The organism is Acidovorax sp. NPDC077693 (assembly GCF_044542805.1).
In the GTDB taxonomy this organism is placed as follows: domain Bacteria; phylum Pseudomonadota; class Gammaproteobacteria; order Burkholderiales; family Burkholderiaceae_C; genus Acidovorax.
Window position 1 is genome coordinate 57,672 of record NZ_JBITVD010000017.1, and the last position, 45,316, is coordinate 102,987.

At 68.1% G+C, this 45,316-nt stretch carries 40 protein-coding genes (1 of these 40 running past the window's edge); 21 read left to right on the plus strand and 19 right to left on the minus strand.

All coding sequences use genetic code 11. From position 1 onward, the window contains the following. The 3 genes from glyS to ACIGHN_RS21965 form a co-directional block, all read right to left on the minus strand. On the minus strand, nt 1–1,682 hold the 5' portion of the coding sequence (glyS, locus tag ACIGHN_RS21955) for a glycine--tRNA ligase subunit beta (protein ID WP_396506057.1). Its footprint begins 463 nt before the window's first position; 1,682 of the gene's 2,145 nt are visible here — the first part of the coding sequence; its start codon is at nt 1,680–1,682; the stop codon falls past the left edge of the window. A 22-nt stretch (nt 1,683–1,704) separates the two neighbouring features. Continuing rightward, on the minus strand, nt 1,705–2,610 hold the full coding sequence (gene glyQ / locus ACIGHN_RS21960; RefSeq protein ID WP_056413984.1) for a glycine--tRNA ligase subunit alpha: 906 nt from the start codon (nt 2,608–2,610) through the stop codon (nt 1,705–1,707). Between the two features lie 440 nt (nt 2,611–3,050). Continuing rightward, entirely contained in the window at nt 3,051–4,133 is a 1,083-nt protein-coding gene (locus ACIGHN_RS21965; protein ID WP_396506060.1) for a type II asparaginase, read from the minus strand. Between the two features lie 172 nt (nt 4,134–4,305). Here ACIGHN_RS21965 and ACIGHN_RS21970 point away from each other — a divergent pair, with 172 nt between their 5' ends. Beyond that, nucleotides 4,306–5,220: a LysR family transcriptional regulator gene (locus ACIGHN_RS21970; RefSeq protein WP_396506062.1), complete on the plus strand. Its 915-nt coding sequence runs from the start codon at nt 4,306–4,308 to the stop codon at nt 5,218–5,220. Between the two features lie 156 nt (nt 5,221–5,376). Here the strand turns inward: ACIGHN_RS21970 and fabB are convergent, their stop codons facing one another. The 9 genes from fabB to ACIGHN_RS22015 form a co-directional block, all read right to left on the minus strand. Continuing rightward, a complete protein-coding gene (gene fabB, locus ACIGHN_RS21975; RefSeq protein WP_396506064.1) occupies nt 5,377–6,591 on the minus strand; it encodes a beta-ketoacyl-ACP synthase I in 1,215 nt (404 codons plus the stop codon). Further along, complete coding sequence (gene fabA, locus ACIGHN_RS21980) at nt 6,588–7,121, minus strand: 3-hydroxyacyl-[acyl-carrier-protein] dehydratase FabA (RefSeq protein WP_056413993.1); 534 nt, start codon at nt 7,119–7,121, stop codon at nt 6,588–6,590. Before fabA ends, fabB begins: the two co-directional genes overlap by 4 nt. Nucleotides 7,122–7,291: 170 nt before the next feature. Next, the gene (gene lnt / locus ACIGHN_RS21985; protein ID WP_396506066.1) at nt 7,292–8,917 is read right to left on the minus strand and encodes an apolipoprotein N-acyltransferase; all 1,626 of its coding nucleotides are present in this window, start codon (nt 8,915–8,917) and stop codon (nt 7,292–7,294) included. After that, on the minus strand, nt 8,917–9,804 hold the full coding sequence (locus tag ACIGHN_RS21990) for an HlyC/CorC family transporter (RefSeq protein ID WP_056413999.1): 888 nt from the start codon (nt 9,802–9,804) through the stop codon (nt 8,917–8,919). Before ACIGHN_RS21990 ends, lnt begins: the two co-directional genes overlap by 1 nt. Nucleotides 9,805–9,951: 147 nt before the next feature. Continuing rightward, on the minus strand, nt 9,952–10,689 hold the full coding sequence (locus ACIGHN_RS21995; RefSeq protein ID WP_056414002.1) for a GNAT family N-acetyltransferase: 738 nt from the start codon (nt 10,687–10,689) through the stop codon (nt 9,952–9,954). A 257-nt stretch (nt 10,690–10,946) separates the two neighbouring features. Then, nucleotides 10,947–11,933: a hypothetical protein gene (locus tag ACIGHN_RS22000; RefSeq protein WP_396506068.1), complete on the minus strand. Its 987-nt coding sequence runs from the start codon at nt 11,931–11,933 to the stop codon at nt 10,947–10,949. Beyond that, the gene (locus ACIGHN_RS22005) at nt 11,933–12,793 is read right to left on the minus strand and encodes a hypothetical protein (protein ID WP_396506070.1); all 861 of its coding nucleotides are present in this window, start codon (nt 12,791–12,793) and stop codon (nt 11,933–11,935) included. Before ACIGHN_RS22005 ends, ACIGHN_RS22000 begins: the two co-directional genes overlap by 1 nt. After that, nucleotides 12,790–13,689: an ATP-binding cassette domain-containing protein gene (locus tag ACIGHN_RS22010; RefSeq protein ID WP_396506071.1), complete on the minus strand. Its 900-nt coding sequence runs from the start codon at nt 13,687–13,689 to the stop codon at nt 12,790–12,792. The genes ACIGHN_RS22005 and ACIGHN_RS22010 overlap by 4 nt, the downstream gene beginning before the upstream one ends. 74 nt (nt 13,690–13,763) lie before the next feature. Then, a complete protein-coding gene (locus tag ACIGHN_RS22015) occupies nt 13,764–14,246 on the minus strand; it encodes an Lrp/AsnC family transcriptional regulator (RefSeq protein WP_056166892.1) in 483 nt (160 codons plus the stop codon). A 164-nt stretch (nt 14,247–14,410) separates the two neighbouring features. Between ACIGHN_RS22015 and ACIGHN_RS22020 the strand changes: the two genes are divergently transcribed. The 5 genes from ACIGHN_RS22020 to phhA all read left to right on the plus strand — a co-directional run bounded on the left by ACIGHN_RS22020 (nt 14,411) and on the right by phhA (nt 19,601). Beyond that, nucleotides 14,411–15,349: a lipase family alpha/beta hydrolase gene (locus ACIGHN_RS22020; protein WP_396506072.1), complete on the plus strand. Its 939-nt coding sequence runs from the start codon at nt 14,411–14,413 to the stop codon at nt 15,347–15,349. A 3-nt stretch (nt 15,350–15,352) separates the two neighbouring features. Further along, nucleotides 15,353–16,351 (plus strand): lipase secretion chaperone, encoded by a 999-nt coding sequence (locus tag ACIGHN_RS22025; protein WP_396506074.1) that lies wholly within the window; start codon nt 15,353–15,355, stop codon nt 16,349–16,351. A 181-nt stretch (nt 16,352–16,532) separates the two neighbouring features. Next, the gene (hppD, locus tag ACIGHN_RS22030; protein ID WP_396506076.1) at nt 16,533–17,645 is read left to right on the plus strand and encodes a 4-hydroxyphenylpyruvate dioxygenase; all 1,113 of its coding nucleotides are present in this window, start codon (nt 16,533–16,535) and stop codon (nt 17,643–17,645) included. A gap of 74 nt (nt 17,646–17,719) precedes the next feature. Next, nucleotides 17,720–18,697 carry a tripartite tricarboxylate transporter substrate binding protein gene (locus ACIGHN_RS22035; protein ID WP_056414016.1) on the plus strand — a complete coding sequence of 326 codons (978 nt, stop codon included), beginning with the start codon at nt 17,720–17,722 and terminating at the stop codon, nt 18,695–18,697. 64 nt (nt 18,698–18,761) lie between these two features. Beyond that, nucleotides 18,762–19,601 (plus strand): phenylalanine 4-monooxygenase, encoded by an 840-nt coding sequence (phhA, locus tag ACIGHN_RS22040; protein ID WP_056414213.1) that lies wholly within the window; start codon nt 18,762–18,764, stop codon nt 19,599–19,601. 183 nt (nt 19,602–19,784) lie between these two features. On the opposite strand, the gene ACIGHN_RS22045 is transcribed toward phhA, so the two are convergent. Beyond that, nucleotides 19,785–20,768, minus strand: coding sequence for a tripartite tricarboxylate transporter substrate-binding protein (locus ACIGHN_RS22045; RefSeq protein WP_396506078.1), 984 nt, complete (start codon nt 20,766–20,768; stop codon nt 19,785–19,787). A 231-nt stretch (nt 20,769–20,999) separates the two neighbouring features. Between ACIGHN_RS22045 and ACIGHN_RS22050 the strand changes: the two genes are divergently transcribed. Together ACIGHN_RS22050 and ACIGHN_RS22055 are read left to right on the plus strand one after the other, a co-directional pair. Then, on the plus strand, nt 21,000–22,589 hold the full coding sequence (locus ACIGHN_RS22050; RefSeq protein ID WP_396506080.1) for a gamma-glutamyltransferase family protein: 1,590 nt from the start codon (nt 21,000–21,002) through the stop codon (nt 22,587–22,589). Nucleotides 22,590–22,988: 399 nt separating this feature from the next. Further along, nucleotides 22,989–23,987, plus strand: coding sequence for a helix-turn-helix domain-containing protein (locus ACIGHN_RS22055; RefSeq protein ID WP_396506081.1), 999 nt, complete (start codon nt 22,989–22,991; stop codon nt 23,985–23,987). Between the two features lie 123 nt (nt 23,988–24,110). Here ACIGHN_RS22055 and ACIGHN_RS22060 read toward each other — a convergent pair whose 3' ends face one another. Continuing rightward, on the minus strand, nt 24,111–25,016 hold the full coding sequence (locus ACIGHN_RS22060; protein WP_396506082.1) for an esterase/lipase family protein: 906 nt from the start codon (nt 25,014–25,016) through the stop codon (nt 24,111–24,113). A gap of 135 nt (nt 25,017–25,151) precedes the next feature. Between ACIGHN_RS22060 and ACIGHN_RS22065 the strand changes: the two genes are divergently transcribed. From ACIGHN_RS22065 to ACIGHN_RS22105, 9 genes are all read left to right on the plus strand, one after another. Continuing rightward, nucleotides 25,152–25,940, plus strand: a complete 789-nt coding sequence (locus ACIGHN_RS22065; RefSeq protein WP_396506164.1) for an FFLEELY motif protein — start codon at nt 25,152–25,154, stop codon at nt 25,938–25,940. Nucleotides 25,941–26,058: 118 nt separating this feature from the next. Further along, complete coding sequence (locus tag ACIGHN_RS22070) at nt 26,059–27,741, plus strand: AMP-binding protein (RefSeq protein ID WP_396506083.1); 1,683 nt, start codon at nt 26,059–26,061, stop codon at nt 27,739–27,741. Between the two features lie 591 nt (nt 27,742–28,332). Then, nucleotides 28,333–29,286, plus strand: coding sequence for a sugar ABC transporter substrate-binding protein (locus ACIGHN_RS22075; RefSeq protein WP_396506085.1), 954 nt, complete (start codon nt 28,333–28,335; stop codon nt 29,284–29,286). Nucleotides 29,287–29,432: 146 nt separating this feature from the next. After that, nucleotides 29,433–31,124, plus strand: a complete 1,692-nt coding sequence (locus tag ACIGHN_RS22080; protein ID WP_396506087.1) for a sugar ABC transporter ATP-binding protein — start codon at nt 29,433–29,435, stop codon at nt 31,122–31,124. Continuing rightward, nucleotides 31,121–32,116, plus strand: a complete 996-nt coding sequence (locus ACIGHN_RS22085; RefSeq protein ID WP_396506089.1) for an ABC transporter permease — start codon at nt 31,121–31,123, stop codon at nt 32,114–32,116. Before ACIGHN_RS22080 ends, ACIGHN_RS22085 begins: the two co-directional genes overlap by 4 nt. 43 nt (nt 32,117–32,159) lie before the next feature. Further along, nucleotides 32,160–33,179 (plus strand): LacI family DNA-binding transcriptional regulator, encoded by a 1,020-nt coding sequence (locus tag ACIGHN_RS22090; RefSeq protein WP_396506091.1) that lies wholly within the window; start codon nt 32,160–32,162, stop codon nt 33,177–33,179. Beyond that, nucleotides 33,176–34,129, plus strand: a complete 954-nt coding sequence (gene rbsK, locus ACIGHN_RS22095) for a ribokinase (protein WP_396506093.1) — start codon at nt 33,176–33,178, stop codon at nt 34,127–34,129. The genes ACIGHN_RS22090 and rbsK overlap by 4 nt, the downstream gene beginning before the upstream one ends. Continuing rightward, the gene (gene rbsD, locus ACIGHN_RS22100; RefSeq protein WP_056414045.1) at nt 34,126–34,518 is read left to right on the plus strand and encodes a D-ribose pyranase; all 393 of its coding nucleotides are present in this window, start codon (nt 34,126–34,128) and stop codon (nt 34,516–34,518) included. The genes rbsK and rbsD overlap by 4 nt, the downstream gene beginning before the upstream one ends. A 256-nt stretch (nt 34,519–34,774) precedes the next feature. Continuing rightward, complete coding sequence (locus tag ACIGHN_RS22105) at nt 34,775–35,710, plus strand: MBL fold metallo-hydrolase (protein WP_396506094.1); 936 nt, start codon at nt 34,775–34,777, stop codon at nt 35,708–35,710. Nucleotides 35,711–35,767: 57 nt separating this feature from the next. Here ACIGHN_RS22105 and ACIGHN_RS22110 read toward each other — a convergent pair whose 3' ends face one another. The 3 genes from ACIGHN_RS22110 to ACIGHN_RS22120 form a co-directional block, all read right to left on the minus strand. Then, complete coding sequence (locus tag ACIGHN_RS22110; protein ID WP_396506096.1) at nt 35,768–36,385, minus strand: DUF3224 domain-containing protein; 618 nt, start codon at nt 36,383–36,385, stop codon at nt 35,768–35,770. 621 nt (nt 36,386–37,006) lie between these two features. Further along, entirely contained in the window at nt 37,007–37,594 is a 588-nt protein-coding gene (locus ACIGHN_RS22115; protein ID WP_396506098.1) for a DUF4124 domain-containing protein, read from the minus strand. A gap of 117 nt (nt 37,595–37,711) precedes the next feature. After that, nucleotides 37,712–39,694 carry a transglycosylase SLT domain-containing protein gene (locus tag ACIGHN_RS22120; protein WP_396506100.1) on the minus strand — a complete coding sequence of 661 codons (1,983 nt, stop codon included), beginning with the start codon at nt 39,692–39,694 and terminating at the stop codon, nt 37,712–37,714. Nucleotides 39,695–39,708: 14 nt separating this feature from the next. Between ACIGHN_RS22120 and ACIGHN_RS22125 the strand changes: the two genes are divergently transcribed. Further along, the gene (locus ACIGHN_RS22125) at nt 39,709–40,290 is read left to right on the plus strand and encodes a 5-formyltetrahydrofolate cyclo-ligase (protein WP_056164526.1); all 582 of its coding nucleotides are present in this window, start codon (nt 39,709–39,711) and stop codon (nt 40,288–40,290) included. 51 nt (nt 40,291–40,341) lie between these two features. Here ACIGHN_RS22125 and ACIGHN_RS22130 read toward each other — a convergent pair whose 3' ends face one another. Then, nucleotides 40,342–42,063 carry a diguanylate cyclase gene (locus ACIGHN_RS22130; protein ID WP_396506102.1) on the minus strand — a complete coding sequence of 574 codons (1,722 nt, stop codon included), beginning with the start codon at nt 42,061–42,063 and terminating at the stop codon, nt 40,342–40,344. Between the two features lie 306 nt (nt 42,064–42,369). On the opposite strand from ACIGHN_RS22130, the gene ACIGHN_RS22135 reads away from it, so the two are divergent. Both ACIGHN_RS22135 and ACIGHN_RS22140 read left to right on the plus strand, forming a co-directional pair. After that, the gene (locus tag ACIGHN_RS22135) at nt 42,370–43,062 is read left to right on the plus strand and encodes a glutathione S-transferase family protein (protein ID WP_396506104.1); all 693 of its coding nucleotides are present in this window, start codon (nt 42,370–42,372) and stop codon (nt 43,060–43,062) included. A gap of 13 nt (nt 43,063–43,075) precedes the next feature. Continuing rightward, entirely contained in the window at nt 43,076–43,384 is a 309-nt protein-coding gene (locus ACIGHN_RS22140; RefSeq protein ID WP_056414065.1) for an NIPSNAP family protein, read from the plus strand. A gap of 57 nt (nt 43,385–43,441) precedes the next feature. Here ACIGHN_RS22140 and ACIGHN_RS22145 read toward each other — a convergent pair whose 3' ends face one another. Continuing rightward, a complete protein-coding gene (locus ACIGHN_RS22145; protein WP_396506106.1) occupies nt 43,442–43,897 on the minus strand; it encodes a hypothetical protein in 456 nt (151 codons plus the stop codon). Between the two features lie 44 nt (nt 43,898–43,941). Between ACIGHN_RS22145 and ACIGHN_RS22150 the strand changes: the two genes are divergently transcribed. Next, complete coding sequence (locus tag ACIGHN_RS22150) at nt 43,942–45,210, plus strand: multifunctional CCA addition/repair protein (RefSeq protein ID WP_396506108.1); 1,269 nt, start codon at nt 43,942–43,944, stop codon at nt 45,208–45,210. Nucleotides 45,211–45,316 lie beyond the last annotated feature (106 nt).

Genomic DNA, 45,316 nt, shown 5'->3' on the forward strand with positions numbered 1-45,316 from the left:
TGCTCGCGCAGGCTGCCGGCAAGGCGGTCGTAGATGAAGTCGGCCAGGGGCGCCGATGCGTCGGTGATCTTGTCGCCAAAGGCGGGCACCGCACTGGCGAGCAGGTCGTTGAGCTGCAGCGGCAGGTCTTTTTCGACCAGCATGCGGATCACGCCCAGCGCATGGCGGCGCAGCGCGAACGGGTCGCGGTCGCCCGTGGGCAGGTTGCCGATGCCGAACATGCCCACCAGGGTTTCGAGCTTGTCGGCCAGCGCCACCACCACGCCGGCGGTGTTGCGCGGCAGCGTGTCGCCCGCGAAGCGGGGCTTGTAGTGGTCTTCGATGGCGTGCGCCACGGTCTCGCCCAGGCCGTCGTTCAGGGCGTAGTAGCCGCCCATGATGCCCTGCAGCTCGGGGAACTCGCCCACCATGTCGGTCACGAGGTCGGTCTTGGCGAGTTGCGCGGCTTTGTCGGCATCGGCCACCAGGGCGGCGTCGCCCAGTTGCGTGGCGATGGCTTTGGCTATTGACCTAACGCGCTCCACGCGCTCGCCCTGCGTGCCGAGCTTGTTGTGATAGACCACCTTACCGAGGCCCTCGACGCGCGAGGCCAGGGTCTTCTTGCGGTCCTGGTCGAAGAAGAACTTCGCGTCGGCCAGGCGCGGGCGCACCACGCGCTCGTTGCCGCCGGTCACGAAGCTCGTGTCTTCGGGGCTGATGTTGCTCACCACCAGGAACTTGTGGGTGAGCTTGCCCGCGGCGTCCAGCAGCGGAAAGTACTTCTGGTTGGCCTTCATCGTGAGGATCAGGCATTCCTGCGGCACGTCGAGGAACTCGGTCTCGAACGAGCAGGTGACCACGTTGGGCCGCTCGACCAGCGCGGTCACTTCGTCGAGCAGCGCCTCGTCTTCGATGGGGCGCGCGCCGTTGCCCACCTGGGCGGCGGCCGCGGCCAGCTGGCGGGCGATCTCGGCCTTGCGCTCGGCAAAGGAGGCGATCACGGCGCCGTCTTTTCGCAGCGTGGCGGCGTAGCTGTCGGCGTCGGCCAGCACCACGGGCGACACGGCGGCTTCAAACCGGTGGCCCTGCGTGCTGTGGCCCGCCGACAGGCCCAGCGCCTTCACCGGCACCACGGTGCTGCCGTGCAGCGCGACCAGGCCGTGCGCGGGGCGCACGAAGTTCACGCTGGTCCAGCCGGGCAGTTCGCAGTCGGTCTCGAGCTGGTAGCTCATGACCTTGGGGATGGGCAGCTTGGCAATCGCCTCCTGCAGCGCTTTCTGCAGGCCGTCCTGCAGCGTAGCGCCAGGCACCACGCTGTCGTAGAACAGCGCCTCGGCCTTGCCGTCCTGCGCGCGCTTGAGCGCCGCCACGGCGGCTGCCGGGTCGGACACATCCGCGCCCAGGGCCTGCAGCTTTTTGAGCAGTGCCGGGCTCGCGTTGCCGCTGGCGTCGAGCCCCACGGCCACAGGCATGAGCTTTTGCTGCACGGCCTTGTCGGCGGCCTTGTCGGCCACGCCGGTCACGTGCGCGGCCAGGCGGCGGGGCGACGCGAAGGGCGTGACCACGGACGCTGCCGTGGCCAGGCCCTGCGCCTTGAGCTGGTCTCCCAGCACGGTGGCAAAGGCATCGCCCAGCTTTTGCAGCGCCTTGGGCGGCAGCTCTTCGACAAACAGTTCTACGAGAAGGTTTTGGGTCGTCGTCATGTTCTTGTTCTCTTTCGTCCGCTCAGGCTGCCTTCTTGGCCATTTGCTCCACCCACTCGCGCGGCGCCATGGGGAAGCCCAGGCGCTCGCGGCTCTCGTAGTAGCTTTGCGCCACGGCACGGGCCAGGTTGCGGATGCGGCCGATGTACGCGGCCCGCTCGGTCACGCTGATCGCGCCGCGCGCATCCAGCAGGTTGAAGCTGTGCGCGGCCTTGAGCACCTGCTCGTAGGCGGGCAGCGCGAGCTGCTGCTCCATCAGGTACTTGGCCTGCTTTTCGTGCGCGTTGAAGGCGGTGAACAAGAAGTCCGCGTCGCTGTGCTCGAAGTTGTAGGTGGACTGCTCGACCTCGTTTTGCTTGTAGACATCGCCATAGCTCAGCGTGTCGGTCCACTTCAGGTTGTAGACGTTGTCCACGCCCTGCAGGTACATCGCCAGGCGCTCCAGGCCATAGGTGATCTCGCCCGTGGCGGGCTTGCAGTCGATGCCGCCGACCTGCTGGAAGTAGGTGAACTGCGTCACCTCCATGCCGTTGAGCCACACCTCCCAGCCCAGGCCCCAGGCGCCCAGCGTGGGGTTCTCCCAGTCGTCCTCGACGAAGCGGATGTCGTTCTTCTTGAGGTCGAAACCGAGGGCTTCGAGCGAACCCAGGTACAGCTCCAGGATGTTGGCCGGCGCGGGCTTCAGGACCACCTGGTACTGGTAGTAGTGCTGCAGCCGGTTGGGGTTCTCGCCATAGCGGCCGTCCTTGGGGCGGCGGCTGGGCTGCACGTAGGCGGCCTTCCAGGGCTCCGGCCCGATGGCGCGCAGGAAGGTGGCGGTGTGCGAGGTGCCGGCGCCCACTTCCATGTCGTAGGGCTGCAAAAGAGCGCAACCCTGCGCGTCCCAGTAGGACTGCAGCTTCAGAATGATTTGCTGGAATGTCAACATGGCGTCTGTGGCACTGGCAAGCCAGGGCCGGGCAAGTAAGGGGAAAGAAAAGGCGGTGCGCATGTCAGGCCCGCCGCCTGCAGCCACCAAAGGTTGCAAGCGCGGGCTCGCGCGCGCAACCGGTCATTTTACGGCGCTGCGGCTGGGGCCCGACAAACAAGCAGCATCCGCCCTCCCATGAAAAAAGGCCGGAGCCCTTTTGGAGCCCCAGCCTTCCCAACCAGTCACGCGGGCTATAAGCCGGTGCGTACCGGTGACCACCTTTGCGGGCAGCCCGTCGGCGCACGTGTTGTGCGCCAAGTCAAATCAACTATCCATTGCACTGGCCGGAGCGCCACCACAGGGCGCAGCCCAGGCGAGGGCCCCCGCGCAAGGGCCGCCCCGCCGCGCTGGGGGCGTCCCCCTTCAGGGGGAAGGCGCGCAGCGCCTCAGGGGGGAGCTCAATACTCCCAGAAAATCCGCTGCAGTTCCTTGCTGTCATTGGTCTTGGTCAGGGCCACCATCGCCAGGATGCGGGCCTTTTGCGGGCGCAGGTCGTGCGCCACCACCCAGTCGTACTTGTCGTCGGGCTGCTCGGCATTGCGCAGCACGAACCCATCCGGCACGCGGGCCGAGCGGATCACCTGCACGCCCTTGCCGCGCAGGGCCTTGAGCGAATCCACCGCCTGGGCGGCCACCGAGCCGTTGCCGGTACCGGCATGGATCAGCGCCTTCACGCCGGCCTTGCTGTAGGCCTCGATGCCGGTGGTGTTCATGTTGCCGTAGCCGTACACGATGTCCACCGCAGGCAGGGCCTGGATCTCGTCGATGTTGAACTCGGAGTTGGCGGTGTGGCGCTTGACGGGCGCGCGGAACCAGTAGTTCTTGCCTTCCACCACCATGCCCAGCGGGCCCCACTGGCTCTTGAAGGCCTCGGTCTTGATGTTGATGGTCTTGCTCACGTCGCGGCCGCTCTGGATCTCGTCGTTCATGGTGACGAGCACGCCCTTGCCAGCCGCGTCCTTGCTGGCCGCCACGCTCACGGCGTCGTACAGGTTCAGCGCGCCGTCGGCCGACAGGGCCGTGCCGGGGCGCATGGAGCCGACCACCACGATGGGCTTGTTCGTGCGCACCACCAGGTTCAGGAAGTAGGCGGTTTCTTCCAGCGTGTCGGTGCCGTGGGTGATGACGATGCCGTCGACGTCGGCCTGCTTGGACAGGGCCGAGACGCGCTGGCCGAGCTTGAGCAGATGCTCGTTGGTGAAGCTCTCGGACGCGATCTGGAACACCTGCTCGCCGGAGACCTTGGCGACGCTGGCCAGCTCGGGCAGGCCGGCCAGCAGCTTGTCGACGGGCACCTTGGCCGCAGCGTAGGTGGCGCTGTTGGCCGCCGAGGCACCGGCGCCGGCAATGGTGCCGCCCGTGGCCAGCACCACAACGTGGGGCTGGGCGGCCTGGGCCATGGCCACGGCGGACGCGGCCGAGAGCAGCAGGCCGGCCAGCCAGCGGTGGGCAGCGACAGCGGCAGGTGGGGAAATACGCATGATGGAAAGTCTCCTGGAACAGGTGTGTCGTGTTGTGTGTCACGGCGCCTTTGTGGCCACCGCGCCGCTTTCGAGCGGTGGCGCATCCTATGAGAGATCGACACACACCGTTGCGGAATAATCAGCAACCCCATGTGAATTTCACTCACACCCCAAAACCAGTGATCGACATATGAACCTGCGGCAGCTGGAAGTTTTTCAGGCGGTGCTCCAGACCGGCAACATGAGCGCGGCGGCGCGGCTGCTGTGCATCACGCCGTCGGCCATCAGCAAGGCGGTGGCGCACACCGAGCTGCAGCTGGGCTACCGCCTGTTCGTGCGCACGCCGGCGGGCCTGACCCCCACGCCCGAGGCGCAGGTGCTGGCCTCCGAATCCACCGGCATCCACCGCCAGCTCGACGCATTGCGCCGCACCGCCCGCAACCTGGCTGCCAGCGACACTGGCGACGTGCGCATGGCCGCGATCCCGGCGGTGAGCCACGAGTTCTTGCCGCTGCTGCTGCAGCAGCACGCGCTGCGCTACCCGCAGGTGGGCGTGGAGGTGCGCACCATCCACCAGGACCAGATGACACAGGCGCTGCTCACGCGCAGCGTGGACTTCTGCCTGGGGTTCTACAAGCACCCGCATCCGCAGATCCGCAGCGAGCTGCTGGTGAGCGGGCGCATGTACCTGGCGGTGGCCGAGGCGCTGTGGAGCCGCGCGCCCCGCGCCACCTCGCACAGCGCCCGGCTGGCGCAGGTGCCGGTGATCCGCCTGGTGGGGGACGATCCCATGCGCCAGTCCATCGACGAGATCGCGCAGCGCCTGGGCACGCCGGCGGGGCCGGGCATCCAGGTGCAGACATCGCGTCTGGCTCTGGAGCTGGTGCGACTGGGCATGGGCTGGACGGTGGTCGACTTTCTGACCGCCACGCGCCTGGACCCGGCGAGCATGGTCACGCTGGAGTTGCACGAGCTGCCGCCGATCTCGCTGTACAGCTACCACGCACGATCGTCGCCACCGGGCCTGCAGGCCACGCGCATGCTGGCGATGCTGCCGGGGGTGCTGCATGGGGCGCTGTCGGGCCAGCCGGATCGGCGGGCATAAAGAAGAAAAAACCCGCACATCTCTCAGCGAGACAGCGGGTTTTCAAGGGCGTCAGCGACTGCGTGTGCTTCGTGTGCGGCCTGCAATATTGCAAGGCTGCAATTTGGCGAGGCTACAAAGACAACGAGAACACGCAAGGCGCCTCAGGCGGATCGCTCAAGCACTCCAGCGGCGCAGCACCAGGCTGGCGTTGGTGCCGCCAAAGCCGAAGCTGTTGGACAGCACCGTGGTCAGGTCCGCATCGCGGGTCTGCGTGACCAGCGGCATGGAGCCCAGCGCGGGGTCGGGCGTGTCCACGTTGGCCGAGCCGGCGATGAAACCCTTGTTCAGCATGATCATGCAGTAGATGGCCTCTTGCACACCCGTGGCGCCCAGCGAGTGGCCGGTGAGCGACTTGGTGGACGAGAACGGCGGCACCTTGTCGCCGAACAGCGCCTGCATGGCCCGCACTTCCTGCATGTCGCCCACGGGCGTGGAGGTGCCGTGGGTGTTGATGTAGTCGATGGGCGCATCAAGCCCCTCCATCGCCTGCTTCATGCAGGCAATGGCACCGTCGCCCGACGGGGCCACCATGTCTTCGCCGTCGCTGGTGGCGCCAAAGCCCACCACTTCGGCCAGGATGGTGGCGCCGCGCGCCTGGGCGTGCTCCAGGCTCTCCAGCACCACGGCGCCGCCGCCGCCGGCGATCACGAAGCCGTCACGGTTGGCGTCGTAGGCGCGCGAGGCTTTCTCGGGCGTGTCGTTGTACTTGCTGGACATGGCGCCCATGCCGTCGAACAGCAGCGACATGCCCCAGGACAGCTCTTCGCCGCCGCCTGCGAACATCACGTCCTGCATGCCCCAGGCGATCTGCTGCGCGGCCGCGCCGATGCAGTGCGCCGACGTGGAGCAGGCAGACGTGATGGAGTAGTTGATGCCCTTGACCTTGAAGTTGGTCGCCAGGCACGCGGACACGGTGGAGCTCATGCAGCGCGTGACCTGGTAGGGCCCCACGCGGCGGATGCCCTTTTCGCGCAGCGTGTCGGCCGCCTCGATCTGGTTGTTGGGCGAGCCGCCGCCCGAGCCCATGATGAGGCCGGTGCGCGGGTGGCTGACCTGCTCGGGCGTGAGGCCGGCCTGGGCAATCGCGTCTTCCAGGGCGATCTGCGCGTACGCCGCGGCATCGCCCATGAAGCGCAGCTGCTTGCGGTCGATGCGCGACTCGATGTCGATCTCGGGCGCGCCGCCCACCTGGCTGCGCAGGCCCAGCTCCTTGAACTTTTCGACGGCCTTGATGCCGCTCTTGCTGGCGCGCAGCGAGGCCTCCACCGTGGCCAGGTCGTTGCCAATGCACGAGACGATGCCCGCGCCGGTGATGACTACGCGTTTCATGCTGCTGCTCCTGGTGCCCCCGCAGCCTGTTCCTCGCGCTTGAACAAGCCCACGCGCAGGTCATTGGCCACGTAGATTTCCTGGCCATCGGCCAACAGGCGTGCATCGCCAATCGCCATGACCAGCTTGCGCTTGATCACGCGCTTGATGTCGATTTCGTAGGTCACGAGTTTCACGTTGGGGCCCACTTCGCCGGTGAACTTCACTTCACCAGCCCCGAGCGCCCGGCCCTTGCCCGGCAGGCGCAGCCAGGTCAGGTAAAAGCCGATCAGCTGCCACATGGCATCCAGCCCGAGGCACCCGGGCATGACCGGGTCGCCCTGGAAGTGGCAGGCAAAGAACCACAGGTCGGGACGCACGTCCAGTTCGGCGCGGATCTTTCCCAGACCGTGCTCGCCGCCATCGCTGTCGATGTGCGTGATGCGGTCGAACATCAGCATGGGCGGCAGCGGCAGGCGGCCACTGTCGGCGCCGAACAGCCGGCCCTCACCCGAGGCGATCAGTTGTTCGTAGGAAAAGGAATCAGCCATCTTCAGTCGTGCTCCAGAACGGCGGGTTGGCCCGCCTCAAATCATCGTTGTAACCCACATAAAACCCACACAAGCCCCCGCTTGTGGGGCTCCATTATCAAGGCAGCAGGCGCCGCGGCGCGTTTTGGCCTACCTGGGCGCCGGGGCTCCCCGCCGCGCGCTGACGTGGATCAAGCCGCCTCCACCGTCCGCCGCCGCCGGGCCACCGCCGCAAAGACCACCGCCACGCCGCCCAGTATCCACAGCGGCCACAGCCCCCAGCGTGACACCCACCAGGCGTACGGCGTGATCGCCCAGCCCTCTTGCGCATCGAGCCCGCGGCCCCGCACCTCGCCCAGCAGAACGCCGCGGGTGTGGCGCTCCAGGGCGTGCGTCACCACCCCGCGGTGGTCGATGATGGCCGTGGCCCCGGTGTTGGTGGCGCGCACCATGGGGCGCTCGAACTCCAGGGCCCGCATGCGGCTGATGTGCAGGTGCTGGTCGATGGCCACCGTGTTGCCGAACCAGCCGATGTTGCTGAAATTGACGAACACCGTGGGCGCCTGGGCCGGGTCGATGAAGCGGGCGCCCAGCTCTTCGCCGAACAGATCCTCGTAGCAGATGTTGGGCGCTATGCGCTGGCCCGCCCAGGCGAACGAAGCCTGGCCCACCGCGCCGCGGTTGAAGTCGCCCAGCGGGATGTCCATCATGGCCGTGAACCACTTGAAGAACGGCGGGATGAACTCGCCAAACGGCACCAGATGGTGCTTGTCGTAGCGGTACGGCTTGCCAGGCGGGGCCACGCCCGCGCCCATGCCCAGCACGGTATTGGTGTAGCCGACGGTCTCGTCGCCCATCGGAATGCCCACCAGCGCCGCCTGCGGGCCCTGGGCGTAGCGCTGCTCGATGCCCTCGAGATACCCCGGAATCAGTTGCTGAGGCAGCAGCGGGATGGCGGTTTCAGGCGCCACCACCAGGTCGGCCCGGGCCTCCTGCAGTTGCCCGGCGTACCACTGGAGGGCCAGCGGCACGCCGCTGCCCGGCTGGAATTTCTCGTCCTGCGGGATGTTGCCCTGAAGCAACGCGAGGGTCAGGGGCTTGGCCTGCGCATGGGGGGGCGTGTAGCACAGGTTCACCGCGCAAAAGCGGTCGGCCGTGGCCGCGGCCAGCAGCACCGCGGCGGCGGCCGGCGCCACCCAGGTGCGCCAGCGGCCCAGATCCGCGCCACGCAGCTGCACCACGTACATCGCCAGCGCCGCGGCCACGGCGCCCACACCGTAGACGCCGATATAGCGCGCCAGGGCCGCCAGTGGACCGTCGACGTGCGCGTAGCCCCCCGCGCCCCAGGGAAAGCCCGTCCACAGCGTGCCGCGCGCCAGTTCGGCCAGCAGCCAGAATGCTCCGAAAAATATAGCACCCAGCGCACGGCTGGAGGGCGACAGGCGGCAAAAAAGCCCCAGCATCGCGGCGTAGTAGCTGGCCAAAAACGCCGCCAGCCCCAGCACCGCCGCCACCGCCAGCGGGGCCGCGAGCCCCCCGTAGGTGTGCATGGAAATGAACAGCCACCAGAACGTGCCGCACAGCCACGCGGTGGCAAAAAGCCCGCCCGTCATCGCGCCGCGCCGCCAGCCGATGGCCTGCGTCGGGGACGGCCGCACCAGCCAGGCCAGCACCGCCATCGACAGCAGTTGCAGCCACCACAGCGGCTCGCCGCTGCCGGGCCAGGCCAGCGACGCGGCCTGGGCCAGGCCCGCGGCCACCGCCAGCACCGCCTGCGGGACCAGCGGCAGTCCCGCAGATGCTCGGACGTGCGCCATCACTCGCCGCTGGCGCCGGGCTCTTGCGCCCGCGACACCTTGAACCAGCGCACCGCCCCACCCTTGGTGTGCAGCACGACGAAGTTCAGCCCCGACAGTTGCAGATGTTCGCCCCGCTTGGGCACGTGGCCCATTTCGTGGGCGATGAGGCCGCCGATGGTGTCGAAGTGCTCTCCGGGGTCGCTGCCCTGGATCAGCACGTCGAACGCCTCGCAGACACGCTCGATGGAGGTGTCGCCGCTCACGCGGTAGGTGTGGTCGGCCAGGCCGAAGATGTCGCCGTCGTCCTCGGGGATGTCGAACTCGTCCTCGATCTCGCCCACGATCTGCTCGAGCACGTCTTCGATGGTGATGAGCCCCGCCACGCGGCCGAACTCGTCGATCACTATCGCCAGATGGCTGCGGTTGCCACGGAACTCGCGCAGCAGGTCGTTCAGGCCCTTGCTCTCGGGCACGAAGATGGCGGGGCGCAGCAGCGCGCGGATGTTGAGCTCGGGCGCCCGCTGCAGCTTGAGCAGGTCCTTGGCCAGCAGGATGCCGATGATGTTCTCGCGCTCGCCCTGGTACACCGGAAAGCGCGAGTGCGCGGTGTGGATGACCAGGTTGAGCAGGTCTTCGAAGGGCGCTTCGATGTTGATCAGATCCATCCGCGGCGCGGCGACCATCACGTCGCCCGCCGTCATGTCGGCCATGCGGATCACGCGCTCGAGCATCACACGCGCTTCGGCGCCAATGACCTCGTTGTCTTCGGCCTCGGCCAGGGTCTCGATGAGTTCTTCCGTGGAGTCCGGGCCGGGGTGGATGAACTCGGCCACTTTCTGCAGGAAGGTGCGCTTGTCTTCCCTTTCGGGCGGTCGCCCAGGGTGCGCGGGGTGCGGCTCGGACACTGTCTTGGAGTGCAGGACGTGCGGTAGTGGATCAGGCCCCTAGGATAGCGGATTGTTGTGACAGGGCGTCGCTCGCCGTGCACCGGCCCCGCACCCGCCCATCGCCACGACCGTCCCGCGGGCGGGGCGGATGCATGCCCCCGCCGTTCATTCGGCCGACTGGTGGCGCGCGTGCTGCACGCCGCTGCGCACTTCCTGCACGTTGGCCAGGAAATCCCAGAACTGCTTGGCCTGCTTCTTGAGCTGGTAGTCCACCTCGGCGAACTGCTGGCCCACGATCTCGGCCATGCGGGTGTCAAAGCTGGCAGGCGGAATCTGCAGGTACGCCTCGGACTCCGAGCCGTCGCGGCGCACCGTGGCGCCGGCGCTGCGTGCGATCTTGAGCATGGCCGTGTTTTCGGACAGCGCATGGATGAACACCATGTTCACGCCTTCGTTGCGGGCGTGCATCACGGCGCGCTCGAACAGCCGCGCGCCGAACCCGCGGCCCCGGGCCTGCTTGAGCACGGACACGCCGAACTCCGCGCAGTGCTTGTGCTCGGGGTGTTCGGAAAAAGCCAGATGGGCCATCGCGATGAGTTCGAGGCGGCGGTTGTAGATGCCGAAGATCTCGTCGCGGTTGAAATCGAGTTGCTCGGCGTAGCGGCGGATCTGCTCGTCGTTGGCCGCATAGCCGAACCGCAGGTAGCGGTCCGACGGCTCCAGCTGCAACAGATGCTGGGTGATGCGCTCGCGGTACGAGGGCCCCAGGGCACGGATGGGAACCATCACGGGAACCTCCTTCTTGACGCGGCTTTCCGCCGCCGATGGAGCACCTGTCACAGGGCGCAGCATGCCCCTGCCTACGTACCAGGATGCCTTGAGCCAGTCTTTCGTTGCGAACATGGATCGAATATAAGGGTTTTCCCTCATTATTTCCACACTTTTTGTTGCATTGCAGCAAAGTAGTGAGGTGACTCAGTTTACGGCCGAAAATGGCATTTGCGCTTGCTGGCATTTCGTCGTATGCTATTAAAAATATAGCAAACATCACCGTGACGGCCCCGCAACAGTCCCTGACGCGACCTTTGCGCTACCGGCGATGCCGCGCATACAGCACATCGGGAGCCCGAACAGGCGACAGAAGCGGCGCGACCACCTGGCTACTTTGCAACCAACGGGCTATCAGGCATCCGGAGCAGATCCAGAGGGTGTGATCTTGCAAGATCGCCCTGCAATGCCGGGGCAACTACACAGTCGCCCGCGGGTAGCACACCTCGCGCTTGCCCCGCATTCCCATCAACGCCACGTGGAAGCCGGAGCACCGCAACGCGGTCAACCAACAGCGCCACATGGTCGCCCAACTGAAGGTCCAGTTGTTTCAAGCGTTCGGTGTCGCCAACCTTGACATTGCCCTCCCATGCCTCGATGCGCACTGACTGCATGTTTTTCGCACTGACTTCGAGCAGAGGATTCTTACCTTTCGTCGCACGCTCATCGCACGCAGCGTCGTTTTTGTCCGCTGAGGCCGGCCCGCCAGCCGCACAACGACCGCATTGCGTCGATTGCAGGTCCAGATGGGCCACCTCGCCACGCACCTCCACGGAACGGCCGGAGACCTGTAGGCGCTCTACAGGCTCCAGGGCCTCCACCAACGCATGCGAAAGCGCCAAGCCCTGGAAGTGCTTCGGCAGCTTGATTTTGCCGATCCATTGGTCTTGCACGTCGGAAGTCTCCGCGTTCTGGGGGAGTTCCCGGGGCTTCCAGCGCAGAACCAGGGTGTCGCCCTCGCGTACCACTGTCAGCGGCGGCTCGGCATGCCAACCGGGCCGTTCTTGTGCCCGTGCCCCTTTGCGGCGGCCTTCTCGTCGAAGGTGAAGACTTAGAGTGATATCGCTTGTATTGCTTAGCACGACACGCGTTGGGGGCACATAGCCTTGTGCGTCGTCGGAATCGCCATCGATGCGCAGTCGCGTAACGCCTATCAGTTGTGCAGCAGGGATGGTGTATTCGCGGCTGTCGCCGTCCTTGGCCTTGAAGCGGTCCATCCCGCTGATGGCCAGCAGGACCCAGAACATGACGAACACACCGGCAAAGAGCCAGGGGCCCAGCTTGCGCGGCGCGCCCGCCCGGGAGCGAAACCGCGCCATCACGTGAGCTCCTTTTCGCGCAGGTGCTGGTAGGTTTGCCACCACAGCAGCATCGGCAGGGCCAGCCAGAGCGCGGCGTTCAGTGCATGGGTCTCGGCGCCCAGCGTTGCAGCCCCGTCCCGCCACCAGGCAAAGAGCACCTCGTCCCGCGGACGCGACAGCACGGAGACCATGACCGTGGCGATGAACAGCACCACGCCGAGCACCAAGGTCTTGAGCATCGCCACCTTGCGAAAGTACAGCGAGCCCGTCACGGCCGCCCCCTGCAGGGCCCAGGCGGCAATGAAGAGCCCCCATTGCTGCGGGATGCTGAGCAGGGCTTCGCGCAGCGGCTGGCGCAGCAGCGGCACAAAGAGCGCGTAGTTCTGCGGATCGAGGTTGGCAGGGTCCGCCCAGGCCGCCCGCATCGCCAGCGCCACACCCTGCGCAGGCCACGAGATCGCCAGGAACAACAGTGTGTAGGCCACGGGGTATCCGACGACCACGACGCCTACGCACAGCAGCCACTTTTCCAGCACCGACGCCGGACGCATCAACACCAGCAGCGCGGACTCGCGCCGCGCCATGCCGTCGAAGTACCGCCCCGCAAACACGAACCCCGTGAGGTACAGCCCCCAGAAGTAGAAGGCCGACTGCCCCCCGGTCACAAACACTTCTCCGCGCGACACGCTCAGGCTGAACACCAGCAGAACGCAGTACAGAATGCCCGTCACCAGCAGGTGGCCCAGGTACTGCCGCATGTGCTCCGCCCAGTGGGCACGGGCCAGCAGCGTGAAGCGGTGCCACGAAAACGAGGCGCTGCCTGCGCTCGACAGTGGTGTGGATGCGGGTGCAGATGGGTGGTTGTTTGCGTTGCTCATGCCGTCTCCCTGGCCGCCGGGGCCGCGCGCAGCGGGGCCAGTGCCTGCAGCACCTGGTCCCGGTTCAGGCTCAGCGCCTTGTACAAAAGCTCCAGCTGCACCGAGCTGCCTGTCGGCACGGTCGCGCCAGGCTCGTTGGAGCGCAGAGCGACATAGGCCAGTTGCTGGCCGATGCGCTCCTGGTACAGCAGCGCGCCGCCCGCCTGCACGCGCGCAGCGTCGTCGTCCTGCGCCACGCCCATGTGCAGCCAGCGCGCCAGCTCGTCCATGCGCGCCGACAGCGCCAGCCGCCCCTGGTCGATGAACCAGATGTGGCTCAGGATGCTCTCCAGGTCGTGCGCCTGGTGGGTGCTGATGAGCACCGCGCGGTGCGCGTGCTCGGGGCGCTGCAGGAGCTTGCGAAACTGTGTGCGGCCCACGATGTCGAGGCCGTTGGTGGGCTCGTCCATCAGCAGCAGCGGCGTGCACGTGGCCAGTGCGAAGGCGATGGCGGCCTTCTTTTTCTGCCCCAGGCTCATGGACTCGAACCGCGCTGTGGCCGGCACCTCCAGCTCCGCCAGGTACTCGTTCAGCAGCGCGTTTGAAAAGCGCGGGTAGAACACGCCCTGCGTGGCGGCCAGTTGCGCGCACGTCAGGTTGGGCAGGTGGAATTCTTCCGGCACGATGTAGATGGACGCCAGCAGGTCCGCAGCGCGTGCGCGGGGGTTGCGCCCCAGCACCTGCAACTGCCCGGCCCAGGGCGTGAGCAGGCCACAGATCAGCTTGAGCAGCGTGGACTTGCCACTGCCGTTGCGCCCGAAAAGGCCGTAGATGCCGGGCTGCTCCACACGGGCGGCAAAGCCGTCATACAGCAGGTGTCGGCCATAGCCGAACTGCAGGTTGTCGATAGCGATCATGAACAATCCGTAACACCCCCGGGGCCGAGGGCGCGCGGATTGTCACACAGGCTCGGAAGGTGCTTGCGTGGGGCTCAGACGGGCACTGCGGTCGTCGCCTTCACGCGGTCGAGCACGAAGCTCGTCTTGCAATCCTGCACGCTCGGGTGCTTGAGCAGCGTGTCCATGATGAAGCGGCTGTAGTGCGCCATGTCCGCCACCACCACGCGCAGCAGGTAGTCCATCTCGCCGGTGAGCGACGCGCATTCCACCACCTCGGGCCAGGTCTGCACGCTCGCGCGAAACAGGTCCATGGGGTTGCGCTTGTGGCTTTCGGTGTGCTTTTCCAGCCGCACGTTGAGGTACGCCGTGAGCCCCAGGCCCACCGCCTCGGGCGGGACCAGCGCCACGTAGCGCTCGATCACGCCGCTGTCCTCCAGACGCTTGACGCGGCGCAGCACTGCGCTGGGCGACAGGCCCACCTGCTCGCCGATGACGTCATACGTCTCGCGGCCGTTTTCCTGCAGACGGCGCAGGATGGCGCGGTCCAGCTTGTCGAGTGCGTCAAAGGCTTTCATGGCGCAGGATTCTACGAAATTGCACAGATTTTCGGCCGCCACATTGCGGGCTCGGGTATGTCCCGATAGTGACAAAAGCCGCTCCCACGAAGAATGAATCCTGCAAAAAAGAACGACCGTTCTATTTTGCGAATACAAGAAATCACATCACTGGAGACAAACACATGACAGGATTTTTGAGCCGCTTTCTGCGGCGACTGGTGCTGGCGGCGACCGCGGGGCTTTTGCTGCTGGGGGCGGGTGCGCACGCACAAAGCGGCTACACGCAGACGCGCTATCCCATCGTGCTGGTGCACGGGCTGTTCGGCTTCGACTCGGCCCTGGGCATCGACTACTTCTACGGCATCCCCGACGCGCTGCGCCAGGGCGGCGCCAAGGTCTACGTGGCCCAGGTCTCGGCGGCCAACAGCAGCGAGGTGCGCGGCGAGCAATTGCTGGCGCAGGTCAAGACCATCCTGGCGATCACGGGTGCGGCTAAGGTGAACCTGGTGGGCCACTCGCACGGCGGGCCCACCACCCGCTACGTGGCCGGTGTGGCGCCGCAGCTGGTGGCCTCGGTCACCTCCATCGGGGGCGTGAACAAGGGCTCGCGCGTCGCCGACATCCTGCGCGGCGTGGCGCCGGCGGGGTCGGTGTCCGAGACCGTCGCCAACGCCGCGGCCAAGGCGCTGGTCAGCCTGATCAACCTCACCTCCGGCGGCACCGGCCTGCCGCAGATGCCCACCGCCGCACTGGACTCGCTCACCACCGCGGGCCTGGCCAGCTTCAACCGCCGCTTCCCGCAGGGCCTGCCCAGCGGCTGCGGCAGCGGGGCCGAGCTGGTCAACGGCGTGCGCTACTACTCGTGGACGGGCACGCAGCCGCTGACCAATGTGCTCGACGCCAGCGACGGCCTGCTCAGCGTGCTGAGCCTGGTGTTCGGCGAAGCCAACGACGGCCTGGTGTCGGCCTGCTCGTCGCGCCTGGGCAAGCACCTGGGCGACTACCGCCAGAACCACCTGGACGAGGTGAACCAGCTGGTGGGCCTGCGCGACTGGTTCTCCACCGACCCGGTGACGCTGTACCGCCAGCACGCCAACCGCCTGAAGGCGCAGGGCCTGTAAGCCATGCAGCGCAGCCGCGTGATCGCAGGAGTGGCCGTGCTGGCCGCCGTGGCCGGGGCTGCGCTCTGGTGGTTTCAACCCGCCTCCCAGGCCGGCGCACCCGGAACGGCAGTCCACGGCGCGCCGCCCGCCGCAGAGCGGCAGGCCGCGACCCTGGGCGCCGCCGCGCTGCACGGGGGCGCGCCCGGCAGCGCCGTGGGCGCACGGCGATCTGCGGCGGACGCGGACCTCTCCGACCCTCTGCTCGTCCAGGGCCTGCGCGACACGCTCGAAGCCCTGCTGATGGAAGCCGGCGACGTGAGCGACCCGGCCGCCCTCAAGCAGCGCCTGGCCGCCCTGGTGGGCCGGCACTTTCCGGCGGCACTGGCCGCCCGGGCGCTGGCGCTGGCAGAGCGCTATGTGGACTACCGCGTGGCGCTGGGCCAGCTCCACGGCCCAGCTGCAGCGCAGGACCTGAACGACCCGCGCGCGCTGCGCGATGCCATGCAGGCGCGGGACAAGGTGCGCCTGCAGTTCTTCGACGGCGCCGAATACGACGCGCTCTTCGCGCGCGAAGCCGCACTGGACCGCTACACCCTGGCGCGCCTGGAGATCGCACGCAACACCGGCCTCAGCCCCGAGCAGCGGGCCCAGGCCCTGCAAGCCGCTGACAGCGAACTGCCCCCGGAGCGCCGCGCCGAGCGCGCTGCATCTACAGAACACATGGCGGCGGCCGCCCAGACCGCCGCTTTCAATGCGCAGAACGCGAGCGACCTCACGCGCCACCAGGCCCGCAGCGCCCAGTACGGCGAGGCCGCCGCCCACGCGCTGGCGCAGCTCGACCGCGACGAGCAGCACTGGCAGCAGCGGCTCGACCAGTACAGCCAGGCCCGCGCGCAGCAGGGCGACCAGAGCGCCGCGGCGCAGCAACTGCGCCAGCAGCTGTTCAGCAGCGAAGAGCAGCAGCGCCTGGATGCGGCGCTGGCGCTGCGCAGGCTGGGTGCCGCGCCCGCGGGCTCCTGAGCGCCACGCTGCCACGCCCAGGCTTTCGACGCCACAGCGCTCCCAGACTGCGCCAAATTTTTACCATTCGCAAGATTCCTGCAAATCACGAGCCCCAGCGTCTTGATTACGCCAGAAACATGAGGCCATGCGCGCCTACAGTCGATGCCATTCACCCCACCACGAATGCCGGAGACACCCCATGAACGCCGCCCTGCCGCAAGAAACCGCCGCCCAGCTCGAAGCCTGGGACAACCCCATGGGGCTGATGGGCTTCGAGTTCATCGAGTTCACCTCGCCCACGCCCGGCGTGCTGGAGGCGGTGTTTGAAAAACTGGGCTTCACGCTGATCGCCAAGCACCGCTCCAAGGACGTGGTGCTGTACCGCCAGAACGGCATCAACTTCATCCTGAACCGTGAACCCCACAGCCAGGCGGCCTACTTCGGCGCCGAGCACGGCCCTTCGGCCTGCGGCCTGGCGTTTCGCGTGAAGGATGCGCACAAGGCGTACAACCGCGCGCTGGAGCTGGGCGCCCAGCCCATCGAGATCCCGACCGGCCCGATGGAGCTGCGCCTGCCCGCCATCAAGGGCATCGGCGGTGCGCCGCTGTATCTGATCGATCGGTTCGAAGACGGCAAGTCCATCTACGACATCGACTTCGAATTCATCGAAGGCGTGGACCGCCGCCCCGTGGGCCACGGCCTGAACCTGATCGACCACCTCACGCACAACGTGTACCGGGGCCGCATGGGTTTCTGGGCCAACTTCTACGAAAAGCTGTTCAACTTCCGCGAGATCCGCTACTTCGACATCCAGGGCGAGTACACGGGCCTGACGTCCAAGGCCATGACCGCGCCCGACGGCAAGATCCGCATCCCGCTGAACGAAGAGTCCAAGCAGGGCGGCGGCCAGATCGAAGAATTCCTGATGCAGTTCAACGGCGAAGGCATCCAGCACATCGCCCTCATCTGCGACAACCTGCAGGACGTGGTGGACAAGCTGGGCATGGCCGGTGTCGGCCTGGCCACCGCACCCAACGACGTCTACTACGAGATGCTGGACACCCGCCTGCCCGGCCACGGCCAGCCGGTGGCCGAGCTGCAGTCGCGCGGCATCCTGCTGGACGGCACCACGGCCGACGGCACGCCGCGGCTCTTGCTGCAGATCTTCTCCACGCCCATGCTGGGCCCGGTGTTCTTCGAGTTCATCCAGCGCGAGGGCGACTACCGCGACGGCTTCGGCGAGGGCAACTTCAAGGCGCTGTTCGAATCGCTGGAACGCGACCAGATCCGCCGGGGCGTGCTGAACACCTGAGACGTCAGACATCCTTGGGTTAACCCTGGGCAGGTGCCTATACTGCGCGCTCCCCGGAACTCAAAAGGATCCCGATGTCGCTCCGTACTCTCTGGCTGTCCAGCATCGTCCTGGCTGCTGCTGCAGCAGCAGCCATGCCCGCCCTGGCACAAAACCCCGCCGCCCCGCTCACCATCGTGGTCCCCTACCCTGCGGGCGGCCCGCTCGACATCTCGGCCCGCATCGTGGCCGAAGGCACGACCCAGCTGGGCCCCATCACGGTGGAGAACAAGCCGGGCGCGGGCGGCAACACCGGGGCGGACCAGGTCGCCAAGGCCGGCAAGACCAGCAACCAGGTGCTGATGGGCGCGGTGGCCACCCACGCGGTGAACCCGTGGCTGTACAAGAACTTTCCGTACAACCCCATCAAGGACTTCAAGCCCCTGGTGCTGGTGGCGCGCACGCCCAACGTGCTGGTGGTGAACGCGGAGAACGCCGCCAAGCTCGGCATCAAGACCACGCCGGACCTGGTGCAGTACCTCAAGAAGAACCCGAACCAGTTCAAGTACGGCTCGGGCGGCAACGGCAGCATCGGCCACATCGCGGCCGAGATGTTCGAGTCGCTCACCAACACCAAGATGGACCACACGCCGTTCCAGGGCTCCAAGCCCGCGCTCGCGGCGCTGGAGTCCGGCCAGGTACTGCTGGTGTTCGACAACCTGGCGTCGGCCCTGCCGCAGATCCAGTCGGGCAAGTTCCTGGCGCTGGGCGTGACCACGCTAAGCCGCAACGAGGCGCTGCCCAACGTGCCCAGCATCAACGACAGCGTGCAGGGCTTCAACGTGTCCACCTGGTTCGGCCTGTTCGCCCCGGCCTCGCTGCCCGACGCAGACGCGCGCCGCTACGCCACCGCCTTTGCGGCGGCCATGCATTCGCCCGCCGGCAAGGAGAAGTTCAAGAAGATGGGCATCGCGCCCGAAGAGCTCACGCTCGACACGTTCGCCCAGTTCGTGCGCTCGGAAAACAGCAAGTACGAGTTCCTGATCCGGGCCGCAAAGATCAAGATCGATTAAGCAGCCGCCAGGGCAGGTGCGCGCCACCCCGGCGCGCGGTCAGGGCGGCAAGGAGTACCAGAAAATGGGACAAGCCCCTGTCGTCTATGGCCAATCCGCCCGCCCACCCCGCGGCGACTACTCGCGTGCCAGCGAGGACTACACCTGCCCGCAGGACTACGCGGCCTACACCGCCGCCGACCACGACACCTACCGCCGACTGTACGAGCGCCAGCGCGCGCTGCTGCCGGGCCTGGCCAGCCAGGCGTTCATCGACGCCCTGCCCTCGCTGGGCGCAAGCGACCGCATCCCGCGCTTCGAAGAGGTCAACGAGCGCCTGTTGAAAGCCACCGGCTGGGAGCTGGTGGGCGTGCCGGGCCTGATCCCGGAAGTGCCCTTCTTCACGCTGCTGGCCAACCGCAAGTTCCCGGTGACGGACTGGATCCGCAAGCCCGAGGAGTTCGAGTACATCGTCGAGCCCGACATCTTTCACGACCTGTTCGGCCATGTGCCGCTGCTGTTCAACCCCGTGTTCGCGGACTACGTGCAGCGCTACGGCCAGGGCGGCCTGAAGGCCCAGGGGCTGGGCTCGTGCGAGATGCTGTCGCGCCTGTACTGGTACACCATCGAGTTCGGGCTGATCCGCGAGGCCGGGCAGTTGCGGGCCTACGGAGCGGGCATCCTGAGCTCGTCGGGCGAACTCGCGTATGCGGTGCAGAGCCCCGAGCCGCAGCGCATTGCGCTGGCGCTGGAGCGGACGATGCGCACGCGCTACAAGATCGATACGTACCAGCAGACGTATTTTGTGATCGACAGTTTCGAGCAGCTGTTCGAGATGACGGCCGCCGACTTTGCGCCGATCTACGAGCGGCTCAGGGGCCTGCCGGAGTTTGCGGCGGATGAGCGGGACGCCGTGCCCGCCTGACCCGGAGCCTCTCCATTGCCAGGGCATGTCTTCGCGTCGGCGGCCCATGGTGGGCGGGCCATCGTCGTGGTTCCACACACACGCACCGGGGCATGCATGGCACCGCCGTGGCCCCACGCGTTCGATCAACGGCCGCGGTGCAGGCCGCACCGGCTGATGCCGTGAAGCTGGCTTTGCCGGGCCTCAGTCCAGATAGAAGCCAGACGCCTTCACCACCGGCGCCCATACCGCCAGCCCCGCGTCCTGGGCGGCGCGCAGCTCAGCCGGTGAGCCGGGCCTGGGCTGCAAGCCGATGGCCATCAGCCGTGCGTACACGTCGCGCTCCGCCAGCACCTTGCGCAACGCCGTGTTCCACTGCGCAATCGCCGCTGGCGGTGTGGCGGCGGGGGCATACAGGCCGTACCAGCCCTTGACCTGCGTGCCCGGGTAGCCGCTCTCGGCAAAGGTCGGCACGTCCGGCAGCAGGGGCGCCCTGTCGCGGCCGGACACGGCCAGCACCTGGACCTTGCCGCTGCGGTGCATCTCCAGCATGTCGCCCAGGGTGTTGATGCCCGCCGGAACATGGCCGCCCGCCATGGCGGTGACCAGGGGAGCGCCGCCCTGAAAAGGCACGTGCACCATCGGCAACTGCGTGACCTGCCCCACCAGCAAGCCGAAGAAATGCAGCGGGCTGCCCGCCGCAGGCGATCCGAAGCTGGCGCGCTCGGGCGACTGCCGGGCCCACTTCACGAAGTCGGGCAAGGTCTTGGCACCGGCCACGCTGCCGGCCGCCAGCACATACGGAAACTCCGCCACCATGGAGATGGGCGCGAGGTCCGACACCGTATACGCGAGCTTGCGAAAGACCAGCGGATTGGTGACCGTGAGCGCCTCGGGCGCGAGCATCACCACGCTCCCATCGCTCGGTGCCGACTTGAGCGCCGCCGCGGCAATCCGCCCGCCCGCGCCCGGCCGGTTGTCGACGATGACCGGCCGGCCCAGCTGAACCGACAGCTTCTCGGTGAGCAACCGCGCCACGGCGTCGGCCGATCCGCCCGCAGGAAAGCCGACCACGATGCGGGCGGGCGCGTCGGTGGGCTGCGCCAGTGCGGGCGACATGGCACACACCGCAGCCAGCGCGATCGCCCAGGAGCGGCGCAGGCAGCGGACGGAGAGGGAAGCGGGCATGGCAATGTCCTTCACGGTGGGGGTGGAACTGCGCGCCGGGCGGCCGCGCCATCGAGCCCCAGGTTATCCCTGCGGCGGACACCCCGTTATCGAAATCCGGCAAATGTGGGGTGGCCTGTTGCGAGTGCGCAGAACCCCTGCGCGCGCGCTTGCGGCGGCCCGGGTGCGGGGCTACGCTGAGGTTTTGCCCCCTTCGCCTGCGCCACCCATTGCGTCGCCGCCGCCACTGCCATGCACTCGACATCCCCCTATGCCTCGCACCGCACGCCCACCCTGGCGCGCAACACCGTCACCACCACACAGCCCCTGGCCGCCCAGGCCGGGCTGCGGATGCTGCAGGCAGGAGGCAATGCCGTGGACGCGGCCCTCGCCGCCGCCATCACCCTCACCGTGGTGGAGCCGATCATGAATGGCATCGGTGGTGACCTGTATGCGCTGGTGTGGCACCAGGGCGAACTGCACGGCCTGAACGCGACCGGAGCAGCCCCGGCCGCATGGCGGCCGGAGCGATTCGCCGGCCAGTCGCAGATGCCGCGCACCGGCTGGGACGCCGTCACCGTGCCGGGCCAGGTGTCGGGCTGGCGCGCGCTGTCGGACCGGTTCGGACGCCTGCCGTTCGCGCGCCTGTTCGACAGCGCCATCGGCTACGCGGACAACGGGTTCGCGGTGTCGCCCTTCATCGCGTCGGTCTGGCCCCAGCTGGCCGAGCTGGTGCGTGGGCAGCCGGGGTTCGACGCCGCCTTCCTGCGCGAGGGGCGCGCTCCAGCGGCGGGGGCGTGGTGGCGCTTTCCCGACCAGGCCCGGACGCTGGCCGACATCGCGGCCACGGGCGGAGAGTCGTTCTACCGGGGAGCGCTGGCTGAGCGCATTGCCGCGCATGCGCAGGCCACTGGCGGTGCGCTGACCGATGCCGACCTGGCGGCCCACCAGCCGCAGTGGGTGACCCCGGTCACGCAGCGCTACCGCGGGCTCACCTTGCACGAAATTCCGCCCAATGGGCAAGGCATCGCCGCGCTGATGGCGCTGGGAATGCTCGAGCACTTCGACGTGCGGGGAGCGGGCCTGGACACCGCTGCGGCGGCGCACCTTCAGATCGAGGCGATGAAGCTTGCCTTCGCCGACCTGCACGCGCACGTGGCCGACCCTGCGCACATGCAATGCACCACGGCGCAGTTGCTGGACCCGGACTACCTGGCACGCCGCGCCCGGTTGATCGACCCGCGCCGGGCCCAGGCGCCCGCGCCCGGCGCGCCGAGGGCCGCAGGCACGGTCTATCTCGCCGCCGCGGATGCCGACGGCATGATGGTCTCGCTGATCCAGTCCAACTACTTTGCCTTCGGCTCGGGGGTGGTGGTGCCGGGCACCGGCATCGCGCTGCACAACCGGGGCTGGAACTTCAGCCTGGAGCCGGGCCACCCCAACCAGGTGGCGCCCGGCAAGCGGCCCCTGCACACCATCATCCCGGGCTTCGTCACCGATGCCGCGGGCGACCCGCTGATGGCTTTCGGCGTGATGGGCGGGTTCATGCAGGCCCAGGGCCATGTGCAGATGCTGTCGCGCCTGGCCGACTTCGGGCAGGCACCCCAGGCCATGAACGATGCGCCGCGCTTCATGGTCTCGCCGCTGGACCATGCCGTGAAGCTGGAAGCGCACATGCCGTCGGAGGTGGCGCAAGGCCTGCAGGAGCGGGGGCACGCGGTGCAGACGCTGCCCACGGGGCACCTGGACTTCGGCGCGGCCCAGATCGTGCAGCGCGCACAGGAGGGCTACTACGTCGCGGCCTCCGACGGGCGCCGCGATGGCCAGGCCGTGGGCTACTGAAGGGCGCGGATGGCCCGGATGCTCCACCGTGGTGCGCAGTGCGTGGATTTCCGCCGTTCACCGAGCGGCCCGGGTGGGGCGAGCTTGCCGCGCACCGGGATGCAGCACGGGCCGGCTGGCACGGCCCGTGCATCCGGCTTGCGCAGCCCCGGGGGCCCGCCTCGGCATCCGGTGGGCCGACAGGCCCCCGGGATCCTCTGCACGCACTGAGCCGCCAAGTGTGCGCTGCTGTTGCGGGTACGGGCAACGCCGCAGGCCGCCCGAGACCGCAGTTGCACCCGGCGCGATGATTCACGCAGAGGACCCTGAGGGTTTGCGTGAAGAGCTTCTTGTCCCGGCTTGCCTGACATTTCAGGCGGCAGTGCCTGTGTGCAGGCGACCCTTTTCAGGAGTCCGATGGTGGTCCGTGCCGTTGTCAAAGACCGTTGCGCCCCCGATGGCACCGTGCCCCGCGCCGCATGGCATGGCTGCGCGGACACGGCGGATGTGCAAGAGCATGCGGGTTCGCTGCCGGAGTGGGCATTGCAGTACGAGCAATTGTCCGGCGGTGCATTCCATGGCCGCGTGGAGCAGATTCACCTGCCCGGCGCTTACATGGTCAAGGAAACCATGAACCGGTCGGTCCGCCAGCAGGGCGAGATCGGCCGGGACATGTATGGCTTCGCGCTGGTGCTGCAGCCCGAGGGCGAGGCCATCTGCAACGGTCAGCGCCTCGGCGCCACCTCGCTGCTGGTGGGGCGGGGCGACGATCTGGACCTGTGCAACACCCGTGCGTCGCAGATCGGCGCCTTGTCGGTGGACTGCGATCTGGTCCACACCATCTCCCAGGGCATCTACCACCGGCCGCTGGCGCCGTGGCTGGCGCAACAGGTGGTGGTCGACGTGGGGCCCCAGGTCGCCGGCGATCTGCGCGCGCACCTGAACCGCGTGTTCCTGCAGGCCGATCGGCCCCAGGCCCGCCACTGGCAGGGCGAAGCCGCCATGTCACGCGTGCGGGACGACATGCTGCTGGCCTTTCTGGACGCCCTGCCGCTCGACACCGACATCTCGCACCTGAAGTCCGTCGCCCAGCGCCGGCGCGTGGTGCACCGTGCGCGGGAGATGATGCTGGCCCGCGTGGATCAGCCGCCGTCGCTGCTGGAGGTGTGCCGCCACGTGGGTGCCAGCCACCGCAAGCTCCACTACTGCTTTCAGGACATCCTGGGCATGAGCCCCGCCCGCTACCTGCGGGTCTTGCGCCTCAATGGCGTGCGACGCCAACTCCAGTCGCGGCGCGACCCGCATGCGGGCGTGCAGGACGTGGCAGCCCTGTGGGGGTTCTGGCACCTCGGGCAGTTTTCGGCCGACTACAAGCGCCTGTTTGCAGAACTGCCTTCGCAGACGCTGCGCAGGGCCTGACGCCCCACCGGCCGGCGGATGCGGGCCCTGGCTGGCCTGCGCACGGCCCCGAGTACCGAGGTACCTGGACTCGACAGCCTGATCCGAACGGCCGGTGCAACCAGTGCGGCCTGCGCCCCCCGTTCAGTTCCGCCCCACCTCATCCAGGCACTCCGCCATCACGCCGGGGTCAAACGCCATCTGCACATGCGCCACCCCCTCCACGAACCGGTTGTCGGCCCCCGGCAGGCTCGCCGTGGTGGCCGGAAACACGATGTTGTCGCAGTTCGAATACCAGCAGGTGAACAAGGCCGCGCGCCCCGCAGGCTCCGCTTTCTGCAGCGCCCCCACCCACTCCCCCGCCAGGCTCATCTGCCGCCCATTCACCGCCCGGCTGAACCGCCCCAGCCACGTCCCGCCGTGCGGCGTGCCCAGCGTCAGCACGCGGTGCACCCTCCCATCGGCCTGGTGCGCCCGCAGCCACGCCCGCGCGGCCAGCCCGCCCATGCTGTGGCACACCAGCACGGGGGCCTGCCCCGTCGCTGCGGCCACGCGCGCCACGGCGTCGTCGATGGTGTTGGCGTACTCGTCGATGGAGCCCATCACCGGCTCCAGATTGACGGCCACGTACGCATGGCCGCGCGCCTTCAGGTGCGCGAACCACGGCAGCCACAGCCCCCGGTTGCACATGAACCCGTGGACCAGCACCACGCCGCGCCGGCCCGTGGGCTGGGCCGGCAGCCAGTCGGGCAGCGACTGGTGGCGAAACGGCTGGCGCCAGCCGAAGAGCGCGAGCGCCACGCACACCTCGGCCCACCAGGCTGCCACCACCTGGGCCAGCCGCGCACGCGGCGCCGCATCGGTGCGGTTGGTGATGTGCATCAGCACGAACTCGACGGCCATCACCAGCAGGTACACCGCCAGCGGGACGAGTGCGCCCACGATGGCCACCTGGGGCGAACGGGGCCACTGCCAGGCCAGCCAGGCCAGCCAGGCCGCCATGGCCGCAAGGATGAAAAGGATCAAGACTCGTTGCCAGCGCGCAATCATGGTGTCGGTGCGGGGGAGAGGGATGGTGTAATGGTGAGCGACTCGTTCACCGCATTGTGCGGCCTGGCCGACAGGGTGCAGGGCGTGCGGCGGCAGCGGTGCCACCCCAACAACGGCCCTACTTTCATGACCACCATGGACGCAGCCCAGACCATCCGAGAGCGCATTGCCGATGTCACCGCCCTGCGGCAGCACCGCACGGGCGACCCGGGGCTCGGCGCGGCGGTGGGCCAGGTCAAGACGCTGCAGGCCCGGCGGTTCCGGGGCACGTATGCCGACCTGATGGCGTCGCCGTCGTTCGGCCCCGCCGCGAAATTCTTTCTGGAGGAGCTGTACAGCGACTCCGACTACACCGCCCGCGACCAGCAATTCAGCCGCATCGCAGGCACGCTGCAGACCATGTTCCCGGCGGCGGTGGTGGCCACGGCCGTGGCCCTGGCCGTGTTGCACGCGCAGACCGAAGCACTGGACCACGCGATGGGCCTCGCGTGGCCCGCCGCAGCCGGCGGCACGGCCGATGCCATCACCGGCCCGGCAACCACCACCGCACGCAACGACACCACGGACGCCGCCCGCTACGTGGCCGCCTGGCGCGCGGTGGGCGACCGCGCCGCGCGCGAGCAGCAGCTGCAGCGCGTGCTGGCCATGGGCACCGACCTGGCACGCCTCACGCGCACGCCTGGCCTGCGCATGATGCTGCGCATGATGCGCGCCCCGGCCCACGCGGCGGGCATGGGCGATCTGCAGCAGTTTCTGGAGGCGGGCTTCGACACCTTCGGCCAGCTGGCGCGCCAGCGCGGCGGGGTCGAGCAGTTCCTGGCCACCATCGAGGCGCGCGAGCGTGCGCTGATGGCGGAGCTCTTCGATGCCGACCGTGTCACCTGCGAGACCCAACTGGCCCGCACCCTAGGACAAGCCCGGTAGCTGGTTGCTCCTCGCGCTTTCACAATCTTCGCAGCCACCGCCTGGCCGGTGGGTCACGCAAGCACACAAGCTGCACAAGCCGACACGCAAGCAGCACGCAGAAGAAGGAACCAAGCGCATGGAAAAGATCTGGCTCAAGAGCTACCCCCCGGGCGTACCGCACGACGTCAAGCCCGAGCAATACCGCTCTGTCGCCCACCTGCTGGAAGAGTCCTTCCGCAAGCACGCATCGAGCCCGTTTTCGGTCTGCATGGACCGCTGGATGACGTATGGCGAGCTGGAGCGCCGCTCGGCCGCCCTGGGCGCCTACCTGCAGAGCCTGGGCCTCGCGCCCGGTGCGCGCGTGGCCATCATGCTGCCCAACCTGCCGCAGTTCGGCGTGACCATGGCGGCCGTGCTGCGCGCAGGCTACACCTGCGTGAACGTGAACCCGCTGTACACCGCGCGCGAGCTGGAGCACCAGCTCAAGGACTCGGGCGCCACCGCCATCGTGATCCTGGAGAACTTCGCGCACACGCTGGCCGAGGTGGTGGACCGCACCGCCGTGCAGCACGTGGTGATGACCGCCATGGGCGACCTGCTGGGCGCAGCCTTTGGCACCTGGATCACCTTCGCCGTGCGCCACCTGGCCAAGATGGTGCCCGCGTACGAGCTGCCGCTGACCAACGGCCGCAAGGTCGTGCCCTTCAAGAAGGCGCTGTCGCTGGGCGAGCACAAGTCGCTCGCGCCCAGCCAGGCCACGCTCGACTCCATCGCCTTCCTGCAGTACACGGGCGGCACCACCGGCCTGTCCAAGGGCGCGGTGCTCACCCACCGGAACATCGTCGCCGCCACGCTGCAGGCCGAGGCCTGGTTCACGCCGGCGCTGTCCAGGATCGGTGACGTGAGCAAGGCCAACAGCATCGCCGCGCTGCCGCTGTACCACATCTTCGCGCTCACGCTGTGCCTGCTGGCCATCCGCCAGGGCTCCAGCCTCACGCTGATCCCGAACCCGCGCGACATCCCCAAGTTCGTGGCCGAGCTGAAAAAGCGCCCCTTCCACATGCTGCCTGCGGTGAACACCTTGTTCAACGCATTGCTGCAGAACCCGCAGTTCAAGACGCTCGACTTCTCGCACCTGTGCGTGTCGCAGGCCGGCGGCATGGCCGCCAGCGAAGGCACGGCCAAGCAGTGGCAGAAGGTGACCGGCAGCACCATGATCGAAGGCTGGGGCATGAGCGAGACCTGCGCCATCGGCACCAACAACCCGGTGAACAACACGTCCTTCAGCGGCACCATCGGCCTGCCGCTGCCGGGCATCGACATCGCCATCAAGGACGATGCTGGCAACAGCGTGCCTCAGGGCGACCCGGGCGAGATCTGCATCCGCGGCCCCAACGTGATGACGGGCTACTACAACCAGCCCGAAGAGAACGCCAAGGCCTTCACCGCCGACGGCTTCATGCGCACGGGCGACATCGGCGTGATGGACGCCGAGGGCTATACCCGCATCATCGACCGCAAGAAGGACATGATCCTGGTGAGCGGCTTCAACGTGTTCCCCAACGAGCTGGAGCAGGTCATCAGCCTGTGCCCCGGCGTGGTGGAATGCGCCGCCATCGGCATCCCGGACGAAAAGCAGGGCGAGGCGATCAAGGTGTTCATCATCAAGAACGACCCCACGCTGAGCGAAGAGGACGTGGCCCGCTTCTGCCAGGAGAACCTGACGGGCTACAAGCGGCCCAAATACATCGAGTTCCGCGACGAGCTGCCCAAGAGCAACGTGGGCAAGATCCTGCGGCGCGAACTGCGCAAGGCGTAGGGCGCTTATCAAACCCAGCAGCTGCACGCGGGCGCAGCTGCTGGCATGGTTCCCTGCTTCACTCCCCACACCACACCATTCGGGCTGAGCCTGTCGAAGCGCCGCGCGAGGCTTCGACAGGCTCAGCCCGAACGGTTTGGACTGGGCGAATGCTGATCCGTTAGGCCTCTTCTCACCAGCTGCTAGCGGATACCCCCAAAACCGTTCACGTTGAGCCTGTCGAAACGCCGCGCAAAGCTTCGGCAAGCCTGTCCTGAGCCTGTCGAAGGACTCAGCCCGAACGGGTGGGTAGCACATCCGCCCATACCCCAACAGCCTCCCTCGCTCGAATCCGACACGCCCTGACTTCCCCTCATCTTCGGGTTTTCACCAACTAGCAAACGTTTGCGCAAACGTTTGCTTTCGTTATGATCCGCGGGCCACACAGCGATCGGGCGCTTATCCTTGGCTGTTGTCCATGGGTCGCGCGCACCTGGAAATGCCGTGCCTGGCCCTGCGGGGCTTGGCTTGCATCCCTCGCGCCGTTGTCGGTTTTGTTTGTTCCGTTTGTTCGTTCTTGACGCCCTGACCACCATTCCAATAGGAGACACCATGCACTTCACCCGCCGTACCGTTCAGACCGCCGCCGCCCTTGCCGTGCTGGGCGGCATGCTGGCCAGCCCTGCCCTGGCGCAGGACAAGCCCAAGATCGCCCTGGTCATGAAATCGCTGGCCAACGAGTTCTTCCGCACCATGGAAGACGGCGCCAAGGCGCACCAGAAGGCGCACGCCAGCGAGTACACGCTGGTGGCCAACGGCATCAAGAACGAGACCGACACCGCCGCCCAGATCAAGATGGTCGAGCAGGCCGTGGCCCAAAAGGCCAGCGCCATCGTGATCGCCCCGGCCGATTCCAAGGCCCTGGTGCCCGCCGTCAAGGCCGCCATCGACAAGGGCGTGATCGTGATCAACATCGACAACCAGCTCGATGCCGATGCGCTGAAGGAAAAGAACATCACCGTGCCCTTCGTGGGCCCGGACAACCGCGCGGGCGCCAAACTCGTGGGCGACCACCTGGCCAAGAGCCTGAAGGCGGGCGACAAGGTGGGCATCATCGAGGGCGTGTCCACCACCTTCAATGCGCAGCAGCGCACCCTGGGCTACCAGGACGCGATGAAGGCCGCCAACATCACCGTGGTGGGCGTGCAGTCCGGCAACTGGGAGATCGAAAAAGGCAACACCGTGGCCGCCGGCATGATGCGCGAGCACCCTGACCTCGTGGCCCTGCTGGCCGGCAACGACAGCATGGCGCTGGGCGCCGTGGCCGCCGTGAAGGCCGCAGGCAAGACCGGCAAGGTGCAGGTGGTGGGCTACGACAACATCAACGCCATCAAGCCCATGCTGGCCGACGGCCGCGTGCTGGCCACCGCCGACCAGTACGCCGCCAAGCAGGCCGTGTTCGGCATCGAGCTGGCCCAGAAGGCCCTGGCCGCCAAGACGCCGCAGAACCAGCTGCCTGCTGCGGTGAAGACGGACGTGGTGCTGGTCACCAAGGGCAGCAAGTAACCCGGAGCGGTGAACAAAACTCTTCTGGCGTCGTTGCCGGGTCTGGTCGTACTTCCAGTACTGCCTGCGACCCGGCGCCTGGCCAGAACGCTTCGCTGAGCTTTGTTCACCGCTCAAGAGATCAGCAACCCTTGCCGCGACCTGCCATGCCCTCAACCCCCACAACCCAACCGCCCGCGCCACCCACACCCCTGCTGTGCATCGACGCGGTCGGCAAGGACTACAGCGCCACCACCGTGCTCGACGGGGTGACGCTGGCGCTGAACGCGGGCGAGGTGCTGGCGCTCACGGGCGAGAACGGCGCGGGCAAGAGCACGCTGTCCAAGATCGTCTGCGGCCTCACGCCTGCCACGCGCGGCGGCATGCGGCTGACGGGGCAGACCTTTGCCCCGGCCACGCGGCGCGAGGCCGAGCAGCACGGGGTGCGCATGGTGATGCAGGAGCTGGGCCTGGTGCCCACGCTCACCGTGGCCGAGAACCTGCTGCTGGGCCGCCTGCCGAACCGCGCGGGCTGGCTGCAGCGGGACGTGCTGCACGCCGCGGCGCGCACGCAGCTGGCCAAGATCGGCCTCGAATCCATCGACCCGGCCACGCCGGTGTCGCAACTGGGCATCGGCCAGCAGCAGATGGTGGAGATCGCCCGCAACCTGCAGGACGACACGCGCATCCTGGTGCTCGATGAGCCCACGGCCATGCTCACGCCACGCGAGACCACCTACCTGTTCGACCAGATCGCGCGCCTGACCGCGCGCGGCGTGGCCATCGTCTACGTGTCGCACCGGCTCGAAGAGCTGCGCCGCATCGCCGACCGCGCCGCCGTGCTGCGCGACGGCCGGCTGGTGGACGTGCTGCCCATGGCCGGCCTGTCCGAGGACGACCTGGTGCGCCGCATGGTGGGCCGCTCCGTCAACGACCTGGACCACCGCCCCCGCCGCACGGCCGGCCCGGTGGTGATGGAAGTGAGCGGCATCGGCCGCGGAACCGCCGTGCAGGACGTGAGCCTCAGCCTGCGCGCAGGCGAGGTGTTCGGCGTGGCAGGCCTGGTGGGCTCGGGCCGCACGGAACTGGTGCGCCTGCTCTTCGGCGCGGACCGCGCCGACCGGGGCAGCGTCACGCTGCATGGTTCCGATTCAGTTTCAGATTCAGACCAAAAACAGCCCCTACCGCTGGATGGACAAGCGCAAGCAGCTACAAAAACAGTAGCAACCAAGATCGACAAGGGTTTTGCATCGCCCCTGCAGGCCATCCGCGCAGGCATCGGGCTGGTCACCGAAGACCGCAAGTCGCAGGGCCTGCTGCTGGCCCAGCCCATCCGCATCAACGCCACGCTGTCCGACCTGTCGGCAGTGTCGCGCGGTGGCTGGCTGCAGCGTGCGCTGGAGCACCGGCTGGTGCAGGGCTTTGTGCGCACGCTCAGCATCCGCTGCAAAGACGGCGAGCAGCCCGTGGGCCAGCTGTCGGGCGGCAACCAGCAAAAGGTCGTGTTCGCCCGCTGGCTGCACCGCCCCGTGCGCGTGCTGCTGCTGGACGAGCCCACCCGCGGCGTGGACGTGGGCGCACGCGCCGAGATCTATACCGAACTCGACCGCATGGCCGACGAAGGCCGCGCGCTGCTCATGGTGTCGTCCGACCTGCGCGAGCTCATGGCCATGGCCGACCGCATCGGCGTGATGAGCGCCGGCCGCCTGGTGGCCGTGTTCGAGCGCGGCGAGTGGTCCGAGCAGTCGCTGCTGGCCGCCGCGTTCTCCGACATGGCGGGCCGCGCCAGCGAGCCGCCTGCCGCCGCACCCCCTTCTTCCCGCGGGCCCTCGTCCGCACCTTCTTCCGCCACCGCATGAACGCCGCAGCCCCCTCCTCCCCCACCGCATCCCCCGCCTCGCGCTCCACCCCGGTGTGGCGCAGCCAGCTTGGCACCTACCTCGGGCTCCTGGCCGTGCTGGCCGGCATGGTGGGCCTGTTCTCGTGGATGTCCGAATACTTCTGGAGCGCCGAGACCTTCATCACCATCGCCAACGAGATCCCGGCCCTGGCCGTGATGGCGGTGGGCATGACCTTCGTGCTCATCATCGCGGGCATCGACCTGTCGGTGGGCTCGGTGATGGCGCTGTCGGCCGCCACGTCGGCGGCCGCCATCCTGCAATGGGGCTGGACGGTGCCGGCCGCGGCCGCGCTGGCGCTGGCCACGGGCCTGGTGTGCGGCACCATCACGGGCTCCATCTCGGTGGCCTGGCGGCTGCCCTCGTTCATCGTCTCGCTGGGCATGCTCGAAGCCGTGCGCGGCAGCGCCTATCTGGTCACCGACTCGCGCACGCAGTACGTGGGCGATGCGATCTCGTGGCTGGCCGCGCCGTTCTTCGGCGGCATCTCGGTGGCCTTCCTGATCGCGCTGGTGCTGGTGGTGGTGGCGCAGCTGGTGCTCACGCGCACGGTCTTCGGCCGCTCGGTCGTGGGCATCGGCACCAACGAAGAGGCCATGCGCCTGGCGGGCGTGGACCCGCGCCCGGTGCGCATCATCGTGTTCGCGCTCACCGGCTTGCTCGCGGGCCTGGCGGGCCTCATGCAGTCGGCACGCCTGGAAGCGGCCGACCCCAACGCGGGCTCGGGCATGGAGCTGCAGGTCATCGCCGCGGTGGTGATTGGCGGCACCAGCCTCATGGGCGGGCGCGGCTCGGTGGTGACCACCGCGTTCGGCGTGCTGATCATCGCGGTGCTGGAGGCGGGCCTGGCCCAGGTGGGCGCGAGCGAGCCGAGCAAGCGCATCATCACGGGCTGCGTGATCGTGGCCGCCGTCATCGTGGACACGCTGCGCCAGCGCCGCGCCGCCGTCTGAACATCACCTTCGCCCCACCTCCACCGAATCCGCTTTCCACCCCATGGCTACTATCAAGGACGTTGCGCGCCACGCCGACGTATCGGTCACCACCGTGTCCCACGTGGTCAACGGCACGCGCCGCGTGAGCCCCGAGGGCCGCGCACGCGTCGAGACAGCCATCCGCGCCCTGGGCTACGTGCCCAGCGCCATCGCGCGCAGCCTCAAGAGCAACAACACGCGCACGCTGGGCATGCTGATCCCCAACAGCTCCAACCCCTACTTCGCCGAGATCGTGCACAGCGTGGAAGACCGGTGCTTCGGCGCGGGGTACAACGTCATCCTGTGCAACACCAACGACGAGGCGCACCGCCAGGGCAGCTACCTGCAGGTGCTGGCCGAGCGCCGCATCGACGGGCTGATCGTCGTCTCCACCGGCCATGACGCCACGCTGCCCACGCAGCTGGCGGGTCTGTCCATCCCCACCGTGCTGGTGGACCGCGAGATCGAGATCGCCGAGCTGCCCTGCGACCTGGTCGAAACCGCCCACATGCAGGGCGGCCAACTGGCCACGCGCCACCTGCTGGCCCAGGGCCACCGCCGCATCGCCTGCATCGGCGGCCCCGCGGGCCTGGCGCCCAGCGAGCAGCGCATCGCCGGCTGGCGCGCCGCGCTGGCCGACGCGGGTTGCGGCGACGGCAGCGGCCTGCTGTGGCACGGCAACTTCACCAGCCAGGGCGGGTACGAGGCCATGCACGCGGTGCTGCGCGCGAGCGAGCCGCCCACCGCCGTTTTCGTCTGCAACGACCTCATGGCCATGGGCGCGCTGTGCGCCGCCCACGAACGCGCGCTGCGCGTGCCCGAGGCGCTGTCCATCGTCGGCTTCGACGACATCGAACTGGCCGCCTTCACCAGCCCGCCGCTGACCACCGTGGCCCAGCCCAAGCAGCGCATCGGCGCACTGGCGGTGGACATGCTGCTCGAACGCATCGACGGCAAGCGCCAGGACGTGCGCAAGGTGATGCTGCAGCCCGAGCTGCGCGTGCGGTCTTCCACCGCCCCGGCCCCGGAGACCGCAGCATGAGCGACAAAGCGTTGAACACCGCACCCCGCATCGCCGTGGTCGGCAGCCTGAACATGGACCTGGTGCTGCAGGTCGCCCGCGCGCCCGAGGCCGGCGAGACCGTGCTGGCCGACGGCCTGCACCTGGTGCCCGGTGGCAAGGGCGGCAACCAGGCCGTGGCCTGCGCACGCCAGGGCGCCCAGGTGCACCTCTTCGGCCGCCTGGGCGACGACGGCTACGGCCGCACGCTGCGCGCAGGCCTGGCCGCCGACGGCATCGACCACAGCGGCGTGCAGACCGATACCGCATCCACCACCGGCGTGGCCGCCATCACGGTCGAAGCCACGGGCCAGAACCGCATCGTGGTGGTGCCCGGCGCCAACGGCCGCTTCGTGCTGGACGCGCTCGCGCTGGGCGCCGCGCTGCCCGGTGCCGGCGGGCTGGTCGTGCAGTTCGAGACGCCCATGCCGCAGGTCGTGGCGGCAGCGCAGCAGGCCCACGCCGCGGGCTGCCCGGTGGTGCTCAACCCCTCGCCCATCCAGCCCCTGCCCGACACGCTCTGGCCCCTGGTGCACACGCTGGTGGTCAACGAGGTCGAGGCCGCAGCCCTGGCCGGCGTGGCCGTGGACACCCCGCAAGACGCCGCCGCCGCCGCCCAGGCGCTGCGCGGCCGGGGCCCTGCCCAGGTCGTGGTCACGCTGGGCGCCGCCGGCGCCGTGGCGGCCGATGCCGATGGCTGCCGCCACCACCCCGGCATGCGCGTGCGCGCGGTGGACACCACGGCGGCCGGCGACACCTTTCTGGGCGCGCTGGCCGTGGCGCTGGCGCGCGGCGAGCCACTCGATGCCGGCGTGCGCGAAGGCATCCGCGCCGCCGCGCTGTGCGTGACGCAGCACGGCGCGCAGCCCTCCATCCCCACCCGCGCCGCCGTGGCGCAGAGCCCCCAACCCCCCGACTGGACCGCCCTGTGAAACGCACCACCCTGCTGCACGCCGAACTCTCCCACGCCATCGCCAGCCTGGGCCACGGCGACATGCTGGTCATCGGCGACGTGGGCCTGCCCATCCCCGACGGCCCGCGCCGCATCGACCTGGCGCTGACCCCCGGCATCCCGGCCGTGGTGGACGTGCTGCGCGTGGTGCTGGCCGAGATGCAGGTCGAAAAAGCCATCATCGCCACCGAGGCCGTGGAGCGCCACGCCGGCATCCAGCCCGGCTGGTCGGCCGCGCTGCCCGTGGCCCCCGCGCAGATGCCGCACGAAGACTTCAAGCGCCTGACCCGGCAGGCCCGCGTGATGGTGCGCACCGGCGAGTGCACGCCGTACGCGAACGTGATCCTGGTGGCCGGCGTCACGTTCTGAAGGGACAGACTCCCCCGGAGTCGCCTGCGCGGCGCCTTCCCCCTGAGGGGGACGACGCCCTCGCTGCGGGGCGGCCCTTGGCTTGCGGTCCCTCATCGACAGCGCCCACCGCAAACGCCGCGTAGGGGTTTTGCATAGCCCGCCAGGGGCGCAGGCTGGGTTACGCTGGATTAAGACCTCGTTCTGACACGCCAGCCCCGGCGGCCCGGGCCTCACGAGGCCACCGGCCCGCCGCCAGCCCCACGCCCCGCCACCCATGCCCCACAGCCCCGCGCCCCACGATTTGCTCCCCCCCGAGATCACCGTCCTGGAGCGCGGCTGGCTGTCGGCCAACAACATCCTCTTCATCGGCCAGCACGACACCGCCATCGTGGACACCGGCTACTGCAGCCACGCCGACCAGACCGTGGCCCTGGTGCAGGGCGCCCTGGCGGGCCGAGCGCTCGACCGCGTGCTCAACACCCACCTGCACAGCGACCACTGCGGCGGCAACGCAGCCCTGCAGAAAACCTGGCCCCGCGTGCTGACCGCCATCCCGCCCGGGCAGGCGCGCCACGTGCGGCAGTGGAACGCCTACGCGCTGAGCTACACCCCCACCGGCCAGGAATGCCCGCCGTTTCGCGCCGACACCCTGCTCGACCCCGGCTCCTGCGTGCTGCTGGGCGACAAGCCCTGGCAGGTGCACGCCGCACCCGGCCACGACCCGCATTCGGTGGTGCTGTTCAGCCCGCAGGACCGGGTGCTGATCTCGGCCGACGCGCTGTGGGAAAACGGCTTCGGCGTCGTCTTCCCGGAGCTGGAAGGCGACAGCGCATTCGCCGAGGTGGCCGCCACGCTGGACGTGATCGAGGCCCTGGCCCCCCAGGTCGTGATCCCGGGCCACGGCCCCGTCTTCACCGACGCCCCCCGCGCCATCGACGGCGCACGCCGCCGGCTGGACGGCTTCGTGCGCAACCCCACCAAACACGCACTCTATGCGGCCAAGGTGCTCTTGAAGTACAAGCTGCTGGAGTGGCAGCAGATCCGCATGGCGGACCTGACTGCCTGGGCCCAGGGCACACCGTACTTCGGCATGCTGCGCGAGACGCATTTTGGGGACCAGGAGGAGGATGCGTGGCTGCAGAGCCTGGCGCAGGACCTGGTGCGGTCGGGGGCGGCGGTGCGGCAGGGGGATGTGCTGCACAACGTGTGAGTGGGAGCACCGGCAGCTGCGTGCAGCCTGACCGTGGCATCGCCGAAACACATCCTGTCAGGCGGCCGTTTCAGGCCAGGAGAACTCGAACCGGTACGCATGTGCGCCGTCGGCGGCGACGTCGATCGTCATCCGCCCCGACAGGCCGGTGAGCGCGTCGGTGCCGGAATCCGGTACCACGGTGATCGACTGCGCGGGCTCACCCCGCGCCATGGTCGAGCTGTGCTGCAGCACGAAGCTGCCGCTGCGGCCCTGGAGGCTGCCGCGCACCGTTTCCATCGCGACGTAACCGGCCGAGCCTGGGGTCGCCGTGCGGAAGGCCAGCATCTCCCCGGTGCTTGTGGCATCCAGCGCGCCATGAAATCGCTTGTCGATGCTCATCCGCGCCAGGCCACTGGAGGCAGCCACATCGCTCAGCGGCTGCGGGGTGATCTGGACGTCGAATGAACCGTTGGCAGTGTTGGAAATCATGATGGCAGCTTGAAAGAAAAAGGTGATGGTTCGGCCAGGATGGCGGCGTTTACCAAGGTGGCAATGGGTGACGCCGAGAAATCCATGGGTCGAGGTGGCCACGACCTCCGTGGCGCGTCTAATCTCTATTGAACAACATTGCGCATGACGACGATTGGAAAAACGCAACGACCCGTTGTGCCCTAAGCCGGTGGCGGACTTCACACGCTCGCCGCGGGTTTGTGCGTCAATGCTTTGGGGCTTGAACTACTTTAGGCTCTACGCGTGATAGTCATTCAAGTCGTCGAGGTCCTCTGGACCAAGGCCACGAGGGGCGCTCCACGATCCAGAGAGCGAGTGCAGCTTCCGCGCGCCTTTGTTTTCGAAAGCACCTCCGCGGCCCACTTGGTCCAGCAGTACCGCCTGGCCGAATGGGAGGACTTCCAACCCAAGCTGGTCAAGTCCGACCTTCTGCAGTCTGTCCCCACGTCGGTAGGCGCGGTAAGAATCGCCAGCCAAGCAGATGGGGTTTTCGCACTGGGTTTCTTGGGCACTCCAAACTCAGGCCAGCCCAGCAGGCGCCCGATACGAGAAGCCATCAGACTCTCTGTGGATCAGTACGCACGCCTTATCGTCAACGCACGCCATACCAGCTATTCAGGCCAGCACTACACAGAGACTGTTTACAACATCGCATCGGGTCACGACCTGCCAGCCAACCGCTTTCTGCGAGTTCCAGAGCATGAACTTGATCTCAAAGCCAACCTGTTCTAGATCAGCAGCAGAGCACTCCCATCCGCCCAGAAACGGTCCACGGGAATTGCTCCGATGCTTACCCCAGCGCCCTCACTCCCCGTGCTTGTACTGCTTGTCACACCCCATCACATGGTTGTAACTGCTCGACATGCACTGATAAAACAGCTTCTTGTTGCCCGACGATGACTGGCAGTCCGACACGCTGTACTTGCCCCGGGCCTCGCGGATCTTGGGGGCGTTCTTGTCGAAGTCGGCCTTGCTCATGTAGCCGTCGCGCACGTTCTTCTGGCCCACTTCCAGCATGGTGTCGGCCTGGTCGTGGATGTTGCCCACGGCGGCGGAGCAGTTGAGGGGCACCTGCTTGCCGTCCACCTTCTGCAGGGCTTTCTTCATGTCTTCGCCGAACTCTTCCACGTCCTTCGGGACTTTCTTGGTGCCGTCGGCGTTGTACTGCTGGCCCGGCTTGCCGGACGCGGATGACGACGACACGCTCTTGGTGGCGCCGTTGTTGCTCTGCAGCTTGAGCGGCTCGGCGTCGGCCTTGGACGGTGGCGGCTGGGCGCCATAGTGGGTTTTGCCTTCGGCGTCCACCCATTTGTAGACGGGTTGCGCGTGCGCACGAGCGCCCAGGCTGAACACCAGGGCGGTCATCGCCAGCCATGACAGTGTCTTGTTCATCATCTCCATCCCTCTCTTCATCAACAATCAAAATGCCATCTACCGCTTGATAGGCAAGCGCTACAAGCTATTATTTTTATAGCAATCCACTGGACGCCCCGCGCCCCGTGCCCGGTCTCAGGGCAGGTCCTTGTTCACCTCGGGCGCGGCCGCATCACGCGGGCCGATGGTGCCCAGGCGGCTCTTGAGCGACTGGGGCTGGCCGGTGAGCATGGCGGCGTAGTTGGTGGTGTTGGCCAGCACTTTTTTCACGTAGTCGCGCGTTTCGGCAAAGGGCACGTTTTCGGCCCAGATGGCGGCGTCCAGCACCGGGCCGTTGCGCCAGCTGCGTGGGCGGCCGGGGCCGGCGTTGTAGGCGGCGGCGGCCATGGGCATGGAGCCCGCGAAGTCATCGAGCGCCAGCTTGAGGTACGCGGTGCCGATGGTGATGTTGGTGTCGCGGTCGTTGATCTGGTCGGCGGTGAAGTTGTTCATGCCGATCTTCTTGGCCGTCCAGCGCGCGGTGGCGGGCATGACCTGCATCAGGCCCGAGGCGCCAACGTGGGAGCGCGCGTCCATGATGAAGCGGCTTTCCTGGCGGATGAGGCCGTAGACATACGCCGGGTCCAGGCCGATGCCGTTGGCGCGCTCGACCACGGCGCTGCGAAACGGCGTGGGAAAGCGCTGGGTGGTGTCCACCACGCTCTTGGTGCGTTCGCTGGTGTTGATGCAGCGGTCCCACACCTCGCGCTGGCAGGCGAAGTCGGCGGCGGCCAGCAGTTCGCGGTCGGGCATGCCGCCGCTCTGGTGCAGGTTGGTGGTGTAGTTCCACTCGCGCACGCCTTCGCTGCGCAGGCCGAGCAGGATGGCGTACAGCGCGCGGTTCAGGCCCGGGTTGGCGCGGGCGGCGGCTTTTTCTTCGGCCGTGAGGGGGGCGGGCGCGGGCGGTACCGTGATGCGCTGGCCGATTTCTTCGAGCGCCAGTTGCTCATAAAAGCCGCGCGTGCTGGCGATGCCTTCGAGCAGCTGGCGGGCCTCGGCGCGTTCGGCGTCGGTCACGCGGCCTGTGAGCAGGGAGCGCGCCTTCCAGTACATCCAGGTGCTGTCCTGGCGGCCTTCGGGGCTCATGGCGTTGACGGCCTTGGCCACCGCATTCCACTGGCCGGCGCGCAGGGCGGCGCGCACTTTCCAGCCCAGCAGGTCGTCGTTCAGGTCGGTATCTTTGGTGACGTTGGCAAAGTAGCCGTGGGCGTTGCCCGCCAGCCGCTGTGCGGCGGTCTTGCCGATCACGGCCCAGGCCCAGTTGCGCTCCTCGGCCGACAGGTGCACGCCCCATTTGCTGTCGAGCTGGTAGGCCGCGCCGTCCGGGTCGCCGATGGCCAGCTTGAGCAGGGCCAGGAGCACGAGTTCCTGCTTGGCCTTGCCGGAAGCTGTTGCGCGGGACAGCAGGTATTTGGCTGGCGAGTCCAGCACGTCCTTGACCTGGGGCAGCGAGTCGGGCGAGACGATCTCGACCGCGGTGCGCACCACGCGCGGGCGGTTGGCCTCGATGCCCAGGCGGGCCTTGCGCCACACGTCCAGGGCCGAGAGCTTCTTGTAGCCGTACAGCTCCCGTGCGGCGTGGGTGCAGCCGTCGTCGCCGTCGCGCTGGGCATACCAGTTGCTGCGCACATCCTCGGCCACGGTGGGGCTGGCGGTGCCCTTGATCTGGTCGATCAGCAGGGCGTAGCAGCGCACCTCGCGGTCGTCGGACATGCGGTAGCTGGGGTGCTGCTCGGCAAACTGCGCCCAGTCGCGGCGCTGGCCCAAGAGCAGCAGCCAGTCGTTGCGCAGGCGGTCTTCCTGGTAGCTGCCGGCGTAGCGCTGCATGAAGGACTGGATCTCGGCCGGCGAGGCCTCGCCCAGGCGCAGCTTGAGCTCCCAGTAGGCGGCCCAGGGCTCCAGCGCGTGGCCGCGCGCCGAGGGCAGCAGTTGCTCCAGTCTCTTGCGGTCTCCCTTGCGGAAGGCCTGTTGCATCTCGAGCAGGGTATCGTCACCACGGTTTTGCGCCTGGACAAGGGGCGCGGCGGTGGCCAGCAGGGCGCCGGCGAGAAGCGGTGTCAGAATTCGAAACAATTGCATGGGGGAATTATCTGATGGACAAAGCAGCCCTGCGGCGCGCGTTGGTAGAAGAACGCCTGAACCTGCCCGACCGCCTACAGCGGTCCGACCTGTTACAGCAGGTCATGCGCATCTGGCTGGTAAACCGGCCGGACACGGTGATCGGGGCCTATTGGCCCATCAAGGGCGAGTTCGATCCGTTGCCTGCCCTACACCGCTGGAAGGAAGACGGCGAACTGCTGGACGAGCCCCAGTTGCGCCGCATCGGCCTGCCGGTGGTCAACAAGGTGCACAAGACCCTGACCTTCCACGCCTGGTACCCCGGCTGCCCCATGGAGGAGGACGCCTACGGCATCCCCAAGCCCAAGGACACCGAGGTCATCGTGCCCACCCTGCTGTTCGTGCCCTGCGTGGGCTATGCGCCGGGCGGCTACCGGCTGGGGTATGGCGGCGGTTTCTACGACCGCACGCTGGCCACGCTGCAGCCCAAGCCGTTCACGGTGGGGCTGGGCTTTACCAACGGGTACCTGGACGATTTTGAGCCGGAAGAGTTCGACCTGCCGCTCGACGCGATCCTGAACGACAACGGCGTGGTCTGGCCGGTGGGCTCCCCCTGAAACATCTTCAGCGCCTGCTGTGACGGCGCCCGGCACCGCCGGGTCGCTGCCTCAGCCCACCCGCAGTTCCGAGGCGAAGGCATAGCACTCGCCACCGGCAGGGCGGCGTTTGCAGGCGTACATGGCGCTGTCGGCGGCGCGCAGCAGGTCGGCCAGGGTCACGCCGTCGACCGGGTGGCTGGCGATGCCCAGGCTCATGCCCACGGTGAGTGCGCGGCCTTCGAACATCACGGGCTCGGCGGCGCTGGCGGCCATGCGGCGGGCCATGGCGGCGATCACGTCGCGCGGCGGGGCGCCGGCGATCAGCACCGCGAATTCATCGCCGCCCAGGCGTGCCACCATGTCTTCGGCCCGCAACTGGGCGCGCAGGCGCTGCACCATGGTGGCCAGCACCACGTCGCCCGCGGCGTGGCCGTGGGTGTCGTTCACGCCCTTGAAACCGTCCAGGTCCAGCAGCAGCAGCGCAAACGGCCGGCTCTCCTGGATGGCGGCGCCAGCGCGGCTGGCCAGCCCGGCGCGGTTGGCGGCGCCGGTCAGGGCATCGGTGCCCAGCGCCTCCACCAATTCTTGCGTGCGCACGGTGAGCGCTTCTTCCGAATTGCGCAGCAGCCGCACGCGCGAGGCCATGGCGGCCGCGAAGACGATGGACTCGGCCACCAGCACGGTCTGGGTCATGTCCATCTGCTGCGGCGTCCAGGCCACCCAGCCCCAGCTGGCCACGACGATGGCGCAGATGCCGATGAGCAGCAGGGTCACCCCCGCCGAATACAGCACGGCCGGCCAGTACCGCCGCCGCATGGCCATCACCGCACCGGCCGTCAGCACCACGGTGGACGCCATGACCGAGGCCTGCACCAGGCGGAACAGCCACAGCGGGTGCGACCCGAGCAGCCCGTACACCGTGGCCAGCGCCAGCGCCGCCACCATGGCCAGCACCACCTTGTCCAGGCGCGGCGCAAAGTGCGACAGCCGCAGGAGGCTGCGCCCGAACATCAGCTTGGAGATGGCCCACAGCGGCGGCGCCACGCTGTAGAAGAACCCCGCAGCCTCGGGCCAGTGCGCAAACGGGTAGCGCAGCGTGTGGCCGTTGAACCCCGCCAGGGCCAGCAGCGCCCCGGCGCACGACACCAGATACCAGGCGTAGATGCTCTCGCGGAACACCAGCAGCATCACCGTGCTGAACACCACCAGACCGAGCAGCAGGCCGTAGCACACGCCGTCGAACATGCGCTTGTCCTGCGTGGCCTGCAGGTAGTCCGCCAAGTCCCACACCGACGCCGCGTAGAACCGCGCAAAGGTCGACTCCACCCGGAAGTACACCGTGTACACACCCGCGTCGGGCAGCTTGAAGCGCCAAGCCATCTGCTCGGACCCCGCCGGCCGCGTGGACCAGGGGTGGCGCATGCCCGTGACCACCGGCTCGGCCAGCGCCTTGCCCTGGGCGTCGTAGGGGCCGTAGAACCGCAACTCGTGCGTGGACACGGTGGGCACCAGCAGCAGCCACTCGCGCAGCGCATCGGCCGGGTCGGCCAGTTGCAAGCGCAGCCGGAACCACAGCACCCGGTCGGATTCCGCGCCCTTGAGGGGGTTCTCGGGGTAGGCAAACTGCGCCTCGTTCTCGGGCTGGCGCACCGCCTCGATGGTCATCTGGCGGGTCTTGTCCTCGAACATGCCCATGAACGGCACCACCAGCATGCCGCCGGCGTGCTGGGCGACGGGGGCCGGGGCATCGCGCCCCGCGGGCTGGGCCTGGGCGGTTGCGGCCAGGGCCATGGCGGCCCACACCAGGCCGCGGGCCAGTGCGGCCGCGCTGCGCAGCCACCGCTGGCAAACCACCCTCAGCAAAAAAGCAAAAAAAGACAGCGTCATCAAAGCCGGCCCGGCAGAGATCGGGCGGGAAACCACCTCGAAAGCGGCAGATTGTGCCGCACCCCGGAATTCCCCAGCCGGGCGTAATGGGCGGCTTTTTGGGCTTTGATGCGCAGATGGCATCAAATGACGGGTCATTCAGCATGGATGAACCGCCCATGGCGGCGGTAGCATCAATGCCCCTTACCCAGGCACCAGGTTTTTTCATCCATGCTCAAGCTCTACATCGGCAACAAGAATTACTCCTCGTGGTCCATGCGCCCCTGGGTGCTGCTGCGCCAGGCCGGCATCGCGTTCGACGAAGTCCGCGTGCGCTTCGACAGCTTCGACGCGGACTCCGAATTCAAGCGCGCCATCGGCGCCGTCAACCCCACCGGCAAAGTGCCCGTGCTGGTCGACGGCGACCTGGTGGTGTGGGACACCCTGGCCATCGCCGAATACGCGGCCGAGACGCACCCCGACAAGAAGCTCTGGCCCACCGACCCCAAGGCCCGGGCGCGCGCGCGCAGCATCTGCGCCGAAATGCACAGCGGCTTTTCGGCCCTGCGCAACAACTGCCCCATGAACATCGAGGCCGACCTGCCCGACACCGGCGCCCTGCTGTGGCGCGACAACGCCGGCGTGCGTGCCGACGTGCAGCGCCTGGTGGGCATGTGGAGCGCGCTGCTCGACGAGCATGGCGGCCCGATGCTGTTCGGCGAGTTCACCATCGCCGACGCGTACTTCGCCCCCGTGTGCATGCGCCTGGCGACCTACGCCCTGCCCCTGCCGCCGCAGATCGCCGACTACGTGCAGCGCGTGCGCGCCCTGCCCGGCGTGAAGGCCTGGATCGACGACGCATTGGCCGAAAAGGACTTCCTCGACTTCGAGGAACCCTACCGCCTGGCCCCCGCCAAGCGCTGAGGAGCACTTGAACATGGCAGTCACCATCTACCTGCGCTATGTGCTCAATACCAGCAAGCTCCGGGAGTTCGAGCACTACGGCAAGCTGTGGATTCCGCTGGTCGAGAAATTCGGCGGCCAGCACCACGGCTACTTCATGCCCAGCGAGGGCGCGAACAACATCGCGCTGGCGCTGTTCACCTTCGAGAGCCTGGCGGCCTACGAGGTGTACCGCCAGCAATCGATGCAGGACGCGGAGTGCCTGGCGGCGTTCCGCTATGCCGAGGAGACGGGCTGCATCGTGAGCTATGAGCGGAGCTTTTTCAGGCCGGTTTTCGGGTGACTGAGCCCTGAAGTCCGGCGCCAGAGGCACGAGCGCGGCGGCCCGCCCGGCACCGCGCTATCTGAACTGCTTGCGCAACTTGGCCTTGTGCCGCGCGATGTGGGCCATCTGCGGCTCGGCGATCGAGCCGCCCAGGTCCACCCCGTCGCCGTTGAGCACATCGTTGGCATAGGCCAGCGCCCGCGCCACCACCTCGGCCTCGGTCACGCCCTGCTGCTCGGCCAGGTCCAGGGCCACGCGGCGCATGGCGCGCTGCGACAGCATCCACATCGCGCCGAAGGCCTCCCAGGCAGCGGCAGATTCCTTGAACTTGTCCCGGTCGCCCAGGATTTCGTTCAAGGGCTTGGCCAGGATTGCTTCCAGGTCCTCCACCTTGGACTTCAGCGCTTCGAACTGCGCCTCGCGCTGCAGTGCGGCCGCCGCAGCGTTGGCCGCGGCGTCCGGCGCCGGGGGCACGGGCACGCTGCCGTCGGGGTTGAGCTGGGCAATGGTCAAGTCGGACGATAGGGACATGGTGGGGCGAATATACGGCGCAGCGCAGGTTCTAAACTCGGCCCATGAAAATCTACATGGTGGGCGGCGCCGTCCGCGACAAGCTGCTGGGCCGCCCGGTGAACGACCGCGACTGGGTGGTGGTGGGCTCCACGCCCGAGCAGATGCTGGCCAGTGGCTACCTGCCCGTGGGCCGCGACTTCCCCGTCTTCTTGCACCCCAAGACGCGCGAGGAATATGCGCTGGCCCGCACCGAGCGCAAGAGCGGCCAGGGCTACCGGGGCTTTGCGGTGCACACCGCGCCGGACGTGACGCTGGAGGAAGACCTCTCGCGCCGCGACCTCACTATCAATGCGATAGCAGAAGACATTGACCCATCGAGCGGTAGCGGCCTGTTTGACCCCTACCACGGCGTGCGCGACATCGAAGCGCGCGTGCTGCGCCATGTGACCGATGCCTTTCGCGAAGACCCGGTGCGCATCCTGCGCGTGGCGCGTTTTGCGGCGCGCTTCACCGACTTCACCGTGGCGCCCGAGACCATGCAGCTCATGCGCGAGATGGTCGCCCACGGCGAGGTGGACCACCTGGTGCCCGAGCGTGTGTGGCAGGAGCTGGCGCGCGGCCTGATGGAAGCCAGGCCCTCGCGCATGTTCGAGGTGCTGCGCGAATGCGGCGCGCTGGCCGTGCTGCTGCCCGAGGTGGCGCGCCTGTGGGGCGTGCCGCAGCGCGCCGAATACCACCCCGAGGTGGACACCGGCGTGCACCTGATGATGGTGCTGGACATGTCCGCACGGCTCGATGCCCCGCTGGCCGTGCGCTTTGCCTGCCTGGCGCACGACCTGGGCAAGGGCACGACGCCCGCCGACGTGCTGCCGCGCCACATCGAACACGAGCAGCGCAGCGCCGAGCTGCTGGTGGACGTGGCCGAGCGCCTGCGCGTGCCGGTGGACTGCCGCGAGACCGCCGACGTGGTGGCGCGCGAACACGGCCACATCCACCGCAGCAGCGAGCTGTCTGCGGGGGCCCTGATGCGCCTGCTGGAGCGCTGCGACGCCATCCGCAAGCCCGCGCGCTTTGCCGACGTGTTGCTGGCCTGCGAGTGCGATGCGCGCGGGCGGCTGCATTTTGAAGAAACGCCCTACCCGCAGCGCCCGCGCCTGCTGGCGGTGCTGGCGGCGGCGCAGTCGGTGGTCACGCGCGACATCGCGGCGCAGGCCGCCAGCCGCGGTTTGACCGGGCCGCAGGTGGGCGGTTTGATCCACCAGGAGCGCGTGCGGGCCGTGGCGCAGTGGCTGCAAGACGAGAAGCAAGTGACTGAGCCGGGGCAGAAGTAAGAAGCTTCTGCTTCTGCTTCTGCTTCTGCTTCTGCTTCTGCTTCTGCTTCTGCTTCTGCTTCTGCTTCTGCTTCTGCTTCTGCTTCTGCTTCTGCTTCTGCTTCTG

What these genes read in the sequence shown, in the direction of transcription:
- glyQ (WP_056413984.1), bottom strand. Translation starts at nt 2,610, where the DNA reads ATGTTGACATTCCAGCAAATCATTCTGAAGCTGCAGTCCTACTGGGAC.
- ACIGHN_RS21965 (WP_396506060.1), bottom strand. Translation starts at nt 4,133, where the DNA reads ATGCGTATTTCCCCACCTGCCGCTGTCGCTGCCCACCGCTGGCTGGCC.
- ACIGHN_RS21970 (WP_396506062.1), top strand. Translation starts at nt 4,306, where the DNA reads ATGAACCTGCGGCAGCTGGAAGTTTTTCAGGCGGTGCTCCAGACCGGC.
- fabB (WP_396506064.1), bottom strand. Translation starts at nt 6,591, where the DNA reads ATGAAACGCGTAGTCATCACCGGCGCGGGCATCGTCTCGTGCATTGGC.
- fabA (WP_056413993.1), bottom strand. Translation starts at nt 7,121, where the DNA reads ATGGCTGATTCCTTTTCCTACGAACAACTGATCGCCTCGGGTGAGGGC.
- lnt (WP_396506066.1), bottom strand. Translation starts at nt 8,917, where the DNA reads ATGGCGCACGTCCGAGCATCTGCGGGACTGCCGCTGGTCCCGCAGGCG.
- ACIGHN_RS21995 (WP_056414002.1), bottom strand. Translation starts at nt 10,689, where the DNA reads ATGTTCGCAACGAAAGACTGGCTCAAGGCATCCTGGTACGTAGGCAGG.
- ACIGHN_RS22000 (WP_396506068.1), bottom strand. Translation starts at nt 11,933, where the DNA reads ATGGCGCGGTTTCGCTCCCGGGCGGGCGCGCCGCGCAAGCTGGGCCCC.
- ACIGHN_RS22005 (WP_396506070.1), bottom strand. Translation starts at nt 12,793, where the DNA reads ATGAGCAACGCAAACAACCACCCATCTGCACCCGCATCCACACCACTG.
- ACIGHN_RS22010 (WP_396506071.1), bottom strand. Translation starts at nt 13,689, where the DNA reads ATGATCGCTATCGACAACCTGCAGTTCGGCTATGGCCGACACCTGCTG.
- ACIGHN_RS22015 (WP_056166892.1), bottom strand. Translation starts at nt 14,246, where the DNA reads ATGAAAGCCTTTGACGCACTCGACAAGCTGGACCGCGCCATCCTGCGC.
- ACIGHN_RS22020 (WP_396506072.1), top strand. Translation starts at nt 14,411, where the DNA reads ATGACAGGATTTTTGAGCCGCTTTCTGCGGCGACTGGTGCTGGCGGCG.
- ACIGHN_RS22025 (WP_396506074.1), top strand. Translation starts at nt 15,353, where the DNA reads ATGCAGCGCAGCCGCGTGATCGCAGGAGTGGCCGTGCTGGCCGCCGTG.
- hppD (WP_396506076.1), top strand. Translation starts at nt 16,533, where the DNA reads ATGAACGCCGCCCTGCCGCAAGAAACCGCCGCCCAGCTCGAAGCCTGG.
- ACIGHN_RS22035 (WP_056414016.1), top strand. Translation starts at nt 17,720, where the DNA reads ATGTCGCTCCGTACTCTCTGGCTGTCCAGCATCGTCCTGGCTGCTGCT.
- phhA (WP_056414213.1), top strand. Translation starts at nt 18,762, where the DNA reads ATGGGACAAGCCCCTGTCGTCTATGGCCAATCCGCCCGCCCACCCCGC.
- ACIGHN_RS22045 (WP_396506078.1), bottom strand. Translation starts at nt 20,768, where the DNA reads ATGCCCGCTTCCCTCTCCGTCCGCTGCCTGCGCCGCTCCTGGGCGATC.
- ACIGHN_RS22050 (WP_396506080.1), top strand. Translation starts at nt 21,000, where the DNA reads ATGCACTCGACATCCCCCTATGCCTCGCACCGCACGCCCACCCTGGCG.
- ACIGHN_RS22060 (WP_396506082.1), bottom strand. Translation starts at nt 25,016, where the DNA reads ATGATTGCGCGCTGGCAACGAGTCTTGATCCTTTTCATCCTTGCGGCC.
- ACIGHN_RS22065 (WP_396506164.1), top strand. Translation starts at nt 25,152, where the DNA reads ATGGACGCAGCCCAGACCATCCGAGAGCGCATTGCCGATGTCACCGCC.
- ACIGHN_RS22070 (WP_396506083.1), top strand. Translation starts at nt 26,059, where the DNA reads ATGGAAAAGATCTGGCTCAAGAGCTACCCCCCGGGCGTACCGCACGAC.
- ACIGHN_RS22075 (WP_396506085.1), top strand. Translation starts at nt 28,333, where the DNA reads ATGCACTTCACCCGCCGTACCGTTCAGACCGCCGCCGCCCTTGCCGTG.
- ACIGHN_RS22080 (WP_396506087.1), top strand. Translation starts at nt 29,433, where the DNA reads ATGCCCTCAACCCCCACAACCCAACCGCCCGCGCCACCCACACCCCTG.
- ACIGHN_RS22085 (WP_396506089.1), top strand. Translation starts at nt 31,121, where the DNA reads ATGAACGCCGCAGCCCCCTCCTCCCCCACCGCATCCCCCGCCTCGCGC.
- ACIGHN_RS22090 (WP_396506091.1), top strand. Translation starts at nt 32,160, where the DNA reads ATGGCTACTATCAAGGACGTTGCGCGCCACGCCGACGTATCGGTCACC.
- rbsK (WP_396506093.1), top strand. Translation starts at nt 33,176, where the DNA reads ATGAGCGACAAAGCGTTGAACACCGCACCCCGCATCGCCGTGGTCGGC.
- ACIGHN_RS22105 (WP_396506094.1), top strand. Translation starts at nt 34,775, where the DNA reads ATGCCCCACAGCCCCGCGCCCCACGATTTGCTCCCCCCCGAGATCACC.
- ACIGHN_RS22115 (WP_396506098.1), bottom strand. Translation starts at nt 37,594, where the DNA reads ATGAACAAGACACTGTCATGGCTGGCGATGACCGCCCTGGTGTTCAGC.
- ACIGHN_RS22120 (WP_396506100.1), bottom strand. Translation starts at nt 39,694, where the DNA reads ATGCAATTGTTTCGAATTCTGACACCGCTTCTCGCCGGCGCCCTGCTG.
- ACIGHN_RS22125 (WP_056164526.1), top strand. Translation starts at nt 39,709, where the DNA reads ATGGACAAAGCAGCCCTGCGGCGCGCGTTGGTAGAAGAACGCCTGAAC.
- ACIGHN_RS22130 (WP_396506102.1), bottom strand. Translation starts at nt 42,063, where the DNA reads ATGGCCCTGGCCGCAACCGCCCAGGCCCAGCCCGCGGGGCGCGATGCC.
- ACIGHN_RS22135 (WP_396506104.1), top strand. Translation starts at nt 42,370, where the DNA reads ATGCTCAAGCTCTACATCGGCAACAAGAATTACTCCTCGTGGTCCATG.
- ACIGHN_RS22140 (WP_056414065.1), top strand. Translation starts at nt 43,076, where the DNA reads ATGGCAGTCACCATCTACCTGCGCTATGTGCTCAATACCAGCAAGCTC.
- ACIGHN_RS22145 (WP_396506106.1), bottom strand. Translation starts at nt 43,897, where the DNA reads ATGTCCCTATCGTCCGACTTGACCATTGCCCAGCTCAACCCCGACGGC.
- ACIGHN_RS22150 (WP_396506108.1), top strand. Translation starts at nt 43,942, where the DNA reads ATGAAAATCTACATGGTGGGCGGCGCCGTCCGCGACAAGCTGCTGGGC.